At 67.9% G+C, this 52762-nt stretch carries 56 protein-coding genes and 1 tRNA gene; 26 read left to right on the forward strand and 31 right to left on the reverse strand.

All coding sequences use genetic code 11. The features are described from left to right. The first annotated feature begins 172 nt into the window (after positions 1-172). The 5 genes from C472_RS05285 to C472_RS05305 all read left to right on the forward strand — a co-directional run bounded on the left by C472_RS05285 (position 173) and on the right by C472_RS05305 (position 5180). Complete coding sequence (locus tag C472_RS05285) at positions 173-1282, forward strand: OBG GTPase family GTP-binding protein (protein ID WP_006628772.1); 1110 nt, start codon at positions 173-175, stop codon at positions 1280-1282. Positions 1283-1731: 449 nt separating this feature from the next. Beyond that, positions 1732-2919: a redox-regulated ATPase YchF gene (locus C472_RS05290; RefSeq protein ID WP_006628773.1), complete on the forward strand. Its 1188-nt coding sequence runs from the start codon at positions 1732-1734 to the stop codon at positions 2917-2919. A 95-nt stretch (positions 2920-3014) separates the two neighbouring features. Continuing rightward, positions 3015-3845: an amidohydrolase family protein gene (locus C472_RS05295; RefSeq protein ID WP_006628774.1), complete on the forward strand. Its 831-nt coding sequence runs from the start codon at positions 3015-3017 to the stop codon at positions 3843-3845. A gap of 96 nt (positions 3846-3941) precedes the next feature. Next, positions 3942-4454 carry a DUF371 domain-containing protein gene (locus C472_RS05300; RefSeq protein ID WP_049906346.1) on the forward strand — a complete coding sequence of 171 codons (513 nt, stop codon included), beginning with the start codon at positions 3942-3944 and terminating at the stop codon, positions 4452-4454. A 519-nt stretch (positions 4455-4973) separates the two neighbouring features. Further along, positions 4974-5180: a hypothetical protein gene (locus C472_RS05305; RefSeq protein ID WP_006628776.1), complete on the forward strand. Its 207-nt coding sequence runs from the start codon at positions 4974-4976 to the stop codon at positions 5178-5180. 27 nt (positions 5181-5207) lie between these two features. Here the strand turns inward: C472_RS05305 and C472_RS05310 are convergent, their stop codons facing one another. Further along, a complete protein-coding gene (locus tag C472_RS05310) occupies positions 5208-5807 on the reverse strand; it encodes an NUDIX hydrolase (protein ID WP_006628777.1) in 600 nt (199 codons plus the stop codon). Between the two features lie 150 nt (positions 5808-5957). Between C472_RS05310 and proS the strand changes: the two genes are divergently transcribed. The 3 genes from proS (at position 5958) to C472_RS05325 (ending at position 10184) form a co-directional block, all read left to right on the forward strand. Beyond that, positions 5958-7433 carry a proline--tRNA ligase gene (proS, locus tag C472_RS05315; RefSeq protein ID WP_006628778.1) on the forward strand — a complete coding sequence of 492 codons (1476 nt, stop codon included), beginning with the start codon at positions 5958-5960 and terminating at the stop codon, positions 7431-7433. A gap of 159 nt (positions 7434-7592) precedes the next feature. Then, the gene (locus tag C472_RS05320) at positions 7593-8813 is read left to right on the forward strand and encodes a hypothetical protein (RefSeq protein ID WP_006628779.1); all 1221 of its coding nucleotides are present in this window, start codon (positions 7593-7595) and stop codon (positions 8811-8813) included. A 108-nt stretch (positions 8814-8921) separates the two neighbouring features. After that, positions 8922-10184: a helix-turn-helix transcriptional regulator gene (locus C472_RS05325; RefSeq protein ID WP_006628780.1), complete on the forward strand. Its 1263-nt coding sequence runs from the start codon at positions 8922-8924 to the stop codon at positions 10182-10184. A gap of 36 nt (positions 10185-10220) precedes the next feature. Here C472_RS05325 and C472_RS16890 read toward each other — a convergent pair whose 3' ends face one another. The 7 genes from C472_RS16890 to btuC all read right to left on the reverse strand — a co-directional run bounded on the left by C472_RS16890 (position 10221) and on the right by btuC (position 15557). Next, on the reverse strand, positions 10221-10352 hold the full coding sequence (locus tag C472_RS16890; RefSeq protein WP_006628781.1) for a rubrerythrin-like domain-containing protein: 132 nt from the start codon (positions 10350-10352) through the stop codon (positions 10221-10223). 300 nt (positions 10353-10652) lie between these two features. Then, a tRNA-Thr gene (locus C472_RS05330) sits at positions 10653-10725 on the reverse strand. Between the two features lie 563 nt (positions 10726-11288). Next, positions 11289-11678, reverse strand: a complete 390-nt coding sequence (locus C472_RS05335; protein ID WP_006628782.1) for a hypothetical protein — start codon at positions 11676-11678, stop codon at positions 11289-11291. Further along, positions 11665-11886: a hypothetical protein gene (locus tag C472_RS05340; protein ID WP_006628783.1), complete on the reverse strand. Its 222-nt coding sequence runs from the start codon at positions 11884-11886 to the stop codon at positions 11665-11667. Before C472_RS05340 ends, C472_RS05335 begins: the two co-directional genes overlap by 14 nt. Positions 11887-12008: 122 nt before the next feature. Beyond that, on the reverse strand, positions 12009-13004 hold the full coding sequence (locus tag C472_RS05345) for a class I SAM-dependent methyltransferase (protein ID WP_006628784.1): 996 nt from the start codon (positions 13002-13004) through the stop codon (positions 12009-12011). Positions 13005-13071: 67 nt separating this feature from the next. Further along, positions 13072-14397: an ATP-binding cassette domain-containing protein gene (locus tag C472_RS05350; RefSeq protein ID WP_006628785.1), complete on the reverse strand. Its 1326-nt coding sequence runs from the start codon at positions 14395-14397 to the stop codon at positions 13072-13074. Further along, entirely contained in the window at positions 14394-15557 is a 1164-nt protein-coding gene (btuC, locus tag C472_RS05355) for a vitamin B12 ABC transporter permease BtuC (protein WP_006628786.1), read from the reverse strand. Before btuC ends, C472_RS05350 begins: the two co-directional genes overlap by 4 nt. A 62-nt stretch (positions 15558-15619) precedes the next feature. On the opposite strand from btuC, the gene C472_RS05360 reads away from it, so the two are divergent. Then, positions 15620-16846 (forward strand): PGF-CTERM-anchored ABC transporter substrate-binding protein, encoded by a 1227-nt coding sequence (locus C472_RS05360; protein WP_006628787.1) that lies wholly within the window; start codon positions 15620-15622, stop codon positions 16844-16846. A gap of 33 nt (positions 16847-16879) precedes the next feature. Here the strand turns inward: C472_RS05360 and C472_RS05365 are convergent, their stop codons facing one another. After that, a complete protein-coding gene (locus C472_RS05365) occupies positions 16880-18127 on the reverse strand; it encodes a threonine synthase (protein WP_006628788.1) in 1248 nt (415 codons plus the stop codon). Positions 18128-18620: 493 nt separating this feature from the next. On the opposite strand from C472_RS05365, the gene C472_RS05370 reads away from it, so the two are divergent. Beyond that, positions 18621-19943 carry an NAD(P)/FAD-dependent oxidoreductase gene (locus C472_RS05370; RefSeq protein WP_006628789.1) on the forward strand — a complete coding sequence of 441 codons (1323 nt, stop codon included), beginning with the start codon at positions 18621-18623 and terminating at the stop codon, positions 19941-19943. An 18-nt stretch (positions 19944-19961) separates the two neighbouring features. Here C472_RS05370 and C472_RS05375 read toward each other — a convergent pair whose 3' ends face one another. From C472_RS05375 to C472_RS05385, 3 genes are all read right to left on the reverse strand, one after another. After that, positions 19962-21125 carry a thiamine pyrophosphate-dependent dehydrogenase E1 component subunit alpha gene (locus C472_RS05375; RefSeq protein ID WP_006628790.1) on the reverse strand — a complete coding sequence of 388 codons (1164 nt, stop codon included), beginning with the start codon at positions 21123-21125 and terminating at the stop codon, positions 19962-19964. 51 nt (positions 21126-21176) lie between these two features. Beyond that, on the reverse strand, positions 21177-21650 hold the full coding sequence (locus tag C472_RS05380; RefSeq protein ID WP_006628791.1) for a hypothetical protein: 474 nt from the start codon (positions 21648-21650) through the stop codon (positions 21177-21179). 64 nt (positions 21651-21714) lie between these two features. Then, positions 21715-22755: an NAD(P)-dependent alcohol dehydrogenase gene (locus C472_RS05385; RefSeq protein ID WP_006628792.1), complete on the reverse strand. Its 1041-nt coding sequence runs from the start codon at positions 22753-22755 to the stop codon at positions 21715-21717. Between the two features lie 181 nt (positions 22756-22936). On the opposite strand from C472_RS05385, the gene C472_RS05390 reads away from it, so the two are divergent. Together C472_RS05390 and C472_RS05395 are read left to right on the forward strand one after the other, a co-directional pair. Beyond that, a complete protein-coding gene (locus tag C472_RS05390; protein ID WP_006628793.1) occupies positions 22937-23998 on the forward strand; it encodes an amidohydrolase family protein in 1062 nt (353 codons plus the stop codon). After that, positions 23998-24906 (forward strand): metal-sulfur cluster assembly factor, encoded by a 909-nt coding sequence (locus tag C472_RS05395; protein WP_006628794.1) that lies wholly within the window; start codon positions 23998-24000, stop codon positions 24904-24906. The genes C472_RS05390 and C472_RS05395 overlap by 1 nt, the downstream gene beginning before the upstream one ends. Positions 24907-24949: 43 nt before the next feature. Here C472_RS05395 and C472_RS05400 read toward each other — a convergent pair whose 3' ends face one another. The 4 genes from C472_RS05400 to C472_RS05415 all read right to left on the reverse strand — a co-directional run bounded on the left by C472_RS05400 (position 24950) and on the right by C472_RS05415 (position 27136). Further along, complete coding sequence (locus C472_RS05400; RefSeq protein ID WP_006628795.1) at positions 24950-25150, reverse strand: hypothetical protein; 201 nt, start codon at positions 25148-25150, stop codon at positions 24950-24952. A 32-nt stretch (positions 25151-25182) separates the two neighbouring features. After that, positions 25183-26010: a metallophosphoesterase gene (locus C472_RS05405; protein WP_006628796.1), complete on the reverse strand. Its 828-nt coding sequence runs from the start codon at positions 26008-26010 to the stop codon at positions 25183-25185. Continuing rightward, on the reverse strand, positions 26007-26771 hold the full coding sequence (locus C472_RS05410) for a J domain-containing protein (RefSeq protein WP_006628797.1): 765 nt from the start codon (positions 26769-26771) through the stop codon (positions 26007-26009). Before C472_RS05410 ends, C472_RS05405 begins: the two co-directional genes overlap by 4 nt. A gap of 107 nt (positions 26772-26878) precedes the next feature. Continuing rightward, entirely contained in the window at positions 26879-27136 is a 258-nt protein-coding gene (locus tag C472_RS05415) for an MTH865 family protein (protein WP_006628798.1), read from the reverse strand. Between the two features lie 137 nt (positions 27137-27273). On the opposite strand from C472_RS05415, the gene C472_RS05420 reads away from it, so the two are divergent. After that, complete coding sequence (locus tag C472_RS05420) at positions 27274-28332, forward strand: M42 family metallopeptidase (RefSeq protein ID WP_006628799.1); 1059 nt, start codon at positions 27274-27276, stop codon at positions 28330-28332. A gap of 36 nt (positions 28333-28368) precedes the next feature. On the opposite strand, the gene C472_RS05425 is transcribed toward C472_RS05420, so the two are convergent. Both C472_RS05425 and purH read right to left on the reverse strand, forming a co-directional pair. Continuing rightward, complete coding sequence (locus C472_RS05425) at positions 28369-29670, reverse strand: MFS transporter (protein ID WP_006628800.1); 1302 nt, start codon at positions 29668-29670, stop codon at positions 28369-28371. 480 nt (positions 29671-30150) lie between these two features. Beyond that, positions 30151-31755, reverse strand: a complete 1605-nt coding sequence (gene purH / locus C472_RS05430; RefSeq protein ID WP_006628801.1) for a bifunctional phosphoribosylaminoimidazolecarboxamide formyltransferase/IMP cyclohydrolase — start codon at positions 31753-31755, stop codon at positions 30151-30153. A 167-nt stretch (positions 31756-31922) separates the two neighbouring features. Here purH and purB point away from each other — a divergent pair, with 167 nt between their 5' ends. The 6 genes from purB to C472_RS05460 all read left to right on the forward strand — a co-directional run bounded on the left by purB (position 31923) and on the right by C472_RS05460 (position 37780). After that, a complete protein-coding gene (gene purB / locus C472_RS05435; RefSeq protein WP_006628802.1) occupies positions 31923-33449 on the forward strand; it encodes an adenylosuccinate lyase in 1527 nt (508 codons plus the stop codon). Between the two features lie 62 nt (positions 33450-33511). After that, a complete protein-coding gene (locus tag C472_RS05440; protein ID WP_006628803.1) occupies positions 33512-33874 on the forward strand; it encodes a zinc ribbon domain-containing protein in 363 nt (120 codons plus the stop codon). An 85-nt stretch (positions 33875-33959) separates the two neighbouring features. Then, complete coding sequence (locus tag C472_RS05445) at positions 33960-34664, forward strand: sensor domain-containing protein (protein WP_006628804.1); 705 nt, start codon at positions 33960-33962, stop codon at positions 34662-34664. 59 nt (positions 34665-34723) lie between these two features. Next, positions 34724-35386: a hypothetical protein gene (locus tag C472_RS05450; RefSeq protein ID WP_006628805.1), complete on the forward strand. Its 663-nt coding sequence runs from the start codon at positions 34724-34726 to the stop codon at positions 35384-35386. Beyond that, positions 35387-36067, forward strand: a complete 681-nt coding sequence (locus C472_RS05455; protein ID WP_006628806.1) for a metal-dependent hydrolase — start codon at positions 35387-35389, stop codon at positions 36065-36067. It abuts the gene before it with no gap. Between the two features lie 102 nt (positions 36068-36169). Further along, complete coding sequence (locus C472_RS05460; protein ID WP_006628807.1) at positions 36170-37780, forward strand: phytoene desaturase family protein; 1611 nt, start codon at positions 36170-36172, stop codon at positions 37778-37780. 54 nt (positions 37781-37834) lie between these two features. Here C472_RS05460 and C472_RS05465 read toward each other — a convergent pair whose 3' ends face one another. Then, positions 37835-38371, reverse strand: a complete 537-nt coding sequence (locus tag C472_RS05465) for a PAS domain-containing protein (protein WP_006628808.1) — start codon at positions 38369-38371, stop codon at positions 37835-37837. A 132-nt stretch (positions 38372-38503) separates the two neighbouring features. On the opposite strand from C472_RS05465, the gene C472_RS05470 reads away from it, so the two are divergent. Further along, a complete protein-coding gene (locus tag C472_RS05470; RefSeq protein WP_006628809.1) occupies positions 38504-40063 on the forward strand; it encodes a matrixin family metalloprotease in 1560 nt (519 codons plus the stop codon). A 247-nt stretch (positions 40064-40310) separates the two neighbouring features. On the opposite strand, the gene C472_RS05475 is transcribed toward C472_RS05470, so the two are convergent. Genes C472_RS05475 through C472_RS05485 form a run of 3 tightly spaced genes read right to left on the reverse strand, consistent with a single transcriptional unit; the run spans position 40311 to position 42227 of the window. Further along, a complete protein-coding gene (locus C472_RS05475) occupies positions 40311-41336 on the reverse strand; it encodes a tyrosine-type recombinase/integrase (RefSeq protein ID WP_006628810.1) in 1026 nt (341 codons plus the stop codon). Further along, positions 41333-41641 (reverse strand): hypothetical protein, encoded by a 309-nt coding sequence (locus C472_RS05480; RefSeq protein ID WP_049906350.1) that lies wholly within the window; start codon positions 41639-41641, stop codon positions 41333-41335. The genes C472_RS05475 and C472_RS05480 overlap by 4 nt, the downstream gene beginning before the upstream one ends. Then, complete coding sequence (locus tag C472_RS05485) at positions 41634-42227, reverse strand: J domain-containing protein (RefSeq protein ID WP_006628812.1); 594 nt, start codon at positions 42225-42227, stop codon at positions 41634-41636. Before C472_RS05485 ends, C472_RS05480 begins: the two co-directional genes overlap by 8 nt. A 50-nt stretch (positions 42228-42277) precedes the next feature. Between C472_RS05485 and C472_RS05490 the strand changes: the two genes are divergently transcribed. After that, the gene (locus C472_RS05490; protein WP_006628813.1) at positions 42278-42586 is read left to right on the forward strand and encodes a hypothetical protein; all 309 of its coding nucleotides are present in this window, start codon (positions 42278-42280) and stop codon (positions 42584-42586) included. Between the two features lies 1 nt (position 42587). Here C472_RS05490 and C472_RS05495 read toward each other — a convergent pair whose 3' ends face one another. The 4 genes from C472_RS05495 to C472_RS05510 are packed head-to-tail and all read right to left on the reverse strand — an operon-like array spanning position 42588 to position 44108. After that, complete coding sequence (locus C472_RS05495; RefSeq protein ID WP_006628814.1) at positions 42588-43070, reverse strand: hypothetical protein; 483 nt, start codon at positions 43068-43070, stop codon at positions 42588-42590. Further along, the gene (locus tag C472_RS05500) at positions 43070-43516 is read right to left on the reverse strand and encodes a hypothetical protein (RefSeq protein WP_006628815.1); all 447 of its coding nucleotides are present in this window, start codon (positions 43514-43516) and stop codon (positions 43070-43072) included. The genes C472_RS05495 and C472_RS05500 overlap by 1 nt, the downstream gene beginning before the upstream one ends. Continuing rightward, entirely contained in the window at positions 43516-43863 is a 348-nt protein-coding gene (locus tag C472_RS05505) for a helix-turn-helix transcriptional regulator (protein WP_006628816.1), read from the reverse strand. The genes C472_RS05500 and C472_RS05505 overlap by 1 nt, the downstream gene beginning before the upstream one ends. Continuing rightward, complete coding sequence (locus C472_RS05510) at positions 43860-44108, reverse strand: hypothetical protein (protein WP_006628817.1); 249 nt, start codon at positions 44106-44108, stop codon at positions 43860-43862. The genes C472_RS05505 and C472_RS05510 overlap by 4 nt, the downstream gene beginning before the upstream one ends. Before the next feature lie 261 nt (positions 44109-44369). Here C472_RS05510 and C472_RS05515 point away from each other — a divergent pair, with 261 nt between their 5' ends. Next, positions 44370-44612: a winged-helix domain-containing protein gene (locus C472_RS05515; RefSeq protein WP_006628818.1), complete on the forward strand. Its 243-nt coding sequence runs from the start codon at positions 44370-44372 to the stop codon at positions 44610-44612. Positions 44613-44621: 9 nt separating this feature from the next. Here the strand turns inward: C472_RS05515 and C472_RS05520 are convergent, their stop codons facing one another. The 3 genes from C472_RS05520 to C472_RS05530 form a co-directional block, all read right to left on the reverse strand. After that, a complete protein-coding gene (locus C472_RS05520; protein ID WP_006628819.1) occupies positions 44622-44942 on the reverse strand; it encodes a hypothetical protein in 321 nt (106 codons plus the stop codon). A gap of 219 nt (positions 44943-45161) precedes the next feature. Further along, entirely contained in the window at positions 45162-48092 is a 2931-nt protein-coding gene (locus C472_RS05525; protein WP_082238236.1) for an N-6 DNA methylase, read from the reverse strand. A 147-nt stretch (positions 48093-48239) separates the two neighbouring features. Next, the gene (locus C472_RS05530) at positions 48240-49262 is read right to left on the reverse strand and encodes a Cdc6/Cdc18 family protein (RefSeq protein ID WP_082238237.1); all 1023 of its coding nucleotides are present in this window, start codon (positions 49260-49262) and stop codon (positions 48240-48242) included. A 615-nt stretch (positions 49263-49877) separates the two neighbouring features. Here C472_RS05530 and C472_RS16895 point away from each other — a divergent pair. Next, entirely contained in the window at positions 49878-50315 is a 438-nt protein-coding gene (locus tag C472_RS16895) for a hypothetical protein (RefSeq protein WP_206536574.1), read from the forward strand. Between the two features lie 195 nt (positions 50316-50510). Here the strand turns inward: C472_RS16895 and C472_RS16900 are convergent, their stop codons facing one another. Then, complete coding sequence (locus tag C472_RS16900) at positions 50511-51032, reverse strand: hypothetical protein (RefSeq protein ID WP_152420601.1); 522 nt, start codon at positions 51030-51032, stop codon at positions 50511-50513. Between the two features lie 307 nt (positions 51033-51339). Here C472_RS16900 and C472_RS16905 point away from each other — a divergent pair, with 307 nt between their 5' ends. From C472_RS16905 to C472_RS16910, 3 genes are all read left to right on the forward strand, one after another. Beyond that, on the forward strand, positions 51340-51705 hold the full coding sequence (locus C472_RS16905; RefSeq protein ID WP_006628822.1) for a hypothetical protein: 366 nt from the start codon (positions 51340-51342) through the stop codon (positions 51703-51705). 185 nt (positions 51706-51890) lie between these two features. Further along, positions 51891-52343, forward strand: coding sequence for a hypothetical protein (locus C472_RS05540; protein WP_006628823.1), 453 nt, complete (start codon positions 51891-51893; stop codon positions 52341-52343). After that, entirely contained in the window at positions 52343-52543 is a 201-nt protein-coding gene (locus C472_RS16910) for a hypothetical protein (RefSeq protein WP_152420602.1), read from the forward strand. The genes C472_RS05540 and C472_RS16910 overlap by 1 nt, the downstream gene beginning before the upstream one ends. Here the strand turns inward: C472_RS16910 and C472_RS17645 are convergent. Further along, positions 52520-52762: hypothetical protein (locus C472_RS17645; protein ID WP_206536575.1), on the reverse strand; the 243-nt coding region annotated here is incomplete at its 5' end. The two genes, C472_RS16910 and C472_RS17645, sit on opposite strands and share 24 nt — an antisense overlap.

Below are 52762 nucleotides of genomic sequence, written 5' to 3' on the forward strand. Positions count from 1 at the left end.
GTGTCTGAGAGTTGCTCGTCGCCGATATAACCGTGTCGAAGTATCGGCGCGCCGACCACTCTCGCGGCGGATCCGCCGGTTCGCGGTCAGTCGCGGTCGACCGCGAACGCCGGGTCCGCCCCGGCGAGCCGAAGGAACACCTTTAACGAGCCGACCGGCCGAGAGACGTGTAATGGGACTGGAGGAGGAGATCGAAGCCCTCCGCGAGGAGATCGCCGAGACGCCCTACAACAAGTCCACGGAGGCGCACATCGGGCGGCTGAAGGCGAAGCTCGCGGAGAAGAAAGAGAAGCTGGAGAACCAGTCCTCCGCCGGCGGCGGTCACGGCTACGCGGTCGAGAAGCACGGCGACGCCACGGTCGCTCTGGTCGGGTTCCCGAGCGTCGGCAAGTCCACCCTCATCAACGCCCTCACGAACGCCGACAGCGAGGTCGGCTCCTACGAGTTCACCACCCTCGACGTCAACCCGGGGATGCTGAAGTACCGCGGCGCGAACATCCAGATCCTCGACGTGCCGGGGCTGATCGAGGGCGCGGCCGGGGGCCGCGGGGGCGGCAAGGAGGTGCTCTCCGTCGTCCGGACGGCGGACCTCGTCGTGTTCATGCTCTCGGTGTTCGAGATCGAGCAGTACGACCGGCTCCGCGAGGAGCTGTACGCGACCAACATCCGGCTGGACACGGAGCCGCCGAACATCAACATCCGCAAGACGCACAAGGACGGGCTCGGCGTGACGATGAGCGACGACGTGAGCCTCGACGAGGAGACGGTCAAGCAGGTGCTCCGGGAGTACGGCTACGTCAACGCGAAGGTGACCATCCCTCACGACCTCACGATCGACGAACTCGTCGACGCCGTGATGGACAACCGGGTGTACCTCCCGTCGATGGTCTCGGTGAACAAGGCCGACCTCATCGACAAGAGCTACCTCCCGACCGTCAAGGAGGAGCTCCGCGACCGCGACCTCGACCCCGACGACGTGCTGTTCATCTCCGCCGAGAAGGGCCTCGGCCTCGACGGCCTCAAGGAACGGCTCTGGGAGGAACTCGGCGTCATCCGCATCTACATGGACAAGCCGGGGCGGGGCGTCGACTACGAGGAGCCGCTCATCCTCTTCGAGGGCGACACCGTCGGCGACGCCTGCGAGAAGCTCGGCGGCGAGTTCGACGAGCGGTTCAAGTTCGCGCGGGTGTCCGGCGAGAGCGCCAAACACGACGACCAGCAGGTCGGGAAGAGCCACGAGCTGGCCGACGAGGACGTACTCCGGATCGTCGCCAGAAAGTGATTTTCGCGTTGCTGTCGGCAAGCGATGGGCCGTGACTATTTCTGACGCCATCGCCGTTCAGTGGTAATCAATCGATAGCGGATCGACGCTGAACACCACCGAAGCCCCAGTCGCGACGGCTCGCGCGCCTTGCTGTGCTCCTCGCTCGTTCGCGTTCGCTCACTCGCTGCGGTGCTTGCCACGGCGGGCTTCGCCCTCGCGACTGCCCCTTCGAGTCCCGCCCGACCGCACCGCACAGCACCTCACGCCTCCCCAACCTCGTCGCTGCCGGTCGTCGCTTCGCTCCGACCGCCAGCGACTCCCTCGCGCGTGCCGTTTCGCGGTCGCCGATGGCGACCGCTCGCGGGCACGCGCCACCACAACTGGTTGATGGATCCGCAGTAGCCGCCGCCAGTCGCTTTGCCGTGTCCGACCGAAAGGCGCTTTTCGCGTCGCCGCGAGGCTCCGGCATGATCACGGTCGCGCTCGCGGGCAAGCCGAACGCCGGCAAGTCCACCTTCTACACCGCCGCCACGGAGGCCGACGTCGACGTCGCGAACTACCCGTTCACGACCATCGACGCCAACCGCGGGGTGACCCATGTGCGGACGCGCTGCCCGTGTCTCGACCGCGAGGAGCGCTGCGGATCGGAGCACTGCCGCGAGGGGAAGCGCTACGTCCCGATCGAACTCCTCGACGTGGCCGGACTGGTCCCGGGCGCGCACGAGGGCAAGGGGCTCGGCAACCAGTTCCTCGACGAACTGACGAACGCGGACGTGGTGGTGAACGTCGTCGACGCCTCCGGCGCGACGAACGCCGAGGGGGAGCCGGTCGAGGTCGGGAGCCACGACCCGCTCGACGACGTGGACTTCGTCGAGGAGGAGATGGACCTGTGGCTCGCGGGCATCGTCGACCGCAACTGGGAGAGCGTCGAGCGGAAGTCGCGGTCGCCGGACTTCGACCTCGAGGCCGCGCTGTCGGAGATGCTCACGGGGTTCGGCGCGACCGAGGCCGACGTGGCGCGGGTCCTCCGCGGCTTAGAATACCCCGACGACCCGAAGGCGTGGACCGACGACGACCGCGAGGCGCTCGCGCGGGCGGTCCGCCGCCGCACCAAGCCCATCGTCGTCGTCGCGAACAAGGTCGACGCGGCCCCCGACGGCGCGGTCGACCGGATCCGCGAGGGGACCGACAAGCCGGTGATCGCGGCCACCGCCGACGGCGAACTCGCCCTGCGCCGCGCCGCGGAGGCCGGCGTCGTCGACTACGACCCCGGCGACGAGTCGTTCGAGATCGTCGGCGACGTCTCCGACGACCAGCGCGCCGGCCTCAACGCGCTCCGCGAGTCGATGGCCGACCACGACGGGACGGGCGTCCAGACGGCGCTGAGCGCCGCGGTCTACGACCTGCTCGACCGCATCACGGCCTATCCGGTCCAAGACGCCGGCAAGTGGACGGACGGGACGGGGAACGTCCTCCCGGACGCGTTCCTCCTGCCCGCGGGGTCGACCCCGCCGGACCTCGCGTACGCGGTCCACTCCGACATCGGCGAGGGGTACCTCCACGCGGTCGACGCGCGCGCCTCGCGGCGGATCGGCGAGGACCACGAGCTGACGGAGGGCGACGTTATCAAGATCGTCTCGACCGCGGGCCCGTGACCGGATCGGGATATCGGGCGGAGTACGGCCTCCCCGCCGCCGTGCGACCGACAGGCACATGCGGGTCGGCCGAGACGGGCCGGTAGAGAGCGGCCATGCTCGGGCTCGAACACGACTTCCGGATCGTCGACACCCGCGCGACCCTCGACCCCGACGAGTCGTCGGTCGCCACCCACGGGCGGGACATCTCCCCGGAGCGGCTGGAACGCGAGATGCTTCAGGCGGGGATCGTCCGCGCGGTCGCGAGCCCCGGCCAGCGGCCCCCCGGACGGAGCTACCTCCGCGCGAACAACGCCGTCGCGCGCCTCTCCATCGACCGCCCGTTCGTCGCGTTCGCCCGGCTCAACGGGCCCCGCGACCCCGGGACGGGCCCCGCGTCGGTCGTCCGGAACCTCCGCGCCGAGCGCGACGACCACCACACCCGCCCGGACGACGTCGAGCAGTACTCCTACGACGACCGGTTCCACGGCTTCACGCTCGCGCCCCACGTCGACGGGCTGCCGAACGAGGACGTACTCTCACGGCTCGAAGACGCCGACCTCCCCCTCTTCGTCCACGCGGGCCGCGAGTTCCCGCCCGAGGCGGTGGAGACGGAGCTGCTCGGCTACGACCTCCCGCTCGTCCTCGGGAGCTTCGGCGGGTACCCGCTGGACGCCGAGCTGATGAATCGGACGCTCGACCTCCTCGACGAGCACGACCGCGTGTACGTCGACACGAGCGCGGTGCGGTACCGCGAGGTGCTCGAACGCGGCGTGTTGGAACACCCCGACCGCGTCCTCTTCGGCTCCGGCGCGCCCGACGTCCACCCGAACGTCGGCGTGATGGAGGTGCTCACCCTCGACGTCTCCGAGGACCTGATGGCCCGCGTGCTGGCGAAGAACCCCGCCCGCCTCGTCCCCGCCCTCGCCGAGGGGGCCGACGTCTGAGAGGGGGCGTCGGTCTGTCCCGGAGCGATGCGGGCAGCCCGGACGCGGCGCGCCGGATCCGACGGCCACTTGCCGCGGCGGCGCGGACGCGACGACATGAGCGACGCAGACGCCGAGACCGACGAGGCTGACTCCGCCTCCGGCGACGCGGACGCCGCCTCCGACGACCCCCTCGTCGAGGTCGTCCGCGCGGTCGGCCACGAGAACGTCACCGCCGAGCACGCGAGCACCGTCGAACTCACGACCGACGACTGGCTCACGCCCGCCGGCGACTGTATCGTCGGCGTCGAGGCGGACCGCACCCCGCGGGACTTCGCCCCCGAGTTCCGCGAGGCGTGTCGGGACGCGGCCGCGACGATAGAGGCGACGTTCGTCGTCGACGACAGCGACGAGACCCACCGCGAGACGATCACCGGCCGCGGCGACCCCGACCTCGCGCTCGTCGACGACCGCTCGATGGTCGGGCGGACGAGCGACTACACCGACGACGAACGCACCATATTCGTTGATGGCGAGGGGGCCGCGGCCGACCTCGACCGCGACCTCGTGGCGGCGCTGGCCGACGGTGCGGACCTGACGCTCCGGCTCGAAGTGATCCCCGCAGAGTGACGCCATGCGCGACGACCGACGATCTGCGGTGCGGTGGCGCGTGCCTGCGAGCGTGCCGCCGAAGGCGGCCGCGAGGCAGCACGCGCGAGGGAGTCAGTCGCCGAGCGAAGCGACGGCGACTGACGAGGCTGGGGGGNGCGGTGGCGCGTGCCTGCGAGCGTGCCGCCGAAGGCGGCCGCGAGGCAGCACGCGCGAGGGAGTCAGTCGCCGAGCGAAGCGACGGCGACTGACGAGGCTGGGGAGGCGTGAGGTGCTGTGCGGTCGCGGGTGGGACTCGAAGGGGCAGCCGTGAGGCGGACAGAGGCGACGTAAGCACTGGAAGGAGCGAACGAAGTGAGCGACTGAAGCGCGCAACGAGCGTCCGTCCGCCTCACGGCTGGGGCTTCGGCAGTCTCGGTCACGGAGCTACTCTCGGCGAAACCGATCACGCACGGCCGAGCGACGTTACCGAAAACTCCCACCCAATCAGAGCCACAGATTATCCACCAGACATATATGTTCACTCGGTGAAAAAAGCGTATGAATACGCTGTGGTGGGCCGGATCCGTCATAGCCGTGGTCCTCGGCCTCGCCTACGTCGTCCTTCCGAAGAGAATCCACGCGTTCGGATTCGAGTTCCTCCGGCGGTCGTCTTCCGACCGATCCGAGGAGTCCGACACTCCCGTCTGGCTGTATCGCGGGTTGGGTGTGCTGTTCTTGTGTATTGGTGTAACGGGACTCGTCTGAACGGTGGTTCAACAGAACGTATAACCCCTATATCGGCAGTTCCGCGTCCGCGCCGACGACGCGGTCGGGTTCCGCGGGGGCGCGCCAGTCGGTCGTGCGCTCCAACAGCTGGACGACCATCTGGCCCGTCACGCCCCAGACCGTGTAGCCGTCGACGTGGAAGTAGTGGACGCGGTGGTCGCCGTACTCCGGGTGGCCGACCCGACGCTCCGACTCGTAGTTCGCGGGGTCGGTGAGCGCGTCGACGGACAGGACCGCCACCTCCGCGACTTCCGACTCGTCCGGGATGTACTCGCGGTCGGGCGCGACCCCCACGAACGGGCGGACCGCGTACTTGCTCGACGTGCGCGTGTCGTCGATCCGCCCGACGACGTCGACCTCGTTCGGTCGCATCCCGACCTCCTCGTCGGCCTCGCGTAACGCGGTGTCTGTCAGCGTCCGGTCGATCGGCTCGCGGCCGCCGCCGGGGAAGCTCATCTGGCCCGGGTGTTCGCCGAGGTGGGCGGCCCGCTTGGTGAAGAGGAGGTGGGCCTCGCCGCCGCGAGCGATCACCGGTGCCAACACCGCCGCCTCCCGCCGCCCGGCGAGCGACCGCGGGTTGTGCCGGCGCAGCCCCGACAGGTCCATGGGCGAGGTAGGCGACGCGAGGGGGTTAACGTTTCCGCGGATTCCGCCCGCGCGGGACGTGAACATTTAACGGGGCGGCGGAAGCCCCGAACGGCGACGCGGCGGTCGGGTTCGGACCTTTTAAGCCCGCGACACCCGCTTTCGGGAGTAATGAGCGACGACGACCAGGAGCTCGGGATCACCGAGTCCAAGACGCACAACACCGGCGAGTGGTACGCCGAGGTCGTACAGAAGGCGGGGTTAGCCGACTACGGGCCCGAGGGGATGAGCGGCTTCATCGTCACCCGACCGCGGGCGTACGCGGTCTGGGAGCGGCTCCAGGGCTTCCTCGACGCGAAGTTCAAGCAGACCGGCGTCCAGAACGCCTACTTCCCGCTGTTCATCCCCGAGTCGTACCTCGAACGCGAGAAGGACATCGTCGAGGGGTTCGACCCCGAGGTGGCGTGGGTCGACGAGGCCGGCAACGAGGAGCTCGAAGAGCGGCTCGCGGTCCGGCCCACCTCCGAGTCGATCATCACGCCGTACATCTCGCAGTGGGTGCGGAGCCACCGTGACCTCCCGCTGCGCGTGAACCAGTGGTGTTCCGTCGTCCGGTGGGAGGCGACCGAGACGAAGCCGTTCTTCCGCACGAAGGAGTTCCTCTGGCAGGAGGGTCACACCGCGCACGCGACTCGCGAGGACGCGTGGGAGGAGACGATGACGCGGCTCGACCAGTACGAGTCCGTCTACGAGGACCTGCTCGCGCTGCCGGTCCTGAAGGGACAGAAGCCCGACCACGACAAGTTCCCGGGCGCGGACACGACGACGACCGTCGAGGCGCTGATGCCCGACGGGAAGTCGGTCCAGGCGGGCACGTCCCACCACCTCGGCCAGTCGTTCGCGGAGGCGTTCGACATCACCTACTCCGACGAGGACGAGGAGGAGCGGACCGCCCACACCACCTCGTGGGGCCTCTCGTGGCGGGCGCTGGGCGCGCTGATCATGACCCACTCCGACGAGCAGGGGCTCGTTCTCCCGCACACGGTCGCGCCGACGCAGGTCGTCGTCGTCCCCATCTGGCAGGAGGACACGAAAGACGACGTGCTCGACTACGCCGAGGGCGTGGCCGACGACCTCGACGACGCCGGGATCCGCGTCGAACTCGACGACCGCGACGAGCGCAACCCCGGGTTCAAGTTCAACGAACACGAGCTGAACGGGATCCCGCTGCGGATCGAGATCGGCCCACACGAGGTCGACGACGAGGAGCTCACCCTCGTACACCGGCCGGACGGCGAGAGCGTCGAGGTCGACCGCGACGGCGTCGCCGAGACCGTCCGCGACCAGTTCGACGAGGTGTACGCCAAGCTGTACGCGACCGCCGAGGAGACCCTCGATGAGGGCGTGCGCGAGGCCGACGACCGCGCCGACATCCTCGGGACGCTCGGCCAGCACGGCGGCTACGTGAAGGCCCCGTGGTGCGGCGACGAGGCCTGCGAGGAGCCGATCAAGGAGCCGCTGGCCGCCGAGATCGTGATGGTCCCCTTCGAGGACGACGACCCCATCGCGGACGGCGACGGCGACGAGACGTGCGCGATGTGCGACGACGACGCCGAGCGGACGGCCTACTTCGCGAAGACGTACTGACCCCGCGACGCCTCTCTCCTCTTTTCCCCCTCGGCTGCGGCGCGGGACTCGCGTCGGCGTCCGATCGCGTCCATCACCGCCGCGTCCGGCGATTAATCCGCGTTGATCCGGCTTAACGGAGTTCCGGGTATATGGGCGTCGAGCGTGTACGGGTTGGTGATGAACCGATGGATCGCGAGTCTCCTCGTCGCTCTCGTCGCCGCGGCGGTGGTCGCCGGGGCCGCCGCCGCCGCGCCGGGGGGCGCGGTGACCCCACAGACCGATCCGGGAACGAACGCGACCGGGAACGAGAGCGGCGCGAACGGGACGGCCGACCTCAGCCCCGGCGAACGGCTCGCCGGCGTGGTCGGCGTTCAGGGTGCCGAGATCGACGGCGAGGTCGAGTCGCGCGCCTTCGAGGTCGCGCTCCGGGAGTCGGAGAGCAACGAGAGCCGCGCCGACGTCGTCGCGGACCGACTGAACCGAACCGAGGAGCGGCTCGCGGAACTGGAGGAACGGCAGCGGGAGCTCAAGGAGCGGCGCGACGCGGGCGAACTCAGTCAGGGAGCGTACGCCGCGCGGATGGCGTCGACGACCGCCCGGATCGAGTCGCTCTCCCGCGGGCTGAACCGGACCGCGAACGCGTCCGCGTCGCTCCCGACCGGGGTCCGCGAGGAGCGCGGCGTCGACGACGAGCGCCTGGCGACCCTCCGAGAGCGCGCGGACGAGCTCCGCGGTCCCGCGGTCGCCGCCATCGCCCGCGGCGTGGCCGGGCCGGGCGTCGGGGGGCCGGTCGGACCGGCCCGCCGCGGGCCGCCGGGCAACGGGACCGAGCGGGGACCGCCGGGAAACGCCGGGTCCCCGGGGAACGGTCCGTCAGGTAACGGTCCCGGGAACGGGTCCGCCGGACCGCCGGGGAACGGGTCCGCCGGACCGCCGGGGAACGGATCGGTCGGACCGCCGGGGAACGGGTCGGTCGGAACGCCCGGAAACGGATCGGTCGGACCGCCCGGAAACGGATCGGTCGGAACGCCCGGAAACGGGTCGGTCGGAGCGCCTGGACCGGGCTCCGGCAATGAGTCGGCCGGCCCGCCCGGAGGCAACGGTCCGCCCGAAGGGACGGGCGGAGACGGCTCAGACGCCGCGAACGGCTCGGCCCCGTCCGACCCGCCGGGAGGCGGTAACGCTGCCGGCGGGTCGGACGGGTCCAGCGACGGGTCAAGCGGTGCCGGTTCCGGGGGTTCAGACGGTGCCGGCACCGGCGATTCCAGGGGTGCCGCCCCCCGCGGTTCGAACGGTTCCGGCTCCGACGGGACGGACGGCGACGACGCCCGCGCGTCGGTCGATCGCGTAACGGTCGTCTCGACGGTGGCCCTCGGCGGGCCGCGCCTCAGCGCGTGAGCGACGCCGGACGGTGACCTCGGGCGGAGATCGGGCCCGGGGTGCGGCGTGGAGTCGGGTCGGTAGCGGATGGGAAGGAATTTCACGACGGCTCTTGTGACTTCGGCTGTGCAGCGAGCGTCGGTCGTTCTCGTCGTCGTCGCGCTCCTCGGAGCCGCCGGGCTGGCGTTCGGAGCCGGCGGCGCGGGCGCGGTCCCGTTCGAGGGCGGCTTCGCGCAGATGGACGTCGAGCCGGACGACGTGTCGATGGAGGTCGCCGTCGAACGGGACGGCGACGCGCGGTGGACCGTCGAGTACCGGATCCGGCTCGCCACCGACGAGGAGGAGCGGGCGTTCGAGGAGCTCCGCGCGGACGTCGAGAACGACACGGAAGCGTACACGAGCCGCTTCCGCGACCGGATGGCCTCGACCGCGGCGACCGCCGAGGAGGCGACCGGCCGCAACATGACCGTGTCGAACGCGACCGTGACGGCCGAGCGCCGCGAGCTCCCGCAGTCGTACGGCGTGTTGACCTACCGGTTCGAGTGGACCAACTTCGCCGCGGTCGACGGAGACCAGATGCGTATCGGCGACGCCGTCGACGGCCTGTTCCTCGACGACTCCTCGTCGCTCATCCTCTCGTGGCCGGAGGGGTACCAACTCGCGGAGACGACCCCGGAGCCGAGCGAGGTCCGCGACCGGTCGGTCGTCTGGAACGGCCCGGTCGACTTCTCTGCCGGCCAGCCGCGGATCGCGGTCGCCCCCGCGGGGCCGCTCGCCGGAGCCCCGACCGCCGGACTCCTCGCGCTCGTCGGCGTCCTCGTCGTCGCCGGCGGAGCCGTCGCCTACCGCCGCCGGATCCGCGACGGCGGCGAGGGCGCAGGAGTCCCGGCGGCCGGCGCGAGCGGCGCGGCAGCGAGCGACGCCGCAGCGGACGACGCGGCGGCGAGCGGCGCGGATCCGAGCGTGGACGAGACGGCGGGCGCGGGAGCGGCCGCCGCGGATGACGACTCAGCCTCTGACGAGGAGGAGGACTCGGCCGAGTCGGAGGACGCGCCCCCGGTCGACGGCGACCTGCTGAGCAACGAGGAGCAGGTGCTTCGGCTCGTCGAGTCGGAGGGCGGCCGGATGAAACAGAAGCGCGTCGCGGAGGAGTTGGACTGGACCGCCGCGAAGACGAGTCAGGTGGTGACGGGGTTACGCGACGAGGGCGACCTCGACGGGTTCCGGCTCGGCCGCGAGAACGTCCTCTCGCTGCCGGACTACGACCCGGAGGGCGACCCGAGCGCGAACGGAGACGAGAGCGACGGGGACGAGAGCGGCGAGGGAGACGGCGGATCCGAGAGCAACGACGACGACCCGGGCGAAGCCGACGCTACCGGGACCGACTGAGCGGAGCGGTCGCGGCTCGGGAGCGACCGACGCCGGTCACAGGTCCCGAGAGTGGCCGATGTGGAGCAGTTCGCCGCCGCACTCGCACTGGCCGGGCGAGTCCGTCCGCCGGCCGCATTCGAAACACTCGTACACTTCTTCTTCGACGTGGTCGGTCTCTGGTCGCATATCAGTCGCTACGTGCCCATGTCACATAGTCGCACGCCTAATATTCCTATGAGAGTATGATCACGATCAGTCAGATCGGTGGACGAATGATCGGTATCGTCGACGGTAGGTGCGATCAGGACGGAACGCGGAAGACAAACGCGGGTGTACCCGCGTGGATCTCGTCAGAGCACTAGTCAGCGTCAGGGGTTCGAAGAAGTAAGCCGGACCAGAGGACTGTGAACCACGGTCGTTCCGCTTCGCTCTCCCTGATTTAAATCTCTCCCGCAGCTCTTCGACTCCACGTTGTTCCGTCAGAAGAGCCGGAGGAGGGATTTGAACCCTCGACCTATTCCTTACGAAGGAATCGCTCTGCCAGCTGAGCTACCCCGGCGCATCGAATAATTCCCGGACGGAAAAATAAGGGTTCCGAAACGGGGACGGGACGGGGATCACTCCCACCGTCCGCGAGGGCAAAACCCGGCAGCGCGACCGCGATCTTCAACATGTTCGTCACAGGAGCAGCGATATTCTGTGTGAACACGCCAAAGAAGTTCGAATACAATGGCAGAATATAAGGAAAAAGACTAAATACCTGTTCGGACCTCATTTTGAGCGTGATGACACCGCCCGCGTGCCGAGACGGCGGGGATCGACTCCCCCGGCGGTGCGTGCCCGGTCGAAGCCCGTACCGGGCGACGAAGGCTCAGCCGGTCGCCTCCCCCACGGCGACCCGGCGCGGCCGTCATCCCCATCAGCGTTCCGTCGCGGCGACCGCGAATCGCGTCTCCGACGCGCCAAGCGCAGAATCGCCTCTGGCCCGACGACTTCCGCCGCGACCGCTTGTCATGTGACGGGCCCCCAGCCGCTCCGCCCCGACCCCCCTCGGGACGGCGCGGCGGTTTCGCTGTCTCGACGTCCTCGCGAGCGGCGGCGACGGTCCGCGAGGGATCTACGTCACCTGAACAGCCGCTGCGCTCGGCGCACCGCCGCCGAGAGGCCGCCGTAGCCCACGCCGACCGCCCCCGCGAGCCGCAGCTCCGCCGGGGCGACGCCGAGGCGGTGCGAGAGCGGGCCGGGACGCGCGTCCGCCCCCGCGACGGCGACCGTGCGGCCGCGGACTCTGACCTCCGCGGTGAGGCCACCGCGCACGAGTTCCGCGACCGCGCGGTCCGAGACGGCGTCGTCCGGGAGCCGACGGGCGACGCGGAGGGCTTCGCGGACGCTATCGACCTCGACGAAGATCCGGTGACCCGTCGCGTGGACCGCCGCGTCGACGCCGTCGACCGACAGCGTCAGGTCCTCGGTCTCGACCGAGAGCTGCCGCGCCGACTCACTCCGATTCACTCGTCGTGACCCGGACACCGCCGTCGACGCGCCACTCGGCGTGCTCGGCGTCCTCGCCCGTGCCGCTTGGCACCTCGACTGTCATGTCCTCGAACTGGTAGTGTATCTCCGCGTTCCGGCCGGTCAGCCGGTCGTACAGGCCCATCGCCAGCTCCGGCCAAGTGGTCGTCTCGTCGATCCGCTCTTCGGGGTCTTCGGCGTCGCTCATACGAGTGTATGACAGAGAGTAACACTCATAAGTGAACGCCCTGACGTGTCTGTGCCCGCGTCGGAAGGCGAGCGAGGAGAGAGCGGAAGAAGTGAGTGGAGATCTGCGAGGGGGAGAGCGCGTCAGTCGCCGGTCCGCGTCAGTCGGACGTCGAGACAGACGTTGTGCTCGTGGGGGGCGTACGACCGGACGACGCGTTCGGTCTCGACGGCGACCGCGTACTCGTCGCCCGCGGCGGCCTCGATCGCGCGGCGACCCGGGCCGAACGGGTCGTCCTCGTGCTGGATGTCGTAGTAGTGGACCACGCAGTCGTCCCCGGCGAGCGCGACCGCGGTGTCGACGAACTCGTCCGCGGAGTGCGGGAGGTTCATCACCAGCCGGTCGGCGGTGTCGGCGTACTCGTCGGCGATCTCCCGCACGTCGCCCGCGAGCGCGGTCACGCGGTCGGCGACCCCGTTCCGCTCGGCGTTCTCGCGGAGGTACTCCACCGCGCGCTCGTTGAGGTCGCAGGCGACCACCTCCGCGCCGCGGGCCGCCATCGGGACCGCGTACGGGCCCACGCCGGCGAACATGTCGATCGCCGACTCGCCCGCCGCGACCTGCTCGGCGACGCGGTGTCGCTCGGTCGCGAGCCGCGGCGAGAAGTACACCGCGGCCACGTCCAACAGGAACTCGTGGCCGTACTCGCGGTGGACCGTCTCGGTGCCGTTCCCGGCCAGTACGTCCCACTGCCGGACGCGCAGTTCGCCCTCGATCGGCGAGGCGCGGTTGAGGACGGTGTCGCAGGGGAGGTCGGCCGCCATCACGGCGTCGGCTATCTCGCGGGCGCGCTCGTCGTCGTCCTCGTCGACGATGACGATGTCGCCGAGCCGCTCCAGCGAGGGCTCGAAGCCGAGGATCTCCGCGGGCGTCGTCGGTCGGTCCCGCGCCGCCGGGTCGCGCTCGACGATCCGGTCCGCGAGGTCGGCGGGCACCCGCTCGCGGCCGACGACGGGGATGTAGATCGTGTCGCCGTCGACGGCGATCTGGTGGTCGCCGTCGAGGGCGTCGGCGTCGGCGAGGCGGCTCCGGACGGTCTCGCCGCGCTCGCGGGCGACGGCGACGCAGGGGACGCTCATCGTCGGAGGGAGGCGGGCGAGCGAATAAACGGTGACGCTTCGCGGGTCGCACGCGGCGACCCCGCCGTCACTCCTCGAACGCGGTCGCGACCGCGTCCAGCAGGGCCGCGTCGTCGACGTCGGCGGGAACGCGGACGAGGCGGTCGGCGGCCGCGGCCACCTCGGCGTTCGGACCGGGGGTGTCCCTGGATTCGTCGGCCCCAGAGGCGTCCGCGCCGACCGCGACCGTCGCGTCCGCGCCGGCGGCGAGGTCGCGCGCGGCCGCGACCGTCTCCCCGGTCGGTCCCTCGAAGGGCGGAGCCGTCACCGCGGTCGCGCCCGCGTCCGCGGCAGCGCCGGCCGCCGCGTCGCCCGCGGGCACCACGCCGACGGAGGGATCGTGGCCCGCGGCGGCGAGCCGGGCGACGACGCGGGCGGCGGGGCGGCCCGTGCCGACCACATGGACCCGGCGGGCCGAGACGTCGCTCTGGGGGAACGCCGTGACCGCGGGCGTTCCCGTCGCGGGGTTGCGCCCGACGAACGCCTCCGCGTCGAAGGCGGCACCGACGGCCGAGGCGGACAGCACGGACTCGGGCGGCCCGGCGGCCTGGACGCCCCCGTTCGCGAGGACGACGACCTCGTCGCAGTACCGCGCGGCGGCGTCGAGGTCGTGGATCGCGGCGATCGCCCCGCGCGCCCCCTCGTCGACGAACGAGCGCACCAGCTCCAACGTCTCGACCGCGTGGTTCACGTCGAGGCTGGCGGTCGGCTCGTCCAAGAGGAGGAGCGGGGCCGCCTGCGCCAGCGCCCGCGCGAGCAGCACGCGCTGGCGCTCGCCGCCGGAGACTTCGGTGATCGACCGGTCGGCGAAGCGCTCGACGTCCGCGGCCGCCATCGCGGCGTTCACCGCGGCGTCGTCTTCGACGCCGTGGGCGTCGAACCGCCCGAGGTGGGGCGTCCGGCCCATCTCGACGACGTGGCGCACCCGGAAGTCGAACGCGAGGTTCGTCGCCTGCGGGACGCTCGCGACCCGGCGGCCGACCTCGCGGGCCGACAGCGACGCGGCGGGGTCGCCGCCGATCCGGACCGTCCCCGCGTCCGGCTCGACCGCGCCGGTCGCCGCGCGCAACACCGTGGTCTTGCCGGCACCGTTCGGCCCGACGAGGCCGACGAGCGAGCCGGCCTCGACCCGGAGGTCGACGCCCGAGACCACGTCGACGTCGCCGAAGGAGACGGCCACGTCCGAGAGCGACAGGAGCGGCGCGTCGCCGAACGAGAGCGACGTGTCGGGGGCCGACTCGGGGTCGACGGCGGGTCCGTCGGCGGGCGGCGATGTGGGATCGTCTGCGGACGGCGATCCGGAGCCGTCCGCGGCCGGCGAACCCTCGCCGTCACCGGGGCGGTCGGCGCTCACAGCTCCGACACCTCCCGGGTCACGAGCAGGTAGACGAAGAAGGGCGCGCCGACCGCGGCGGTGATGATGCCGACCGGGTACTCCGCGGCCGCCGAGCGCGCGACCGTGTCGGCGGCGACGAGGAAGGTGCCGCCGGAGAGCGCCGCGGTCGGGAGCAGCACCCGGTGGTCGGGGCCGACGACGAGCCGGAGCATGTGCGGGACGATGAGGCCGACGAACCCGATCACGCCGGCGAACGCGACGCCGGCGGCCGTGACGAGCGCCGAGGCCGCGAGCAGGATCCGCTTGGTGCGTTCGACCGCGATGCCCAGCCCGCGGGCCTCCTCCTCCCCGAGCAGGAGGACGTTGAGGTCGCGGGCGTACGCGAGCAGCACGGCGAAAAGCGGCGGGACGACGACGGCGGTGACGGCGACCTCGCTCCACGCGGCCCCCGAGAGGTGGCCCATCAGCCACGCGACGATCTGCCGGAGCGACTCGCCCGCCTGTAGCTGGAGGTACGAGACGACCGCGCCGAGGAACGTCTGGACCGCGACGCCGGCCAGAAGCAGCGTCGCGACGGGCGTTCGACCGCCGCGGGTGGCGATGGCGTACACGCCGAAGGCGGCCGCGAGCGCGCCGACGAACGCGAACAGGCTGGTCCCCGCGCCGCGCGAGAGCGCCACCTCCACCGAGCCGACGAGCGGGAGCGCTATCGTCGTCGAGAGCGCGACGGGGAAGACGATGAACGCCACCGCGCCGACCGCCGCGCCCGAGGAGACGCCGATGATCGAGGGGTCGGCCATCGGGTTGCGGAAGAAGCCCTGCATCACGGTGCCGGCGGCCGCGAGCGCGAACCCGACGAGCGCGGCCAGCAGGATCCGCGGGAGCCGCACCCCGACGACGATCTGCTGGTGGACGGCGTCAACGGGGAACGCGAACGGCGACGCGAACGCGAGATCGAAACCGGGGAGCGTGAGCGGGCCGACCCCGGGCACCGACAGCGGGCCGACGCCCCCGGTCGTCTCGATCCCCGCCGGCACCGCGAGCGCGTTCAGTACCGACTTCACGACGGTCTCCGGCGGGATCCTGACGGGGCCGATCGCGGCGCTGACGACGACGACGACCGCCAGAAGCGCCGCTATCGCCGCGGACCACGCCGCCGACCGGACCCAGGGTCGCATACGTTCCCCAACACAACTTGTAGTAGGTAAGTACTTATTGGACGAAGCCGGTCGTCGATCCGATGCGAAACAGCTTCGCGATAGCGATGGCCGTGCTGGTGACGACCGCCCTGCTCGGCGGCGTCGCCGGGACGGCCGCGGGCGCACAGCCGACGGTATCGACCGACGGGCCGACCGCGGGCGCGGGCCCGGCGGTCGGGGCGGTCGGGACGGCGGACGCGTCGGCGCAGACCGACGACGACGCCTGCGGGTTCCCGGTGGAGATGACCGACGCGACCGGGACCACGATCACGCTCAACGAGTCGCCCGACCGGATCACGACGATCAACCCGTCGGCTGCGCAGACGCTGTGGGAGCTCGGCGAGCAGGACCGCGTCGTCGGCGTGAGCCAGTTCGCGCTCTACCTCGACGGGGCCGACGAGCGCGCGAACGTCTCCGCCGAGTTCGGCGCGAGCGTCGAGCGCGTCGTCGACACCGAGCCCGACCTCGTGTTAGCGCCGAACTCCTCGTCGGCCGACGTGGAGCCGCTCCGCGAGCAGGGCCTGACCGTCTACCACTTCCCGGCGGCGACCTCCATCGACGACATCGCCGAGAAGACGGAGGTGATCGGTCGACTCGTCGGGGCGTGCGACGCCGCGAGCGAGACCAACGCGGAGATGTACGACGCCGTCGACGCCGCCGAGAACCGGACCGCCGACGTCGACCGCCCGGCCGCGCTGTACCCGCTCGGCGGCGGCTACGTCGCCGCGAACAACACCTTCATCGACGCGATCATGACCGCCGGCGGCACCGACAACGTCGCGGCCGAGTACGAGGCGTACCCGGAGCTCTCCGACGAGGTGATCCTCGAAACGAACCCCGAACTACTGTTAGTCACCGACTCCGAGGCATCCATCCTCGGTCAGGAGCCGTACGCCAGCACGACGGCGGGGACCGAGGGCAACTACGTCGTGATGAACCAGAACTACCTCAACCAGCCGGCACCGCGCAGCGTCATCGAGTCGACGACGACGCTCTCCGAGGCGGTCGTCGAGATTCAGGCCGACGGTGAGGGGTCGACCGACCAGTCGAGCGGCGACGCGGACGGCGGTGAGGACGGCTCGACGACCGACGGCGACGACTCGTCGGGTGACGGCGAGGACGGTTCGAACGACGGCGAGGACGGTTCGAACGACGGCGGCATGGAAGACGAGACGGGCGGAGACACCGGCGCGGAGTCGCCCGGGTTCGGCGTCGTCGCGGCCGCCATCGCCCTGCTCGCGATCGGCCTCCTCGCGCGGCGCGAGTGAACTGACCGCCTTCTTCTCTGACCGACCGCCGTTTCAGATCCCCTGTCCCATCAGGTGACTGCGGAGGACGTCGGGCGTCTTGAGCCCGGCGTCGCTGTTGAGTAGCACGACGGTCTCGTCGCCGTCGAAGAAGCCGTCCTCCGCGAGGGCCCACGCGCCGGCGGGGGCCGCGCCGCCCGTCGCGCCCATCTCGACGACCTCGTTTTGCGCCACCGCGACCGCGCTCGCGAGGATGTCGTCGTCGTCGACGCCGACCGCGGTCCCGCCGCTCTCCTCGACCGCCTCGACCGCCGCGCCGCCGCCGGCGGGATCGGGAATCTCCAGTTCGCCGCAGATCGTGTCCGGCGTCTCCCACGGCTCCGGCTCCGCGAGGCCGCGCTCGACGGCGGCCGCGATCGGGGCGCAGCCCGACGCCTGCGCGGCGACGACGCGCGGGGTCCCGTCGATCGCGCCGATCCGGTCGAGTTCGACGAACCCCTTGTGGACGCCGGCGACGACCTCGCCCGAGCCGGTCGGGACGACCACGACGTCGGGGGCGTCGCCGAGGTCGGCGACGAGTTCGAACGCGACGGTCTTCGCGCCCTCGTGGCGGTACGGCGTGACGAACTCGCCGAGGTCGGTGTACTCCGTCTCCAGTTGCTCGTCGACCGCGGCGGCCGCGTCCGGGAAGCGCCCGCCGACCACGCGCATCTCGCCGCCGTGGACGTTCGTCATCGACTTGTTCGAGAACGCACAGCGCGAGGGGACGAACGCGTACGAGCGCAGGTCCGCCCGGCCCGCGTACGCCGCCATCGACTGCCCGGCGTTGCCGGGGCTCGCGCAGACGAGCGGCTCGACGTCGGCCCCGTCCGCGACCCGCTTCGCCACCGCGGTCATCGCGAGCGAGAGGCCGCGGTCGAGGACGGTCCCGGTGGGGTTCCGGCCCTCGTCTTTGACGTAGACCGCCTCGACGTCGAGTTCGTCGGCGAGCCGGTCGGTGGCGACGAGCGGCGTGCCGCCCTCGCCCGCGGTGAGCGCGTCCTCGGCCGAGAAGGGAAGCAGCGCGTCGAAGCGCCAGTGGCCGCGGGCGGTCGCGGGCGCGGTCCGGGCGTCGCCGCTCCCCCCGCGGGCCGCGGGGTCGAACAGCGCGTCCGGGTCGACCGCGTCGTAGTCGTACGCGGGGTCGAGTCCGCGCGCCCGCTCGTCGGCGTCGACCGCCGCCGCGTCGGCGGTCTCGTGAACGCGTCCCGACGCCCGACTCTCCAGCCCGCGAAACGCCGGCGTGGTCTCGAAGTCAGCCATACCGAACCTTGCGGCGGCGGCGACTAATCGCTTCGCACTCGGCGGCGGACCGCCGTCGGACTGACTCGCCGAAATGCGGTGGCGCGCGCCTGCGAGCGGCCGCCCTCGGCGGCCGCGAGACAGCGCGTGCGAGGGAGCGGTGAGGGCTCATAGAGCGCGAACCGCGAGGCTGGGGAGGCGTGAGGCGCGGTTGCGGTGCTGGGCGGGACTCGAAGGGGCAGCCGGGAGGCGGGCGCAGGCGACGCAAGCACCGCAACGAGGGAGCGAACGGAGTGAGCGACCGAGTGAGGCGCACAGCGAGCGTGCGCCCGCCTCCCGGCTGGGGCTTCGGTGGTGTCCGTGTCGATCGGCGGCTTATAAACAAAAACGCGGTCGCACGGCCGAGCGGCTGGGACTTCGGAAACGGGCCCCTCGATCTGCGATATATATACGGCGGCGGTCGCGACCGGTCAATCATCCACCGCTTATAAGCGAGCCGACCGAACGATCGCGCATGAACGGAGACGCCACCGTCGTCGGCGGCGGCCTCGCGGGACTGGTCGCGGCGCGGCGGCTCGCCGAGGCGGGCGCGGACGTGACGCTGTACGAGCGACGGCCCGAGGTCGGCGGGCGCGTGCGGACGGAGACGGTCGACGGCTTCACGCTCGACCGCGGCTTCCAGGTCCTCTTCACCAGCTACCCCGCCGTCGAGCGCGAGCTCGGCGCGGACCGCCTCGACGACCTCGACATGCGGACGTTCGCGCCCGGCGCGACGATCTGCCGCCCGGGGTCGCGCTCCGTGCTCGGCGACCCGCTCCGCGACCCGCTGTCGGCGATCCCCTCGCTCCTGAACGACGAGGTCTCCTTCTCCGACAAGCTCCGCACCCTCGCGCTCCGGTACGACCTCTCGCAACGCGATGAGGGCGAGTTCTTCGCGGGCCCCGACGCGCCGATCCGCGAGTACCTCCGCGACTGGGGGTTCGCCGGCGACTACGTGACGAACTTCGTGGAGCCGTTCTACGGCGGGATCACCTTAGACCGGACCCTCTCGACCTCGAAGCACGTCTTCGAGTACACCTTCCGAGCGATGGGCCGGGGGTCGATCGGCGTGCCCGCCGACGGGATGGCGGCCCTCCCCGCCGCGCTCGCCGACCGCGCCCGCGAGGCCGGCGTCGAGATCCGGACCGGCGAGGACGTGGAGTCGGTCCGGGTCGCGGGCGGGGGGCGGATCCCGTTCCGGACCGGCCGCGGCGAGGCCGAGGGCGCGACCGTCGAACTGGCGGACGGCTCGACGCGCGAGACGGACGCGGTCGTCGTCGCCGCCTCGCCGCCGGAGGCCCGCCGGCTCACGGGCGTCGAGTCGGTCCCGACGGAGGGAGTCCCGAACGTCACCGGGTGGTACGCGCTCCCCGCGGGCGAGTCGTTCGAGACGGGCGAGCGGATCCTGCTCAACGCGGCCGGGGAGTCGCCGAACGCCGTGGTCCCGATGTCGGAGGTCGCGCCCGAGTACGCGCCCGACGACCGGGCGCTGCTCGCCGCGACGTTCCTCGGCGAGGGGTCGCTGGAGCGCGACGACGCCGACCTCCGCGACGACGTGCGCGACGCGCTGGCGGCGTGGTACCCCGACCGCGACTTCGGCGGGCTGGAGACCGTCGACGTCCACCGGATCCGGTTCGCGCAGTTCGCGCAGCCGCCCGGCGTCCACGCCGGCCTCCCGGACCCGGACGACCCCGAGGGGCCTGTGGTCCTCGCCGGCGATTACACCGAGTGGTCGTCGATACAGGGCGCGTTGGAGAGCGGTCGGACGGCGGCCGCCGCCGCGGGCGACTACGTATAAGCGGACGGCTCGGTCCCCTCACTCCTCGCGCAGGAACGCCTCTTCCCCGTGTTCCTCGACCGCCGCGAGGAGTTCGTCGCGCTGGCGGCGGACCTCGGGCGGGAGGTCGGCGTAGGCGTGGTCGAACATGTCGCTCGGACCGGCGTCGACGGACTCGGCGAAGTCGATCGCGGCGGCGACGACCTCGTCGGCCTCTTCGCGGGCCGCGGCGACGCCCGCGTCGTCGATCCGACCGGTCTCGCGGAGGAACGTCTCCATGCGGTCGACCGGGTCGAGCGCGCGCCACGGGTCCACGTCGCCAGGGTCGCGGTAGGCGCTCGGGTCGTCGGCCGTGGTGTGCGCGCCGAACCGGTACTCGACGAACTCGATCAGCGTCGGGCGCGGCGCGTCTCCTCCCGGCTCGCCTCTCCCCGACCCGTCTCCGTCGCCGCCGCCCGTCGCTCTCGCCCGCTCAGCCGCCTCCCGCGTGACGGCGTAGCTCGCGAGCGGGTCCATCCCGTCGACGCGGACCCCGTCGAAGCCGTAGGCGGTCGCCTTCTGCGCGAAGGTGTCGGTCGCGGTCTGGCGCGACTCGGGGATCGAGATGGCCCAGCCGTTGTTGTGACAGCAGAAGAGGGTGGGCGTGTCGAACACGCCCGCGAAGTTCATCGCCTCGTGGAAGTCGCCCTCGCTGGTCGCGCCGTCGCCGAAGTGGCAGGCGACGACCCGGTCCTCGTCCCGGTGGTCGAACGCCCATCCGGCTCCGACCGCGTGCGGGAGGTGCGCCGCGATGCCGATGTTCAGCGGAAAGACGTTCCCGTCGGCGATCGCCTCCGTCCCGGACTCGTGACCCATCCAGTAGGGGAGGTACTCGGCGAGCAGGTCGCGGACGACGACCGCGCCGTGCTCGCGGTACTGGTAGGATATCAGGTCGTCGGCCGCGAGCGCGTGGGTCGACCCGACCGCCGACCCCTCCTGCCCCGCGCAGGGCGCGTACGTCCCGATCCGCCCCTGTCGCTGGAGGCTGACCGCGCGCTCGTCGAACCGGCGCGTGGTGACCAGATCGCGGTAGATCGCCCGGAACTCCTCGTCCGAGAGGTCCGGCACCGTCGCGTCCGGCAGGGGCCGCCCGTCCGCGTCGAGGACGCGATAGAGGTCCTCGTCGGCGAGGGGGTCGGCGTCGTCGGGACTGGTCTCGCTCATGCGCGTCCGGTGTGTCCCGAACTCACAAGGAGGTAGCGGTCGCGGCCGCGCTCACGGGGCGGCGGTCTCGGTCCCCCCGCCGCCGACCCGTCGCCGGACGTACGCGAGCGGGACGCCGACGAGGAGCCCGGCGACGGCGGCGAACCCGAGGGTCAGGCCCACGATCGACAGCACGGGCCCGGCCGCGAGCAGTTCCACGCCCCAGACCGCCACGAACCAGCCGGTCCAGAGGGTCCCGGTACCCAGCGCCGTGAGCAGGCCGAAGGCCGCGCCGGCCCGGTAGGAGAACGCCTCCCGGCGCTCGACCAGCCGCCACCAGCACGGGGGGCCGACGACGAGCGCGGGGGCCGCGAGCAGCGGGACCGGGAATACAGACGGGAGGCCGGCCACGTCGACGAAGAGGCGGAGCATGTCCGACAGGAGGACGGCGACGAACGCGCCGCAGGCGAACGCGTAGCCGCCCGCGAGCAGCGCCCACCCCCGCGGCGACGGGAACCCGGAATCGGACGGGTGAGAGTCGTCCATGTCGGACGGTCGCGCTCCCGGGACAAAGCGGTTGGCGTGGGTGAAACGCGGACTTGCGCCTTCCCTACGGCCTGATGACGGCGCGGCCGTCGATCTCCCGGTGTTCGAGTTTCTCGGCGACCGCGTTGATCTCGCCGAGGTCGTACCGGCTCGTGTGGAGGTCGACGTCGCCCTGCTCGACGAGCGCGACGAGCTCCTGAAGCTCCGCGTACCGGCCGACGATGTTGCCGACGAAGGAGAACTCGCCGTTCACCAGCGCCTGCGACGGCTCGTGGACGTGCCCGCCGTAGCCGATGATGTGGTGGTCGCCGCCGGCGGCGGTGATCTCGGGCGCGTAGCCGGTCGTCACGTCCTCGCCGACGAAGTCGAGCACCTGCGCCGCCCCCGTGCCGTCCGTGATCGCCTCGATCTCGGCGGGCACGTCGTCGTCGGACGGGTTGACGAGGTGGTCCGCGCCGTAGCTGTCCGCCAGGTTCAGCGCCGACTCCTTCAGGTCGACCGCCGTAATCCGCGCCGCGCTCATCGCGTCGAGACACTGGAGGCCGATGTGGCCGAGCCCCCCGACGCCGACGACGACCGCGTGGTCGCCGGGGTTCAGCTCCGCGACCGCCTTCTTGACCGCGTGGTACGCGGTGATGCCGGCGTCGGCGTGGGGCGCGATGTCGACGGGGTCGACGCCGCTCGGTAGCGGGATCACCGAGCGCTCGCTGGTGTGGAGGTACTCGGCGAAGCCGCCGTCAGTCGTGAGCCCGTTGAACGCGTCGTTCTCGCAGTGCATCGTCTCGCCGAGCCGGCAGGGGCGACACGTGCCGCAGGTCTGGACCGGGTGACAGATCACCGGGTCGCCCGGCGACACCAGGTCGACCTCGTCGCCCGTCTCGACGACCGTGCCGGCGTTCTCGTGGCCGAGCGTCATCGGGAGCTCCTGCGGGACGTACTCCGCCCACATCCCCTCGATGATGTGGTTGTCCGTCTGACACCACCCCGCCCCCTCGACCTCGACGATCACGTCGTCGGGTCCGGTCGCCGCCGGCCGGTCGACCTCGTCGATGGTGAGTCCCTCGCTCATGTCGTCCGTGTACTCGTGGAGTCTGGCTGCTCGCATGTGACCTATTCTCTCACACCCTTCATCATAAACGTTCGTTGTGGTTTCGTCTCCGGCGCGATCGGCCGCGAACGCGCCCCCAGAAGGGATCTGCGGACCGCCGACTAAACGCGAAAACGCGGGAATAATTTACCTGAATGATCCTTATAGTTATATGGTATCAACCCACATACCAATTCGTATGTACGAGATGGACGGCGAGGAGATATTCGTTATCGACGGCCACGTTCACCTGTGGGACGCGCGGCAGGAGAACATCATCCACGAGGGGGGCGAGCAGTTCCTTCAGTGCTTCTACGACTACCACACCGGGTTCACGCCGGAGGAGGAGCAGTGGGACATCGACACGTATCGCCACTACGGGGCCGACAGGATGACCGAGGACCTGTTCGGGAACGCGACGGCCGACATGGCGATCTTCCAGCCCACGTACCTCGACGACTTCTACGACGAGGGGTTCAACACGACCGAGCAGAACGCGGAACTCGCCGAGGAGTATCCGGAGCGGTTCGTCCTGAACGGAAGCTTCGATCCGCGGGACGGCGAGGAGGGGTTACGGTACCTCGAACACCTCAAGGAGGAGTACGACATCCCCGGGGTGAAGCTGTACACAGCGGAGTGGCGCGACGACTCGAAGGGGTGGCGTCTCGACAGCGACGACGCCTTCGAGTTCTTGGAGAAGTGCGCCGACCTCGGCATCGAGAACATCAACGCCCACAAGGGGCCGACGATCCGCCCGCTCAACCGCGACGCGTTCGACGTGAAGGACATCGACGACGCCGCCTCCTCGTTCCCGGAACTCAACTTCATCGTCAACCACGTCGGTCTCCCGCGGCTCGACGACTTCTGTTGGATCGCCGCGCAGGAACCGAACGTGTACGGGGGGCTGGCGGTCGCCTCCGCGATGACGACGAACCGCCCGCGGAAGTTCGGCGAGATCATGGGCGAGCTGCTGTACTGGCTCGGCGAGGACCGAGTCCTGTTCGGCTCCGACTACGCCCTGTGGAACCCCGACTGGCTCGTCGATCAGGTGATGAACGCGGAGCTCACCGACGAACAGCGGGACGAGTACGGGGTCGAGCTCGACGTCGAGACGATGAAGAAGGTTATGGGCGAGAACGCCGCGGAGCTGTACGACATCGACATCGAGGCGAAGAAGCGGCAGTTCCGCGACGACGACATCACCGAGCGGTTCGACCTCGGCACTCACTACGGCGGCGACGCGGGGGCCGCGGCGGACTGATGTCGGGGAGCAGCGCGGACCCGACGAGCGGCCGGGGCGGCGACGCGTCGGACGACCTCGCCGGCGACCCCGTCGACCCCGCGGACGACGAGCGAGGCAGATCGGCGGTGAGAGACCGACTCGACCGGGTCGAGGACCCGGAACTCGCCCGCTCGATCGTCGAGCTCGACTACGTCGACGCGATCGACATCGACGGCGACCGGGTCGAGGTCCGGTTCACGCTCCCGACCGCGTGGTGTTCGCCCGCGTTCGCGTGGATGATGGCGACCGACGCCCGCGACGAGGTCGAGGGGCTCGACTGGGTCGACGAGGCGCGGATCGAACTGTGCGACCACATGCACGGCGAGGAGATAACGACCGGCGTTAACGCGCGGGACACCTTCGGCGAGACGTTCCCGGACGCGGACGGCGGGGTGGCGGAGGTGCGCGCGGCCATCGCCGACAAGGCCCGCGTCTCGACGCAACGCGACGCGATACGCGCCCTGCTCGACGCCGGCGTCGACCCGCAGCAGGTCGTCTCGCTCGACCGCGCGGACGTGGCGGTCGCCGGCGACGAGGCACACGTCGACCTCGGGGGCCTCTCGGTCGTCGTCGACGCCGAACCGGTCGCCGACTACCTCGACCGCGTCGAGACGAGCGGCCACGTGACCGCGGGCGACGACACCCTGTTCCTGACGCCGGAGGGCGACTCAATCCCGGCCGAGCGGCTGGACGTGGTCCAGAAACGCTCCCGCCTCGCGAGCGTGAACATGGGCGGCCAGGGCGCAGTGTGCGACGCGCTCCACCGCGCCCGCCACGGCCCCGACGGCCCGGACGGATCTGGGGTATCGTACCTCGGGGAATCGGGCGAGTACGACGGTGACGTCGACGAGTTCACCTCGACGTGGACGCTCGACGCCGACGACTGAGCCGCATTCGACCGGTCGGGCGACTCGGCGTCGGCCCCGGACCTCACCGAACCGGGCCGAGACCGCTCATTCCGCCGCCCGCGTCGCCCGGTCCGTCCTCCTCGGGCTCGCCGTGTCCCTCCTTCTCCAGCCCGTGGCGGCCGCTCGCGGCCCACTCGTCGCGGTCCCAGCCGCACTCGGGGCACTCTCCCTCTCCCCAGTCGAACGGCTCGCCGCAGCCGAGACAGGCGTTATCCGTGTTCATAGGTCACGATACGCACGGGCAGACAAAAGCGTTCACAACAGCTCGTCGAACTCGCCGAGCGGGGGGAACCGAAGAGCCGTCTCCGCGTCGCCGCCGTCGCGGCCCGGATCGACCACCACGGGCGCGAGGCCGGCCGCGTCGTCGACGAGCGGGGAGTCGAGCCCGGCGGTCGCCGCGTCGTTGACCGGGACGCCGGCGGCGAGCCGGGTGAACGCGGGCAACAACAGCACGTCGGCCCCGCGGTACGTCCCGGCACCGCAGAGGAAACAGGGCCGGCGGTCGCCCTCGATCTCGATCGTCGGATGGACGTGGCCGATCACGTACCGGTCGGCCGCGACCGACGGGAGTTCGTGGCCGTGACAGACCGCGGTGGTGCGCGTCTCTTGGCCGTCCGCGTCAGTGTGCGTCTCCGAGCCGTGCGCAGTGGCGCGCGTTCCCGATCCTCCCGCGACCGCCTCCTCGACGACGTACGCCTCCCGGACGGTCCCGTCCCACGCGTCCGCGAGCGCGGCGTCGTGGTTGCCGGCGACGAGTTCGAGGGCCGCCCCCCGGTCCGAACACGCCCCGCGGAGGGCCTCTACGGTCTCGACGGCGCGGTCGGTGACCCGGTCGAACGCGTGGACGACGTCGCCGGCGACGACCGCCGTCGCCGGGTCGAACCGGTCGAGGAGCGCGCCGAACCGGTCGCGGAGGTCGTCGCGCTCGCCGAGCGGGAACGAGACGGCGGACGCCTCGCCGCGGCCGACGTGGAGGTCGGCGACGACGAGCGCGTCGGCCGCGGGAAGGTAGACCGCCCGCTCCGCGAAGGCGACGTCCGGGAACGCGGTTCCGGCCGCGGCGTCGGCGTCCGACCCCGTCACCGGCCGTACCCGGTCGACCGCTCGCGGCGGCGGTCGGCCTCGCGGTCCGCCGGACCGCCGTCGGCGTGCTTGCGGGCGGTCGCGTACGCCTCGCGGACGCGCCGGAACGACTCCTCGTCGCCGCCCTGGTCCGGGTGCGTCTCCTTGACGCGCTCGCGGTAGGCACCCTTCACCGCGTCGACGTCGGCGTCGCGGTCGAGCCCGAGTTCGTCGAAGGCGTCGCCGACGGGGTCGGCCCGCCCGCCGGGGTCGGCCCGCCCGCCGGAACCGCGGGCGGTCGACCGTCCGTCCCCGAACCGGTCGCCGCCGAAGCGCCCGGACGGACCGCGGCCCGCGTCGCTCGACTCGTCGGTCGCCCAGTCGGGCTCGTCGACGTCGAACGGGAGCCGGCGGCCGAGCCCGCGTCCCGGCATCTCGTGTTCGCAGAGGACCGTGTAGACGCCCTCGCCCTCCAGCCGGAAGTAGTCGTGCGCGTCGAAGGTGATGGCGACGCCGCGCTCGGGCAGGTAGAAGGGGATCGAGACGCCGTCGAACGCGTGGTCCTCGTGGAACCGTTCGCCGGCCGCGTTCAGGTACGTCCGGATCTCGCGGCGGCGTCGCTCGTCGCCGGCGGCACCGCGGCCGCCGGTCGCCGCGGCGCGGGGCGGGGCGAACCGGTCGCCGAGGTAGAACGCGAGCGCGACGACCGCGGTGGCGACGACTCCGAGACCGATCCCCCAGAGCACCCACCGCGGCAGCAGTCCGGTGAGGTCGGCGAGCACACCCGCCGTAGCGGCTCCGCGGTAATCAAGCTCCCGACGGCCTCTCGGCTACGAGGCGTCGAGCACTACGTGTCGGCGGTGAGAAGAGTGGCTCCGGCGCGACCGACTCAGATCATTCCCTTCGCTTCCAGCCCGTCGAGGATGTCGTCGACCAGCTCCTCGGCGGTGTCGTAGGGGAACTCCTGTTCGCTGCCGAGCTTCGCCGCCATCTCCATGGCGGTGAAGCTCACGTCGCCGGCCTCGAACTTCGTCCCCGGGCCGTCCGGCAGCGCCGGGACGAGGTCCATCTGGTTCTCGACGGGGAAGTCTGCGCCGCCGAACGCGTCCATGAACTGTTCGCGGAGTTCCGCTCTCACGTCGCTCATACACACGACTTCCCGCGAGCGACCGCAAAAGGGTTGCGGAACAACGGTAAACTAATTGAGCGTTTCAGCGGGAGGCGAAGCCCGACGGCCGTGCCGGATCCTGCGGACCTTTGTCGCTGGCGCGGACAGTGACGGACATGGCACGCGAGTTCGACTTCGAGTTCGACCTGCTCCGAGAGCTGACCGAGGCCCGCGGCGTCCCGGGCTACGAGGACGACGTCCGCGAGGTCGTCCGGCGCGAGTTCGCCGACAGCGTCGACCGCGTCCGGACCGACGCGATGGGCAACGTCGTCGGCACGATAGAGGGCGACGCGGACTACTCGGTGGCCGTGGCAACGCACATGGACGAGATCGGGTTCATGGTCCGGCACGTCACCGACGACGGGTTCGTTCAGGTTGACCCCCTCGGCGGCTTCGACGCCCGCGTGTTGCGCGCACAGCGCGTCACCGTCCACGGCGACGAGGACCTGACGGGCGTCATCGGCTCCGTTCCGCCCCACACGCTCACGGAGGAGCAGCGCAAGAAGGACGACGAGGTAAAAGACGTCTTCATCGACCTCGGGCGCGACGCCGAGGCGGTCGACGACCTCGTGAGCGTCGGCGATCTGGTCACCCTCGACCAGACCACGACCCGGATGGGCGACCGGGTCACGGGCAAGGCGCTCGACGACCGGATCTGCCTGTTCGCGGCCCTGGAAGCCGCGCGCCGGATCGAGGACCCGGACGTGACGATCCACTTCGCGGCGACGGTCCAGGAGGAGGTCGGGCTCCGGGGGGCGAAGGCGCTCGGCGTCGACATCGATCCGGACCTCGCGATCGCCTTGGACGTCACCGTCGCCAACGACGTCCCGCAGGTCGGCGACGCGGCCGACGCCGTCACCGAACTCGGCGAAGGCACCGCGGTGAAGCTGAAGGACTCCTCGGTGATCACCAGCCCGAAGGTCCACCGCCGCCTCACCGACGTGGCCGAGGCCGAGGGGATCGGCCACCAGCACGAGGTGCTGCCCGCGGGCGGCACCGACACCGCGGGGTTCCAGAACACGGCGGGCGCGAAGCCCGTCGGCGCGATATCGATCCCGACCCGGTACCTCCACACCGTCACCGAGACCGCCGACGGCGGCGACGTGGAGGCGACGATCGACCTGCTGACGGCGTTCTTGGAGTCCGAGACGGGCGAGCACGACTACACGCTCTGATCGGGCTCCGGCGTCGTCGCTCCGCGGCGGCCGGGATCAGTCGTCCCCGGGCGCGACCGGCCCCGGATCCCGTCGGGCGCGGTGGGCCGCCCGCGCCTGCCACGCGAAGCCGGTCGTCGCGAACGCGATGAACCCGGCCGCGAGCAGGAACCCCGTCTCGGTCGTCGTGAAGTCCATCGTGCTGCCGACCAGCACCGGACCGACCACCTGCCCGACCTTCCACGACACCGAGCGGAGGCTCATCGCGCTGGCGACGGAGTCGTACGCCTCGCCCTCGCTGACGAACAGCGACATGCTCGCCGGCAGCCGGATCGAGTCGGCGATCCCCAGAAGCGAGTAGGCTCCGAACAGCGCGAAGAAGGCCCCGCCGAGCGTCTGCGAGTCCCCGAGGTAGGAGACGGTGACCGGCGGGACGGTCCCCTCGAAGTACGCCGCGAGGGGGACGGCCGCCGTCCCGACGCCGTACAGCAGCGCGCCCACCGCGACGAACAGGTAGGTGCGCTCGTAGCGGTCGGTGAGGTCGCCGACGAACCCCTGCGTGAGCGCCTTCGTCAGCTTCCCGCCGGCCATGATCCAGCCGATGGCGAACGCGGAGATGCCGAACGTCGTCCGCGCGTAGATGGGGAGGAAGATGATCACCGCCATCTTGCCGACGCTGAACGTGAACCGGAAGAAGACCAGCGCGCGCAGCATCGGCAGGCCGAGCAGCGACCGGAACGTCTCGATCCCGCCGGCGTCCTCGGGGTCCTTCCGGCCGCCGGGGTTGTCGCGGAGGAAGGCGTACACCAGCGCGAACGCGGCGAGCGTGACGAGCGTCAGGACGAGGTACGTCTCCGAGAACCCGTAGGCGTACAGCAGGTAGCCGCCGACGAGGTCGCCGGCGAGCGACGAGAAGGAGGCGAACTGGTTGTACGAGCCGAGCCAGCGCCCCCGCTCGTCGTCCGGGCTGATCTCGCCGATCACGGTCGCGCCCGTGATCCAGAGGACGCTCGCGCCGAGCCCCTGGACCATCCGCACGAGGATGATGTGGACCGAGCTGTCGACCAGGGAGAAGCCGACGAAGACGGCGACGTTGACGAGGAAGCCGCCGAGCAGCCACCGCTTCGCGTTCCCGGTGTCGACCCACCGGCCCAGCGGGAGGACGATGACGAGCTGGACGACGGCGAAGGCGGTGCCGAAGAGCCCCTCGACGAACCCGGTGGTGCCGAACAGGTCCGCGTACAGCGCGAGGGCGATGAGGATCGTCGAGTACGCCTGACTGCGCGCGAACGCGGTCCCGGCGAGCGCCGCGAACTCCCGGTCCCCGAGCAGCCGTACCGAGTTGCCGAACTTCGCCACGGTCGTCTCGGCTCGGCGCTAAGAGCGTCCCGGGAGAAAAGCCCCGCAGATCCGGCGGTCCGCGTGGGGTTATCGTTTCAGACGGACGAACAGATCGCTGGAACGACCGCAGCAAGTGTTTAAAAACGCAAGCGGGGTGACGACGACGATTTATAAACAGAACGCTGCGGCGCGCGCCTCTGAGCGGTCGCCCCCTGGCGACCGCGAGGAGCGGCGCGCGAGGGAGTCGGCGGTCCGAAGCGAAGCGGAGGGCCGCCGACGAGGCTGGGGAGGCGTGAGGTGCTGTGCGGGGCGGGACTCGAAGGGGCAGTCGCGAGGCGGGCGCAGGCGACGTAAGCACCGCAAGGAGTGAGCGAAGCGAACGACTGAGGAGCGCAGCGAGCGTGCGCCCGCCTCGCGACTGGGGCTTCGGGAGTGTTCGTATCGATCGGTGATTTATAAGACCGGCACGCGCACTCCCGGCTCCGCGGCCGAGCGTATCTAGTCGTGCCGGAAGCAGCGCGACCCGGTGAACGCCATCGCCATGTCGCGCTCGTCGGCGGCGGCGATCACGTCCTCGTCGTTGACGGAGCCGCCGGGCTGGATCACGGCCTCGATCCCCGCGTCGGCCGCCTCCTCGATCGCGTCCGGGAACGGGAAGAAGGCGTCCGAGGCCATCACGGCCCCCTCGGCGGACTTGCCCTCCGCGTCCTTCTCGGCCTTCATCGCCGCGAGCGTGACGGCGTCGACCCGCGAGACCTGTCCCATCCCGACGCCGACCGTCTCGGTGCCGGTCGCGAACAGGATGCCGTTCGACTTGACGTGTTTCAGCGTCTGCCACGCGAACAGCATCGTCTCGACCTGCTCGTCGGTCGGCTCGCGCTCGGTGACGACCTCCAGGTCCTCGGCGGTCGGCGACTGCCGGTCGCGCTCCTGAACGAGGCGGCCGCCGACGACCGGCTTCTCCGTGAACCGCTCCGAGAACCGGTCGTCGCCCTCGCCGAGCGGCCCCACGTCGAGCACGCGGAGGTTCTTCTTCTCGCGGAGCACGTCGAGCGCGCTGTCGGTGTAGCCCGGCGCGACGACGACCTCCTTGAACGAGTCGGCGACCGCGGTGGCGGTGTCGGCGTCGCACTCGCGGTTCAGGGCGACGATGCCGCCGAACGCCGACTTCGCGTCCGTCCGCAGCGCGCGGTCGTACGCGTCCGCGAGGTCCTCGCCGACCGCACAGCCCGCGGGGTTGGTGTGTTTGATCACCGCGGCCGCGGGGTCGTCGAACTCTTTCACGAGGTTCAGCGCGGCGTCCGCGTCGTTGTAGTTGTTGTACCCCATGCCCTTCGCGCCGGGGTTCAGCTGGTCGGCGTCGACGACGCTCGCCTCCTCGCAGCCGTCGTCGACGTACAGCGCGGCGTCCTGATGCGGGTTCTCGCCGTACCGGAGCGTGGCGGTCCGCTCCTCGGAGACGAACCGCCGCTCCGGGAAGTCGCCGCCCGCGTCGCCCTCGACCGCGACGTCGACGGGGTTCCCGTCGGCGTCCCGCTCGACGGTCACCCGGTCCTCGGCGAACCACCGGACCGCCCGCGGGTAGGCGGTGAACTCGGCCTCGCGGAGGACGCGCGCCTTCAGCGAGTCGGCGTCGTCGTCCTCGTACACCGGGATCGGCTCCTGCGTGACGACCGGGCCGGCGTCGACCTCCTCGGTGACGACGTGGACCGTACAGCCGGTCGTCCGGACGCCGGCCTCCAGTACCTGCTCGTGGGCGTCCGTGCCGGGGAACGACGGTAAAAGCGAGGGGTGGACGTTCAGCGTCGTCGGGACGGCGTCGAGGAACTCGTCGGTCAGCACCCGCATGTAGCCGTCCAGACAGACCAGGTCGACGTCGTAGTCGGAGAGGCGCTCGACGATCCGCCGCTCGTGCGCCTCGCGCGACTCGCCCTCCTCGCGCTCGACGACCTCGGTCGGGACGCGGCGCTCCGTGGCGGCCTCCAGGACGGGTGCCTGCTCGCGGTTCGTCAGGACGACCGACAGCTCCGCGCCGCCGGGCGCGGCGTCGGCGATGTGTCTGAGGTTCCGTCCCCGGTTGCTCGCGAGTCCGGCGATCTTCATACCTGTGGGTCCGACCGATCGGGTATATCGATTGCGGTCCGCGTCGGGTAGATACGCACGTTTGCGGATCGAGACGGGGGTTCGACGCGATGAGAACGCGAGACGGATCCACGTCCGTGCGTCGCCCCATCGACACGCTTTTGCTGGCTCCGCGGGCAGTCGCGGATATGAGAGACGACGGACGGACGGACGGCGGCGCGGCCGACGACGCCGGCTCGATCCCGGGGCTGTCCCGGTCGGACCCGCTCGCGGCCGTCTCGCCGCTCGACGGACGATACGCCGGCCGGACAGCGCCGCTGTCCCCGTACGCGAGCGAGGCCGGGCTGATGCGCGCCCGGACCCGGGTCGAGGTCGAGTACCTGATCGCGCTCGCCGACCTGGACGCGACGCCGATCGATCTCGACGAGGCGACCGAGGCGGGGCTGCGCGCGGTCTACGAGGAGTTCTCCGCCGAGGACGCGCGCCTGATAAAGCGGCTGGAGACCGAGGGGGCCGCGGGGTACGACGCGACCAACCACGACGTGAAGGCGGTCGAGTACTTCCTCCGCGTCCGGCTCGCGGACCTCGCCGAGGGCGGGGCGGACGGGGACGCCGACGACGAGGGGTCCCCGCCCGACGCCGGCAACTCCCCGCTCGACGACGCGGAGTCGCTGTACCCGTGGATCCACTTCGGGCTGACGAGCGAGGACGTGAACAACCTCGCCCAGCGGCTCCTCGTCAAGCCCGCGGTGAGCGACGTGATCGTCCCCGCGGTGCGCGAGGTGCGCGACGCCCTGGTCGAGTTGGCACACGAGCACCGCGACGCGCCGATGCTGGCGCGCACCCACGGCCAGCCCGCGACGCCGACCACCTTCGGCAAGGAGATGGCGGTGTACGCCGCGCGGCTCGGCCGGGCGCTGGGCCGGGTCGTCGTCGCGAACGGTGACCTCTCCGGGAAGCTCGCGGGCGCGTCCGGCACCTTCGCGGCGCACCGCGCCGCCTACCCCGACGTCGACTGGCGGGGGTTCTCCGAGTCCTTCGTGCGCGGGCTGGACTTGGAACACACCGCGCTCGCGACGCAGGTGAACCCCTGCGACGACCTCGCGGCGCTGTTCGACGGGCTGCGCGGCGTCAACAACGTCCTCCTCGACTTGGACCTCGACGCGTGGCTGTACGTCTCCGACCGCTACCTCGGACAGGAGGCCGTCGAGGGCGAGACCGGGTCGTCGACGATGCCCCACAAGGTGAACCCGATCGACTTCGAGAACAGCGAGGGGAACCTCTCGAAGGCGAACGGCGACCTCACGTTCCTCGCCGACTACGTGACGAACTCGCGGCTCCAGCGCGACCTCTCGGACTCGACCGTCAAGCGCAACGTGGGTGCCGCCCTCGCGCACTGCCTGATCGGCTACTCGAAGGCCGCCGACGGGCTGGGGACGGTCGTCCCGAACGAGGCCGTCATGCGCGAGGAGCTGGACGCGACCCCCGAGGTGATCGGCGAGGCGGTCCAGACGATCCTCCGGCGCGAGGGCGACACCGAGGCGTACGAGCGCGTGAAGGCGCTCTCCCGCGGCCGGTCCGTGACGCTCGACGACTTCCGCGAGCTGTTCGACGACCTCGACGTCGACGACGAGGTCCGCGCGGAGCTGAAGGCGCTCACGCCCGCCGGCTACACCGGCTTCGCCGACGAGCTCGTCGACGACCTCGACGCGTAGCGCGGGCCGGAAGGAGCGAATCGCCACAAGAGGTTTGCCGCTCGGCGCGAGAAACCCGATCGATGCCCTCCGACAACGACGAGACGGAGTACTCCGTCTTCGACGACGACGAGCTGATCGAAAACGACAGGAACGGCGACGGCGCGCCCCCCGACAGCAACGCCGCGGGTTCCGCCGCCGACGGCCGCGGTGCCCGGACGGACGACCGCGCCGCCTCGCTGGGCGGCGACGGCGAGGACGGCTGTCCGAAGTGCGGCGGCACGGCGACCGAGACCGACGAGATCGCCACCAGCGGCACGGGACTCACCAAGATGTTCGACGTACAGAACCGCAGTTTCCTCGTGGTCTCCTGTGCCGAGTGCGGCTACTCGGAGCTGTACAAGGGCCAGTCGTCCGGGAACGCGATCGACTTCTTCCTCGGATAGCGGACCCGAGGCGTCGCCTCCGGGTCAGCCGCCCCGCGTCGCCGGTAAGCGACCAATTTTTGTCGGAGAGCGAACCAGTCTCGGTATGGTCTCCCTCCGACCGCTCGCGGCCCTCCCCGTCGTCGGCGTCCTCGCCGACGGCCGCACGTATCGCCACCTGCTGTACCTGCTGATCGCGATGCCGATCGGCTTCGTCCACTCGGGCGTGCTCTCGTTCGGCGGCACCCTCGGACTCGTCCTCGCGCCGGTGCTCGTCGGGGTGGTGTTCCTGCTCGTCACGCTCGTCGCCGTCCGGTTGTTCGCCGGGTTCGAGCGGTGGCTCGCCGACGCGCTGCTCGGGACCGACCTCGCGAAGCCGGACGACCTCGGGGACGCCGACGGCGTCCTCGGCGGCGCGAGGAAGTTCGTTGACGCGGCCTCGACGTGGCGGGGGCTCGGGTTCCTCATGGCGAAGTTCTGGGTCGCCCTGTTCGGGGTCGTCCCGCTGCTCCTGCTCGCCCGCGGGATCCCGCTCGTCACCGCGCCGCTCCGGTACCCCCTCGTCGTCCAGTTCGGCGAGGTGAACGGGGAGCCGGCGACGTGGGCGATCGACGCGCTGCCGGAGGCGCTGGCGGCGGTCCCGCTGGGCGTCGCCGCCGTCCTCGTCGCCTGCCACCTCGCCAACGTCGCGGGGTACGCCGCCCGCCGGATGGCGCTCGCCCTGCTCGACGGCCCGACGCGAGCCGATTCCGCTCCCGAGAGCGGGGGCGTGACGGTGGAAAGCGGGGAGAGCGAGGCGGGGGCGGACTGACCTCGCGACCGCGGCCGATCCCCCGGAGCGCTTATTCGCCTCCGACCGTCAGGACCGGCATGGCACCGACGCTCGTGACCGCGGCCGCGGGGGCGCTCCTCGCGGCCGCGCTGCTGGGGGACGCGTTCGACCGGCGCGCGGTCGCGGTCGTCGTCGCGGCCGCGCTCCTCCCGAGCCTCGACGCGGTCGCGAGCCTCGCCGTCCCGGGCGCGACGAACGCCCTCCTCCACGCCGTCTGGCTCCCGCTGTTCGCGGGCGGGCTGCTGTACTGGGACACGACCCTGCGCGAGGCGTCCGCCCTCCGCGAGCGCGGCGGGTGGCGCGCGGTGCGGACCGCGTGGGTCGCGCTCGCCGCGTTCGCCGTCGCGGGGACCGGTTCGGCGCTGTTCGCCGGCGATGGCGCGGCCCTCCTCTACCCGCTGGAGGACGCCCGCTACGTCCTCCGGGGCCGGCTCGTGTTCTCGACGCGGGACGGGCTCGTCCAGACGTTCCTGACGCTCGGCGCGGAGGGACCGGGGGTCCTCCCGTTCGAGCGCGTCGGCGGGGCGACGGCGGACCCGGTCGCCTCGTGGGTCAACCCCGACGGCCGGCCCGGCCTCGACCCGGGAGCCGACCGGGAGTTCCGGGTCGTGGAGAACGGGTGGCAGCTGGTCGTCGTCGCCGCGGCGGCCGCGACCCTCGCGGTCCGGGCCTACTCGGGGCGGCCGGGGGTGCGTCGCTGAATGCCGTCGACGATCGTCCACGCCGGCTTCGCGCTGCTGCTCGCGGCCGCGCTGCTCGACGACCGACCGCTCGACCGTCGGGCACTCGCGGTCCTGCTCGTCGTCGTCGTGCTCCCCGAGGCGGACAGCTTCCTCGGGTTCGTCATGGCCGGCGCGCACCGCACGGTCGGACACACCTTCGTGATCCCGGCGGTCGCCGCGCTGGCGCTGTTCTACGACACCCGCGTCCGGGAGTCGTCCGCGCTCCGCGAGCGGCTCTCGGACCGGTGGATCGCGGTCGCGTGGGTCGCGCTCTTCGTCCACGTCTTCGCGCACGTCGCGCTCGACTGGACGCACCTCGACGGCGTGAACGCGTTCTGGCCGCTCCGCGACCGGTTCTTCCACCTCGACGGGGAGATCCTCTACTCGACGGCGGACGGGTTCGTCCAGACGTTCGTCGACGTTCGGATCGACCCCGAGACGGGGACGCGGACCGTCGACGCGGGCGGCGGCGGCACCAGCGAGTCCGTCCACGTCAACAACCCCGTCGAGCCGCGCGACCCCGACCTCGACGTCGAGGAGCCGGTCGACCGGCGGTTCCCGGTCGCGAACGCCGGCTGGCGGCTCTACCTGATCGGGCTGGGGCTGTTCGCGCTCGGCGCGCGGCGGCTTCAGGGAGACGGCGCACCGACCGCGGAGTGACGGAGCGTCGGGGCTTGACGACGGGAATAAGAGGAGGTTGGCGGTGGGGCCCAACATGGTATGACCGCAGGGTAAACCCCTCCGAGGGCGTAGGATCGGGTGATGTCCACCCAACCGGACCCGGACCTGTCGGACGCGGACGAGCCGCTCGCCGGGGAGTCGATCGCGGTCGTCGGTGCCGGCTTCGGCGGGCTCTCGGCGGCCGCCTACCTCGCCGACGCGGGGGCGGACGTGACGATCTTCGAGCGGAACGAACACCCCGGCGGGTACGCCGGCCGGATCGAGCGCGACGGGTTCCGGATCGACACCGGGCCGTCGTGGTACCTCATGCCGGAAGTGTTCGACCGGTTCTTCGAGTCGTTCGGGCGGTCGACGGACGAGTACTACGACCTGATCGAACTGGACCCGCTGTACGACGTGGTCTGGAAGGACGGCGACAGCGCGTCGATGCCGGCCGACCGCGAGGGGCAGAAGGCGCTGTTCGAGTCGTACGAGTCGGGCGCGGGCGAGGTGTTGGACGACTACCTCGCGGACGCCGCGGAGGCGTACGAACTGGGCATGGACCGGTTCGTCTACCCCAGCCGGTCGCGCTTGCGGGACATGGTCGACGCCGACGTGTTCCGGTCGGGCCGCGCGCTCCCGAAGCTCCGCGAGATGGACGAGTACGTCGGCGGCTACTTCGACAGCGAGAAGCTCCGACAGATCGCGGAGTACAAGCTGGTGTTCCTCGGCGGCTCGCCGTACAACACGCCCGCGATCTACACGCTGATGAGCCACGTCGACATGAACCTCGGCGTCTACCACCCGACCGGCGGGATCGCGAGCGTCGTCGACGCGATGGCGGACCTCGCGCGCGAACTCGGCGTCGAGATCCGGACGAACGAGCCGGTGACCGCGATCGAGCCGTCGGTCCCCGCGTCGACGCCGACGTTCACCGTGGAGACGGAGCGGGCCGGCGACGGGAGTTCGGAAGCCGGCGACGCCACGGGGTCGCGCGGCGGCCGGTTCGACCGCGTCGTGGCGAACGCGCCGCCGCCGCACGTCGAGCGCGATCTCCTCCCGGCCGGAACCGTCGACCGCGAGTCGTACTGGGAGTCGCGGACGTACGCCCCCTCGGCGTACCTCTCGTACATCGGGGTCGAGGGCGACGTGGACTTGGAACACCACACGCTGGTGTTCCCGACCGACTGGCGGCCCCACTTCGAGGACATCTTCGACGAGCCGGGGTGGCCCGAGGACCCCGCCTACTACGTCCACGTCCCCTCGAAGACGGACCCGGAGGCGGCCCCTGACGGCCACGAGGCCGTCTTCCTGCTCGTCCCGCTCGCGGCCGGACTGGAGGACGACCCGGAGACCCGCGAGCGGTTCCGGGAACTGGTGTTCGACGACCTGGCCGAGCACGCCGGCGTCGACTTCCGCGACCGGATCGTCTTCGAGGAGACCGCGTGCGTCTCCGACTTCCGGCAGCGGTTCAACGCCCCGCGCGGGACCGCGCTGGCGCTGTCGCACACGCTCGAACAGACCGGCCCGCTCCGCCCCGCGCACCGCGCGCCCGGCGTGGACGGCCTCTACTACGTCGGGGCGTACACCAACCCCGGTATCGGGATGCCGATGTGCCTGCTCAGCGGCGAACACGCCGCCGAGGCGGTCGTCGAGGACGCGACCGGGAGCGGCGTACTGCCGTCGGTCGTGCCCACGTCGACGCTGCGGTGACGGGTCGGTGAGAGGCCGGTTTCGGGGCAGTCGGTTCTCGGAACGGCCGCCGCGTCAGCCGGATTCCGCTTCCGACCGGTCGATCGGTTCCGGCTCCTGTGCGGCGACCCAGTGTGTGACCGTGCCCGCGTCCCCGGACAGCGGCCGCAGCGAGACGCGGTTCGCGAACGGGGTGCCGTCCCGGCGTCGGTTCTCGAGTTCGACGGTGACGGTCGACCACGTCGACAGCGCCTCGCGGAAGTCCGCGCGGGCGTCGGGGTCGGGGTCTGGCCCCTGGAACAGCCGCGGGTTCCGCCCCCGAAGTTCGTCGAGCGCGTAGCCGGTCCGCTCGCGGAACCAGCGGTTGACGTAGACGATGGGGGTGTCGCGGTACGCCGGGCCGGTGAGCGTGAGTCCGAGCGGGAGGTCGTCGAACGCCCGGACGCGGTCGACGAGGAGCGCCTCGCGCTCCGACCGGTCGTCGGGGTGATCGGATCGCGACGGGGGCGACGCGAGGTCGAGTCCGCGGTCGTCGACCAGCGCGGAGAACCGGGACCGGAAGGCCCCGCGGTCGGCGTCTATCGCCGCGAGGACGTCGCGTCGAAGCGTCACGTGCGGACTCGGGAACGGAGCGACAAACCGGTGTCGCTCCCGGAGCGCGTCGGGCGTCCGCGTTCGGTCGGTGACGTGACCGGCGGCTGAAACGAATGTTATCCGTGTCCGTCTCCGAGGGGCAGACGACAGATGCGCCGCACCACCGCCGTCCTCGCGCTCGTCGTGCTCGTCGCGCTCGCCGGCTGCGGCGGGTTGGGGAGCGACGCCGCCGGACCGGGAGCGGCCGGAGCGCCGTCGCCGTCGATCGAGTCCGTCTCCGCGCCGGAGTCGCTCGGCCACGACGAGCGCGGGACCGTGGAGGCGACCGTGCGGTGGGAGGGACTCGCGGCCGACGGGGACGGGTCCGAGAGCGGAGACGGGTCGGAAGAGGACGGATCGGCGGGCGAGGGGGGTTCAAACGCGACCCTCGATCCGGTCCGGATCACGGTCCGAGTCGGGGACCGGACGCTGCGCGACGAGAACCGGTCCGTTCCGGCGAACGGCTCGATGACGGTGACGGCCGGGGTCGACGCCGCGACGCTCGACCCGGGCGAGTACGAGATCGGAGTGACGGTCGGTGAGGCGAGCGCGACCCGCCGGATCGCGATCGAGGAGGCGCGGGCGGCGACGTTCGCCGTCTCCGAGATCGAGACTCCGGAGGAGGTGGCGTACGGCGAGGACCTGACCGTCGCGGCGACCGTGACCAACGTCGGCGACCTCGCGGGCAACCAGACCGTCGGGATCCGGTACGGGAACGGGGGGACCGCGAACCGGACGGTCGCGCTCGACGGCGGCGCGGAAACGCGGCTGTCGGTCACGTTCGCGGACGTGCGGCTGGACGGGGGGTCGCACCCGGTGGTCGTCGCGACCGCGAACCGGACGCGGGAGCGGAGCGTCACCCTGACCCACCCGAGTCCGTACGGGAAGACGACGCTCCGGCTCCACGTCGACGACGACGCGGTCGACCGGAACGTCTCCGGGGTCGTCGCGGCCGCGACGGGGTACTGGGAGCGCACCGACGAGCGCTACCTCGGCTACCCGGTCGCCTACGAGCGCGTGAGCGACGAGGACCGGGCCGATATCGTCTTGCGGTTCGACCGCGTGGAGCGGTGCGGCGTGGAGGACGGCGACGCGCGGTACTTCGGCTGCGCGGACCTCCTCGAAGACGAGCCGCGGACGCCGATGACCGCGACCGTCGAGCCGAACATCTCGGACGCGGAGATGAACGCGACGATCATCCACGAACTCGGCCACGTTCAGGGGCTCGAACACGGCGAGGAGCCCGCCGACCTGATGGCCCCGACCAGCAACCTCACGACCCACCGCCCGGTGACGGTCCACCTCCGCGCCGAGAGCGGCGACGTCCCGCGACGCGTCGAGGACGAGGTGGCCGAGGCGCTCGACTACTTCGCGTCGCGCGACATCGTCGGGGACGACGACTTCAGGTGGGAGTTCGTCGACGGCGCGCGGGAGGCGCACGTCCAGGTCACCTACGACGACCGCGGCGACGTCTGCTTCGCCGACGGCGGCGGGTCCTGTACGGTCGACGGCGAGTACTACGGGCAAGAGGACGTGCGACTGGAAGAGTTAGACGACGAGGTCGTCGCGTGGCACGTCGGCGCGTCGTTCGCGCCGGTGCTGTTGGAGGAGGTCCCGCCGGAACTGACGGGCGAGGCGGACCGGCGGGAGCGGGAGGAGTGGCCGGCGTAGGGCCGGTCGGCGGAGCGGTCATCGGGACAGTGTCCACGAGCGAGCGGTCACAGAGGCTAGCGTACTACTCGCGACGTTGCTCGCGGCGTAAAAACATGGACTCGCGGGGGTCCCGCGAGCGAACGAAGTGAGCGAGTGGGACCACGCGAGGGAATGACTGAGGGAACGGAGTGACCGAAGGAATGGACTCGCGGGGAGAGGCACTCCTCGGCGAGACCGCGTGACTCGATGGGATTCTGGGTGTGGTTCATAGGTCCTGAATGAGTTCTCGGCGGAGCCGCATCTTCTCGCGCTCAGACCGCTCATCGTAGTGCTGCTCGATGACCTCGCGCGAACTGTTCATCCGGTCGCTGACGACCTCTTCCGGCGTGCCGTCGCGGAGGTGCTTCGTGATCGCACCACGCCGAACGCCGTGCGGAGATCTCGACGAAGGGCACTGACTCAGCGACTCACGCTTTCGGTACTCGCACGTCTTCGGGTCCTCGTCGTGGGGACACTCGCCCCAGCGGCACGGCTGGGTCCACTTGTAGACCGTCAGCCGGATCGGAGAGTCCGACAATCGCCCCTGAGCGCTCGCGAACAGCGGTCGACGGCCGTTCTCGTCCGTCACCTCCGGTCGGTTGTGTTCGATGTAGTCCTTGAGGACGCCGACGTGGTACTCGCCCAGCGCGATCGAGCGCTCCGCGGCGAGACCGTTCTTCAACGGCGTCCCTTCATCGGGCCGGTGCCGGACATCGAGACAACGCTCGTCGGCGTCGAAGTCGTCGACATCGAAGGCGCGGAGGGTCCCGAGCCGGATTCCCGTATGCCACAGCAGCGCGAGAATCGCGTGTTCGCGAGAGGCGTACCGGAACTTCTCCAGGTACTCCAGCATCTCCTCCGCGTTCGCCTCTTCGAGCTTCTCGTCGCGGGAGATCTCCTCTGACTCCAACTTCGGGACGCGAACGCGCTCGCGAAGACCGGCCTCGACCGCGTCGATGCTGGCACAGAACTCCAAGAACACGCGAAGCGTCGCGAGGTTCCCCTTCAGCGTCGCCTTCGAGATCGGCTCGTAGTCGTCTCCCTCGCCGCCCTGTCTCCAGACGCGGTACTCGTGGATCGTCCGACCCGTGACGTCGGTCATGTCGTCGATGTCCTGCTCGTTACAGAACGCGATCCAGGAGTCGAGCCGGTAGCGGTGGTTCTCTAGACTCTTCTCCGACAGCTCCATCTCCCGGTCCGCGAGGTAGAGGCGGACGGCCTCGCGCGGCGTGATCGGCTGTAGCTCGCTCACCGGCCACCTCCGAGCGCGCGTATCGCCTCGCGCAGTCGCTCCACGTCAGCGCCGTTTGCGAGCTCAACGAGCCGCCGGACCAGCATGTCGGCCTCGCTCGGATGATCCGGCTCGGGCCACGGCGTCCCCCGGACCTCGGTCCAGAGCGTGTACATCGCAGCTTTCCCGAGCTCCACTTCGAGCGGGCCGTCGGCGGTGATCAGCGTCAGGACGTAGCCGTCGGCGGCCATCGCGGGTCCGTACGTTACCCCCGTTCCCACGCGGTCCGCCTTGACGACTCGATGCTCGACACCGCGCTCACTCATCGAGCATCGCCTCCTTCGCCTCGTTCACGCGGCGGAACTCCTCGCGATCGCCGCCGTTGTCCGGGTGCGTCTCGGCCTGCCGAGCTCTCGCGGCGGCCTTCACCACGTCCTCGGGTGCGTCCGGCTGGATTTGGAGCACCTCGTGCGGCTCCTTCTTCTCGCCGCCGGCGACGATGACATCGTCGTCACCGCTTGGGAGTGCCTGCGTGCTCATCTCCGTCTCGACGGTCGCGACGCCGTACCGCTCGATCGCGCGCTTCGCGTCGAGGTACTTCGCGATCGCTCGGGCGTTGTCCCGGAGGTTGTTCCACCGGTCACAGGGGACCGCGAACCGCTGCCCGTCGCGGTCGAAGTAGACCACGACGCCGGGATCGTCCGGGTCGCGGTCCTTGTACGGCTGGTGGGGTTTCTTCGTCGTGTGCGGAGCCGCCGTTTTCACTTCGACGTTGACGGCGTCCATCTTCTCCAGCTCTTCGAGGATGCTGTCGAACGCGGTCCGGCGGTCGACCTCGAAGCCGCCGTGGTAGCGTCGGCGCTCCGACTCTGGCGTCCGGTCGAAGCCAGCAGGCCAGTCAAGCCCGCTCACGCCGCGACACCTCCCGAACGCTCTTGTCGATGCTCTCCGACAGTCGGCGCATGTCGGAGTCCCTGCCCGAGACGTGTGCGAGTTGTGGGAAGTCGATCGACGGCCAACATCGAGAGTGGATTCTCGATCCCGAGTGGCGGATGTACCTCAACGACGAACGCGATCTCGGATGGTTCCCAACCACACCCGTCGTCATCTGCTGTTCCAGCTGCTGGAACGACCTCGATGACATCGAAAACTCGCTCTCGGAGCGGCGAGCCTATGGAAGCGACGCCGACACCAAAGCGAAAGAAGCGGAACTCAAGGAGGAACTCGACAGCCTCGCTCTCGACTCCATCGTCGACCAAGGTTCCCTCTAGCTCAGGCAGCAAACCGACTCACCTCCGGATGAGCGAGACGAATCATGAGGTCGCCCGTCGGCGAGATGGAAGCCGCATTGATCACGAGCCCGTGGTCCCGGAGGACTGAACCGATCTCTATCGTCCCCGTAGTCGGGTAATCGCCGTCGAGACGAACAGACAAAGCGCCGACTCGCTCGTTAGGCTCTCTCCTCATCTCGACATCAAGGACGGCCTCGATGTCTTTCAGGTCCGAGACAATCGCGTCCACGTCGTGATGGGCGCACATATCGACTGCCGGGGGCTCGCCGATCTCCTCCGGACGGTCGAACTCGCCGGTTTCACAGTCCAACTGGTCGAATGTCGTCACTGAGTTCGTCGAAGCACCGCAGTCGACACACTCGAACTTCGAGAGAACGGAGGTCCCGGTCTCGACCGCAATCTGACGGCAGGTGTGGCCAGCCACCTCGATCGTCTGCTCATCCTGATCGACGACCTCCGGCATCACTCGTCACCCCCGTCGTCGCTGACTTTCAGGTGTGCGTTCGCGAAGTCGCGAAGCTGACGGAGGCGCTCCTCGTCAGTGAACTTCAGGTAGAGGATCTCGTCTTCCGTGAACGACGAGCCGATGTCGAAGACGACGCTCTCATCACTCCCGTGAATCCGCACCTTCGCGGGCTCGTCGGCGTTGACCTCGGGGAGATCGTCTCCCGAGTCACACCGGCGGAGCGCCTTTTCGACGGAGAGGCCGGAACGGTAGAGGTTGAGCTGTGCGTTGACCTCTTCGAGAGTCGCGGACACCACCGCGTCATCGGTCGCATCGGCGTCGAGGCAGACGTCGACCAGATCGTCGACGAGAACCTGATCCGGCGTCACCTCCCCATCATCGTCTTCGTCCTCGGCCATCTCCAGCTGCGCCGCGAGGCGCTCGGCGTGGTCGTTCTCCCCCATCACGCACCCCCGTCGACGGCCGCGGTCAGGTGGTCACGACGCTGCGCGAGCAGCTCGAAGCCTCGCGAGGTGACGCGGTAAGAGTTCGTCCGGTCGTCGATCTTCTTCTCGTCCTTGCCGATGAGGCCCTCGTCGGCCAGCTCGTCGAGGTTCGGGTACAGCCGACCGTGGTTGATCTCTTCGCCGTAGATGTCCTGAAGGCCTTCCTTGATCGCGAGTCCCTTCACGTTCGTCTTCGACTGCTCCAGCCGCGCGCAGACGGTCAGCAGGTCGATCTGGAACGCACTCAGGTCGGTGTGGTGTAGCGTGCTGTTCGTCTCGGACGTGTCGCTGGTCGTGGTACTCATTGGATTAGGGTCGGGGTCGCACTCTCGGTCTCGGAGTCGATCGCGTCGACGAGCTCCCGCGCCGGGATACCGCTCACGTCGACGCCGCAGGGAGCGAGCGTCACCGCGCCGCCGGCGCGCGCCTCGACCTCGTGGGTCGAGAGCGGGCGACCGCAGCCGGGACACGCGTCGCTCGCGCTGGTCAGAATCAGTCCGCCTCGGGTCGTGCCGGGAGTTTCAAGTTCCCCGGACAGGTTCTCGATCATGGCTTACGTGCCTCACTCACGGAAGCCCACGCGGACCCGAGCCCTAACTCGGAGTCCGCATTCGTTTTGCGAAGGGACCCACCGCCGAGCGACGGGTCCGCGAGAGTGCTTCCGTACCAACACGTTCCGAAGGGTGGGAATTTAATTGTTAGGTTGTAGAACCTAACCATTACACTATATGGCCTATCAGAAGATTGGAACGATGGTTAATAAGCCGGTTCAGACACCTTTCTGGGCCGAATGCGCCCGCGTCCTCCGTGGATGACACTGAGCGATTCGATCGTGCTGGAGTTTCTCGCGAAGCACGATCTCGAACTTCCACCGAAGGCGCTCTCGGTAAATCTGAACCGACACGGGCACGATATTGGGTACTCGACGGTCCAGCTCCGCCTCTCGAACCTCGAAGAGAACGGGTACGTCGAGAAGAGCGACACCGGCTACTACGAGATCTCGGAGAAAGGCCGGAGGTGGCTGAACCACGAACTCGACGAGGATGACATCTAACCCGCATGATCACGACGACCCCTCCAGCATCCGGTCGCCGACGACGTTGAGGACGCGGGCCAGCCACGTCGGGACCTCATCGACGCGCTCGCCCTCCCGGTAACCGCTCCTGACTTCGACGTCGCCGTTGACGATCCGCGCGTCGAGCCGCCAGTCCGGAAACTCGGTGTCGGTCTCGACCGCGATCAGCAGCCCGCCGGCTGCCTCAACCTCGGCGGTCGCGGTGACCGACTCGGGCTCGCCGGGCGAGTGGATCCCCTCGGCGATCGTGTCGACAGTGAACTCGGTAGTCTGTGCGCCGGAGCCGTGCGCAGGTGGCGATGAGGCCATACCCGACCGTGGTCAGTCGTCCCTCTTGAGAGCCCCACAGGATGTTCCAGATGGTTCTGGATGGACACCAACCGCCAGACGTGGCCGGGTTAGACGACTTCCGGATGCTGTTCCGGATGGTGGCTCTACCTACGTAATTGATAGAGGTGGTTTCGACCAATACAATGGCTGTAGTCAGTACAATAGCCTGTAAGTAAAATCAGTCTGAGACCTGCGTAATTAGAAGTCGTCTAGAGTAGTGCTTTCTCTAGCCTCAGCGACACCGGGCAATTCAATGGGTTCGCCTCTCTCACTTGCCTGTCGCATACGCTCAACCAGTACGGAAGTATGCAGACCAGCAGCCATTTCACGCGATTGTACGAGATTCTCAACCGCTTCTTTCAGCTCACCTAGGCTATCCTCCATGTCTAGAACAGATAGGACAGCACGATCGAGTTGGTCCCGCTCCTTCTCTTTGTCACCGGGCTGGGGGTCGTCTAACTCTTTTTCCTTCGCTAACAGAGCGTCGAAGGCATCAAGAATCTCCCCTCGGCTCTCCGCGGCAAGCTCCTCAGGGTCAAAGACGGGGAGTTGTTTGGTTTCGTAGACCATCGTCTGAAGTCGAGTCATCCCCTGCCCACCGGTACGTCTACTGGTCAACTCCTTCGTAAGCCAGACAAGACGAGTGTTCAGGAGTGCGCACAGTAATTTTGAATCCACATCGGGGGATCGGATACAGTGGAACTGATTCGTAGCCATAGCCTCCGCCTCGTTCCAGACCACCCGATGCTCCCGCCAGGTGAATTGTGTATGGAACATCGGCGGCGGAGTAATGTCACCAAGATCGAACCATACGTCCTTAGAGGATAGCGACGAGCGTTCATGATATTCTTCTAATTCCCCTGAGTGAACATACTCTAAGAGAGCATCGTGACCGTTCTCAGCGAGCCAGTCTTTCACCTGATCCTCATCCGAAGCTCCGAAATCACCCTCACTTTCCTCAAGGGCGCTCTCTACCAAATCGTGGACGTCCAGCACCGCCCACTCATCTGATTCCTTCTCGGTGAATACGACTTTATCAACCTGTCCGGTTGCTTTTAGAAGAGGAGAAATGTATGACTCTAATCCTAGATCCACCATATCTTGTGTATGGCCTGTGAAGAACGGGTTAGCACCTGTTTTAATTCCATAGCTCACATCAGCTATATCAGAGAGATTCACGATCTCCGGCTTCGCTTTTAGCTCGAAGTATAGCGGAGGTGCGAAGAAGAAAACGCTCCATTTCGGTTCGTGATGGAGAGCGGACTGCTTTCGCGTCACAACACGATACTCGTCTTGAGAAATCATCTGGTTCGGCTCGTAGTCGTCCTCAACTATCGAAGTAATCTCCTCAATATCCATCTCCTCTTTGACCCGGATAAATTTCGCCACGTTGCTGTCGCGATCGTCTCTTTCGCTCTGCTTCCGGAGAACGAGTACGCTGGAGTCCACAAGAGCGTCATCGAAAACCTGACGGTCGAACTTAATGATAGCACGTATCTCGTAGTTTTCGAGTATGAATTCCTGAATGTCTTCGCCGTATTTCGAGTCCATCCAGCGGTCGCTAGTGATGAATCCGAGGTCTCCTTCCTCAGCTAGGAATTCAGTCCCATGTGTGAGGAAATATGCGTATATGTCTGCTCGACGTGAAATGTATTCTGCGTCGATTTCCAGACTATCAATATGGTCCCGGACGTGGTCCTTGTCATCAATATTTTCTTGCCGGATGTAAGGTGGATTCGCCACCACCGCATCGAAACCACCTATCTGCTCGGTCACTTCATCCCCATTCTCCCATTCCTCTCCGCCCGTCCCGGCAACAACACGACCGAAACGCTGGTTCCTCGCGACATTAAAGAAGTCGTTAATCTCTATGTCAACCTCATCTGTGTATGATGAGAGGTCCTGTATTGCAAGGTTGATCGCTGTCAGGTGAGCAGGGAAACGATTGATTTCTACACCGGAGAGCTGGCTGAGAATTCTGTCGTGACTACCCGCCGGCTGTGGGAGTTGGTCCCGGATGCGGTGATAGGCACTCACCAGAAAGCCACCACTACCGCAAGCCGGGTCTAGTACTGTGTCGCTCGCATCGGTTACAGTCAGCCGAGTGATCAAGTCAGTAATAGCGGGCGGCGTGTAGTATTCTCCCATCTCCCGGCGTCGCTCCGGTGGAATAACCCCTTCGTAAATCTGACCGATAACGTCGCTATCAAACTGGGTCAGGTCACGTTCATCCAGTTCTATGATGAATTCGCGGATTTTCTCATCGACGGGATCAAGTGGAATTTCGCTGTAAATAGGGTCATGATCGTAGATGGCCTCGAAATCCACCGTTTCAACTAGTTGCTGGAAGTAGTCTTCAAGATCTTCCTGTACCCGCAATGGGCTGACCGCTAGCGGATCCACATCATCCTCGTAGGTAGGAGCGTTCTCTAGAATTTTGTAGAACAGAATCTTGTTGATGAGGAGATACGCGGCCTGCTCAGCAAACTCACGACGAACCTCTTGTTGGTCCGACGTGTCCATATCTTTGTATTCAATACCCTGTGTGGCGGTCCAAGCCGTGAAGGAGTCGCTAAAATCCTTGTCGTCCTCCAAATGTTCGGTTAACGACTCTTGTAGTCGCGGAGAGACGTACTCATGGAGCGAATTCATCCGATCGATGAACGCAGCGTCAAGAGCGTCCCACTTGGCGTCACCGACGCGTAGCCGGGCGACTTCATCTAGCAGCGTGTCAGCAAATTCCCGCACATCAGAGATGGTGTAGGACTTCGTGGACCGTTCGAGCAGAGGTACTCCCTCAGTGAATGCGTCAAAAATGACCAGCCTGTCCCGGTTGTAAGTACAGAAGAATGGGGACCCTAGATCACCAGCGTATCGGAACGCTTGTCGGATGACCGCTGGCGCATAAGGATCGATATCTCGACTTCCTCCGTCCTCAGGGCGTTTTGCTTCAACTACGAACACTGGATCATCGTTGTTATCAAAGACAACGATATCGGCTCGCCCGCTGATACCCTCGCTGTATTCCGGGCGAGCTGTTCCGTAGGTAATCCCCTCGCGGTTCGGATTCTCTTCTATTGCGTTCTGAAGATGTCGGTAGAGTTCAAAGTGTATATCGGCTTCACTCATACGGATGTACCCTCATTCTACAGTCAAAATCTAATGGGTTTCAATTAGAACTTTTCATTTAATCGCCATTTCTATAATCTAAAGTCGCTGTCCAGAAGCGGGGGTTTACCGATCCACCTATTTGTACCTATTTCCGGTCTACAACAGCTATACAACAACCGGATCTGACTGGATCGCAAGTCGGTATTCTTTTTTCCCGCCATGCTGCTCGACGTCGACGAGGTTGTAGTGTTCTAGCTTCGGGAGGTGATTCTCGCGCAGGTAGCGCAACGTCACCGGATCGCTGTGAGTCTCTTGATACCGTGCGTAGAGTTCCTTTTGGATGAGTCTACCTTCCTTCTGGAGGACTTCGTAGAGCGCACGCTGGTGCGTGTTGAGCTTCGAAATCGTCTTCTGCCGCACCTCGATCTGAGCGTCTTCGACCGCATCTTTCACGAGCCGCTTCGGGATGTTCGACAGGCCCTTACTGCTCGCCTTTCTCGCCGCGGCCCGGAGTGTCGTGATTCCCATTCGGGCGTCGCCGTCGACGAGCCGCGCGATCGTCTCGCAGACCTCCTCGCTCACAGCGTTGGGGCCGAGTCCGGAGCGAGCACGAAGCCGGACGATCTCCGCGATCGTGTCCTCACCGTACCGGTCGAACGTGACGCGGTAGCCGACTGAGACGCGAGACCGAACCCGCTCGTCGAGACCGGCGAGCAGGTCCACCTCGTCGTTCGCGATGCCGATCCACGAAAGCCCGCGGAACTCGTGGAGGTCGTAGAGCAGCTCGGTCTCGCGCAGCTGGTCGACCTCGTCGAGGATGACGACGCCCGGGCCGTTGAAGTTGCGATGAACGCGCTCCAACAGCGTCGACGTCGACGCCGAGCGCGGGACAGCCGCACCGACGAGGTCTCGGGAGAGGCGATCGAGGACGGCGTTGCGCGTGTAGTCCCGCCAGCAGTTCACGTAGGCGTGGGGGACGTCGAGGACCTCCTTCCGGAGCTCGCGAACGGCGGCCTTCGCGACGGTCGTCTTCCCGGCACCGGAGGGCCCGAAGAGAAAGCAGTTCTCGGCGCGCTGGCCGTCCTCGATCGGCGAGAGGGCGTCGGTCACCTCGTTCATGTGGCGGTTCCGACCGACGATCGTTGCGGGGAGGTGGTCGTCTTCAAAGACAGAGCCGTTACGTATCACACCAGCGACGACTCTCGGGAGAGAATATAAAGTGAACCCCGAGTGTTCCGGATGGTTCCGGATGGCGGAAACACACTACTGAAACACTTTCACCGCGGTCACGGAAGGCTTAATAAATCATATCTGTTTAAAACCAGTAACTAACGCATGACTCGTTTCACGGAAGAACGAGGGAAAATCCCCGCCCACACGGGGAGAAGACGCGTGGTTGGAGGTGTTAGACTATTACCAACTACAAAGCGAAGGCTCGGCGGGCACAGCGGAAAGCCGAGCGCAAGGCGAAGCGCGAGATGCGAAAGGCCGAGCGAAAAGCCGAGCGAGAGGCTCGGAAATCGGAGCGTCGTCTCCAGCGCAAACTGGAGAAATGCGACGACCCCGAAGAGGCCCAGCGCATCATCCGGCGCGAGCGGAAGCGGCTGAAACGCCGCCTGTAATCCTCTCGCGTCATCTCTTTACCACGCATTTTTCCCTCGTGACATGACTGTTGTACCTATCGTGATTTAACGATACTGATAGCGACAGTCAACGAATCTCGGACACAGCTATCTCGACAGACAAACTTCCGCGTCTCTCCTACGCTGAATATTAAGTGAACTCGGAAGAGTCGATGTTCGTATGGCCCTTGGTCAAAACGTAACTGTTGACGAGCTGCGAGGTCAGATTATGGATACTGTCTCCTCAGAATGGCAATACTTCGACGCACCGCCAACGTGGGTCCTTACATCAAACCGGGATTTCTCCATTGAGATGCTCAATCGACTAGATAGTGACGAACGGAGACGTGATCAGCCAGACTGGGCCTCGATATTTCCTAACGAAACGACCCACAGAAACAGTATCAGGGTTCAGTACCGGGGAGTTCCGTTCGAACAGAAGGATGTCTTTCAACTTGATGAGTTTCGGGCTACCATTGTGATTCCGGCAAGGGACCCTGATCCGACAGCAGGTGAACCGGAGCGATATCTCACGCCGTTCGAGAAACGAATATCCGAGATCATGTCTGGAGATCATCTCGATGGCTACTGGCAGGGGCTCGACGTACGAGTGGAGTAACCTGCTTCGAAGGCGGTATTATCCAACTGGCGAGAAGCACCTCCTTCTCGCCCAGTTGGCGAATAGCCACTTAATTGTAGAAAGAAACGGGCTTGGTCACTCCACATTTGAACACGTTTGTTCTGTAGATACCCTTATTAGATAATACAAGTGCGGTGCTAGACACAAGGTAGATATTTCAGATGGCGAGTTACACTAAAAATTGATGTCCTCAAATGCGTTCTCAAGTGTTTGAAAAACTCGTGTAGTGACATGTTCATAGTATTCTTGATCTTCATCCGATATTAACAACCACCAGTTGTGGGCGACGCTATTCCGGACACTCATCAACTTCGTGTAGGCCTCATATTCGCTGTCGTTCAGGATCCCAAGAGCGTTCGCAAAGTATACCGTTGGAGTGTTTCCTAACCTTTCAATTGCTTCTTGTTCTGAGTTGGAAAGTTCTCTACCCTGATACGATTCAATTTCTTCAATCATCCCCCACTCAAGCAGTGATTCAACGAAAGCTGCTTGCCGGAGGATAGCAGAACAGTAATCTTTGGACTCAATGAGCTTACGCTGTTCATCAAGTTCTGTCTTAACCATCGACGGGACGAGAACATCAGCAAAGGCGCTAAAGAGATCTCCAAACAGGTCATCCAATGACGCTTCCCACTCGGTGTTCGCCGGTGTAGTATCTACCCGCTCAGTCTTTTCATGGTAATCGTTAATGTCCATACAGGTTCAGCCCGTCGCTAGGTTAATTATGACTGGGATTGCGATGGTCGCTACGATTCCTAAAGGCTGATCCCCTGATTCTATCATGTGAAACTAGGTTCAAATGTTGTGAGAGACCCTCGTGATAGGCACACATCCGATGCGTAGTAGATTGTTTTATATATCAGTTGCTAAAATTTTCAATGGAGAGGTAGTCTTGTGTCCGAGAACTGGTGGAGGCCGGAACACCGCGGCATCTCGGAGTGAATATCTGAAGATCTAACAGAATAATATTGATTACTCACCTTCCAGAAAACCCAACCGACAGATGGTTGAGATAACTAGCCCACTGAGTACGCTGTTCATCGCCGTATTCGCGGTGAGTGCCAGTATCGTACCAGCCTTCGCAATAATGAATCGTTTCATACGAGAAGAAAAGTCCAGCTGGAACATTAACCGCGGAATTGGCGTTATGATCGTTGCTGGCGTGCTAGTCAGTGGGATGATCACAGTGAATGGAATCGCCACCACCTCGTACACTCTTTTGTCGCTCGAAGCACTGCTCACTATCCTGTTCGTCCTCATCTTGGCGTTTATCGGGATGGTGGTTCTCGGCGGTGTTCTCGCGTATCCACTCCACTGGTTCTTGCGATGGCAGGAACCCCCCGACATCATCGACGAGAACCGGCCATAATCGTCTTATACCCCGTATAGGTGCTAAACCTCGCAAATGGGTGTACCTGATATATGTGTGTCCGGGAACTGGTGGAGAGTCGGACGTGTTCCGAGAACCCGAAAAGGAACAGTCCACTTCTAGATAGCACAACATCTATCCGAGTTTGTAAAAGGTGATATGATAGGAATCTTATTTACAGGTAGATGTTGGAGACGGAGGAGTTGTACAGGTTATTAGAGATCGTGACTCTTCTGCTCCCTGTCGTGGCTATCCTTCTTCAACTCTCGATTCGACTCTATAGAACGGATGAGTCGGAAATACCGATGGAAGACCGACGCGAAAGCCTTCAGCTTGGGATCTTGGGCGTAATCGCACTCTTGTTTGCCGGGTTGAATACAGTGTTCGCGCTGTCCTCTCCATTGTATCCACTTGGCGTCAACGAAACGCTCTTGATGATCGGTATTGCGCTCATCTTCATTGGAGGATCTGTAGTCACAGTGGGATCAGACGCGCTAAGGGTCCTCGGTGGTGGTCCGATACTCCCTGAAAACTTCTCAGATGAGATTCCCGACAACAACCGAATTAAGTACGCACGGCAGAAACTTGCGAACTGGATCAAACCAGAACCCGACGACACAGAGGAGAACCCTGAATAATGGATGCATCCGATGTTATAGAAATGGTGATGGCGGGGCTCGTGATCTGGGTTTTCCTCGTCGTAGCTGCCGACCTTCTACCCCAGATTTTGGACACGGCGTTCGGAAGGGAGGTTATTCAGGGAGCCATTCAGTTCGTATTCTTCTTCCTCATCGGGGTCGTCATCGTACTCGGTCTACAGGCTGTCATCGGTGACTGAGAGAACAGTAATCGACGCCACGATCGGAAGGCGGTCATCTTGTCCGGGAAGTGGTGAGGAGTCGGACGCGATCGGCCTCGAACCCGCCCCGATCACGTCGGGAACCCCACCCGACCCGTACCTTTTTGTCCGGTTGACGCGCCAGCCGGACGCATGAATCTCCAGCCCCACGAGGAACAGGACGGGAAGAAGGTGTGGCTCCTGTCTCTTATACACATC

Origin of the sequence: Halorubrum tebenquichense DSM 14210 (genome assembly GCF_000337415.1) — an archaeon.
GTDB classification, from domain to species: Archaea; Halobacteriota; Halobacteria; order Halobacteriales; family Haloferacaceae; genus Halorubrum; species Halorubrum tebenquichense.

Coding starts and splice junctions, on each gene's coding strand:
- C472_RS05285 (WP_006628772.1), top strand. CDS start 173: ATGGGACTGGAGGAGGAGATCGAAGCCCTCCGCGAGGAGATCGCCGAG.
- C472_RS05290 (WP_006628773.1), top strand. CDS start 1,732: ATGATCACGGTCGCGCTCGCGGGCAAGCCGAACGCCGGCAAGTCCACC.
- C472_RS05295 (WP_006628774.1), top strand. CDS start 3,015: ATGCTCGGGCTCGAACACGACTTCCGGATCGTCGACACCCGCGCGACC.
- C472_RS05300 (WP_049906346.1), top strand. CDS start 3,942: ATGAGCGACGCAGACGCCGAGACCGACGAGGCTGACTCCGCCTCCGGC.
- C472_RS05305 (WP_006628776.1), top strand. CDS start 4,974: ATGAATACGCTGTGGTGGGCCGGATCCGTCATAGCCGTGGTCCTCGGC.
- C472_RS05310 (WP_006628777.1), bottom strand. CDS start 5,807: ATGGACCTGTCGGGGCTGCGCCGGCACAACCCGCGGTCGCTCGCCGGG.
- proS (WP_006628778.1), top strand. CDS start 5,958: ATGAGCGACGACGACCAGGAGCTCGGGATCACCGAGTCCAAGACGCAC.
- C472_RS05320 (WP_006628779.1), top strand. CDS start 7,593: ATGAACCGATGGATCGCGAGTCTCCTCGTCGCTCTCGTCGCCGCGGCG.
- C472_RS16890 (WP_006628781.1), bottom strand. CDS start 10,352: ATGCGACCAGAGACCGACCACGTCGAAGAAGAAGTGTACGAGTGTTTC.
- C472_RS05340 (WP_006628783.1), bottom strand. CDS start 11,886: ATGAGCGACGCCGAAGACCCCGAAGAGCGGATCGACGAGACGACCACT.
- C472_RS05345 (WP_006628784.1), bottom strand. CDS start 13,004: ATGAGCGTCCCCTGCGTCGCCGTCGCCCGCGAGCGCGGCGAGACCGTC.
- btuC (WP_006628786.1), bottom strand. CDS start 15,557: ATGCGACCCTGGGTCCGGTCGGCGGCGTGGTCCGCGGCGATAGCGGCG.
- C472_RS05360 (WP_006628787.1), top strand. CDS start 15,620: ATGCGAAACAGCTTCGCGATAGCGATGGCCGTGCTGGTGACGACCGCC.
- C472_RS05365 (WP_006628788.1), bottom strand. CDS start 18,127: ATGGCTGACTTCGAGACCACGCCGGCGTTTCGCGGGCTGGAGAGTCGG.
- C472_RS05370 (WP_006628789.1), top strand. CDS start 18,621: ATGAACGGAGACGCCACCGTCGTCGGCGGCGGCCTCGCGGGACTGGTC.
- C472_RS05375 (WP_006628790.1), bottom strand. CDS start 21,125: ATGAGCGAGACCAGTCCCGACGACGCCGACCCCCTCGCCGACGAGGAC.
- C472_RS05380 (WP_006628791.1), bottom strand. CDS start 21,650: ATGGACGACTCTCACCCGTCCGATTCCGGGTTCCCGTCGCCGCGGGGG.
- C472_RS05385 (WP_006628792.1), bottom strand. CDS start 22,755: ATGCGAGCAGCCAGACTCCACGAGTACACGGACGACATGAGCGAGGGA.
- C472_RS05390 (WP_006628793.1), top strand. CDS start 22,937: ATGTACGAGATGGACGGCGAGGAGATATTCGTTATCGACGGCCACGTT.
- C472_RS05395 (WP_006628794.1), top strand. CDS start 23,998: ATGTCGGGGAGCAGCGCGGACCCGACGAGCGGCCGGGGCGGCGACGCG.
- C472_RS05400 (WP_006628795.1), bottom strand. CDS start 25,150: ATGAACACGGATAACGCCTGTCTCGGCTGCGGCGAGCCGTTCGACTGG.
- C472_RS05415 (WP_006628798.1), bottom strand. CDS start 27,136: ATGAGCGACGTGAGAGCGGAACTCCGCGAACAGTTCATGGACGCGTTC.
- C472_RS05420 (WP_006628799.1), top strand. CDS start 27,274: ATGGCACGCGAGTTCGACTTCGAGTTCGACCTGCTCCGAGAGCTGACC.
- purH (WP_006628801.1), bottom strand. CDS start 31,755: ATGAAGATCGCCGGACTCGCGAGCAACCGGGGACGGAACCTCAGACAC.
- purB (WP_006628802.1), top strand. CDS start 31,923: ATGAGAGACGACGGACGGACGGACGGCGGCGCGGCCGACGACGCCGGC.
- C472_RS05440 (WP_006628803.1), top strand. CDS start 33,512: ATGCCCTCCGACAACGACGAGACGGAGTACTCCGTCTTCGACGACGAC.
- C472_RS05445 (WP_006628804.1), top strand. CDS start 33,960: ATGGTCTCCCTCCGACCGCTCGCGGCCCTCCCCGTCGTCGGCGTCCTC.
- C472_RS05450 (WP_006628805.1), top strand. CDS start 34,724: ATGGCACCGACGCTCGTGACCGCGGCCGCGGGGGCGCTCCTCGCGGCC.
- C472_RS05455 (WP_006628806.1), top strand. CDS start 35,387: ATGCCGTCGACGATCGTCCACGCCGGCTTCGCGCTGCTGCTCGCGGCC.
- C472_RS05460 (WP_006628807.1), top strand. CDS start 36,170: ATGTCCACCCAACCGGACCCGGACCTGTCGGACGCGGACGAGCCGCTC.
- C472_RS05470 (WP_006628809.1), top strand. CDS start 38,504: ATGCGCCGCACCACCGCCGTCCTCGCGCTCGTCGTGCTCGTCGCGCTC.
- C472_RS05480 (WP_049906350.1), bottom strand. CDS start 41,641: ATGAGTGAGCGCGGTGTCGAGCATCGAGTCGTCAAGGCGGACCGCGTG.
- C472_RS05490 (WP_006628813.1), top strand. CDS start 42,278: ATGTCGGAGTCCCTGCCCGAGACGTGTGCGAGTTGTGGGAAGTCGATC.
- C472_RS05495 (WP_006628814.1), bottom strand. CDS start 43,070: ATGCCGGAGGTCGTCGATCAGGATGAGCAGACGATCGAGGTGGCTGGC.
- C472_RS05500 (WP_006628815.1), bottom strand. CDS start 43,516: ATGGGGGAGAACGACCACGCCGAGCGCCTCGCGGCGCAGCTGGAGATG.
- C472_RS05505 (WP_006628816.1), bottom strand. CDS start 43,863: ATGAGTACCACGACCAGCGACACGTCCGAGACGAACAGCACGCTACAC.
- C472_RS05510 (WP_006628817.1), bottom strand. CDS start 44,108: ATGATCGAGAACCTGTCCGGGGAACTTGAAACTCCCGGCACGACCCGA.
- C472_RS05515 (WP_006628818.1), top strand. CDS start 44,370: ATGACACTGAGCGATTCGATCGTGCTGGAGTTTCTCGCGAAGCACGAT.
- C472_RS05520 (WP_006628819.1), bottom strand. CDS start 44,942: ATGGCCTCATCGCCACCTGCGCACGGCTCCGGCGCACAGACTACCGAG.
- C472_RS05525 (WP_082238236.1), bottom strand. CDS start 48,092: ATGAGTGAAGCCGATATACACTTTGAACTCTACCGACATCTTCAGAAC.
- C472_RS16895 (WP_206536574.1), top strand. CDS start 49,878: ATGGCCCTTGGTCAAAACGTAACTGTTGACGAGCTGCGAGGTCAGATT.
- C472_RS16900 (WP_152420601.1), bottom strand. CDS start 51,032: ATGGACATTAACGATTACCATGAAAAGACTGAGCGGGTAGATACTACA.
- C472_RS16905 (WP_006628822.1), top strand. CDS start 51,340: ATGGTTGAGATAACTAGCCCACTGAGTACGCTGTTCATCGCCGTATTC.
- C472_RS05540 (WP_006628823.1), top strand. CDS start 51,891: ATGTTGGAGACGGAGGAGTTGTACAGGTTATTAGAGATCGTGACTCTT.
- C472_RS16910 (WP_152420602.1), top strand. CDS start 52,343: ATGGATGCATCCGATGTTATAGAAATGGTGATGGCGGGGCTCGTGATC.